Source organism: Bradyrhizobium sp. 6(2017) (assembly GCF_011058295.2).
GTDB classification, from domain to species: Bacteria; Pseudomonadota; Alphaproteobacteria; order Rhizobiales; family Xanthobacteraceae; genus Bradyrhizobium; species Bradyrhizobium septentrionale.
The window spans coordinates 4,053,856-4,110,311 of the sequence record NZ_CP049289.2; the positions used below are offsets into that span (position 1 = coordinate 4,053,856).

Sequence of the window (56,456 nt, forward strand, 5' to 3'; positions counted from 1 at the left end):
AAGACGATCCTGGCCACCGGCGACCTCAAGACATTGCGCAACGTCGCCAAGGCTTCGATGGTTTGCATGATGGCCGGCGCGGACTTCATCAAGACCTCCACCGGCAAGGAAGGCGTCAATGCGACGCTGCCCGTGACGCTCGCAATGCTGCGGATGATCCGCCTTTACCAGGAGCGCACCGGCTACAGGATCGGCTTCAAGCCGGCCGGGGGAATCTCGACCGCCAAGGACGTGCTCAACTATCAATTCCTGATGAAGGAGGAATTGGGCCGCGACTGGCTCGAGCCGGATCTGTTCCGCATCGGAGCCTCCAGCCTGCTCGCCGACATCGAGCGCCAGCTCGAGCATCACGTCACCGGCCGCTACTCGGCCTTCAACCGTCATCCCGTGGGCTGAGCATGAGCGTCGCACAATACTACGAGACCATGGACTATGGTCCCGCGCCCGAGGCCGACGGCGAGGCGCGCGCCTGGCTGAAGCGCCACGACGCGACTTTCGGACATTACATCGGCGGCAAATTTGTCGCGCCTCAATCCGGCAAGCATCTGACGACGATCGAGCCGGCCACCGGCAAGACATTGGCGAAGATCGCGCAGGGTGCTTCTGCCGATGTCGAGGCTGCGGTCGGCGCCGCGCGGTCAGCGCAACCACTTTGGGCCAAGCTCGGCGGCCACGGCCGCGCCCGCCATCTCTATGCACTGGCGCGCATGCTGCAGCGTCACGCGCGGTTGTTCGCGGTGCTGGAGGCGATCGACAACGGCAAGCCGATCCGGGAAACCCGCGATCTCGACGTGCCGCTTGCCGCGCGCCATTTCCTGTATCACGCCGGCTGGGCCCAGCTGCAGGAGCGCGAGTTCGCCGATCAGGTGCCGATCGGTGTGATCGGGCAGATCATTCCCTGGAATTTCCCGCTGCTGATGCTGGCGTGGAAGATCGCGCCTGCGCTGGCCGCAGGCAATACGGTGGTGCTCAAGCCCGCGGAATTTACGTCGCTCACGGCCCTACTGTTCGCCGAGCTTGCGGCTGCGGCCGGTCTGTCACCGGGCGTGCTGAACGTCGTGACCGGTGATGGCGCGACGGGTGCGTTGCTTGTCGAAAATCCGGGTGTTGACAAGATCGCATTCACAGGATCGACCGAGGTCGGCCGGCTGATCCGCCAATCCACCGCAGGCACCGGGAAGTCGCTGACGCTCGAGCTCGGTGGCAAATCGCCCTTCATCGTCTTCGATGACGCCGACATCGACGGCGCGGTCGAGGGGGTGGTCGATGCGATCTGGTTCAACCAGGGGCAGGTCTGCTGCGCCGGTTCGCGGCTCTTGCTGCAGGAAGGTATCGCAGAGACGTTTCGCCGACGGCTGATCCGGCGCATGGAGACGCTTCGCGTCGGCCCGCCGCTCGACAAGTCGATCGACATGGGGGCGGTGGTCGCGCCCGTGCAGCTCGAACGGATCAGGTCGCTGGTCGAGACCGGGGTGAAGGAGGGCGCCGAGAAATATCAAGCGCCGGGCGCGCTGCCGGCGGAGGGCTGCTTCTATCCGCCGACCCTGCTCTGGAATGTGCATCCCGCTTCGACGGTGGCGATCGAGGAGATTTTTGGGCCGGTGCTGGTGGCGATGACATTCCGCACGCCCGACGAGGCGGTGATGCTCGCCAACAACACGCGCTACGGGCTTGCCGCAAGCGTATGGAGCGAGACGATCGGGCTGGCGCTGGATATCGCGCCGAAGCTTTTGGCCGGCGTGGTCTGGATCAACGCGACCAATTTGTTCGATGCCAGCGTCGGCTTTGGCGGTTACCGCGAGTCAGGCTTTGGCCGCGAGGGCGGCCGTGAAGGCATGTACGAATATCTGAAGCCGAAGGCATGGAGCGGGCGCAAGGCGCGCGCGAAGGCGTTGCCGCCGCCGGCGCCTGCCGCCGATGGTGGCGGGTTTGGCGTGCCGGCGATCGACCGCACGGCAAAACTGTTCGTCGGCGGCAAGCAGGTGCGTCCCGACGGCAATTATTCGCGTGCGGTGCTTTCGCCGAAGGGCAGGCATCTCGGCGAGGCCGGCGAGGGCAACCGCAAGGACATCCGCAATGCCGTGGCTGCGGCGCGCGCCGCCGAAGCCTGGGCGAGGGCGACCGCGCATAATCGCGCCCAGATCCTCTATTACCTTGCCGAGAATCTCTCCGCGCGCAGCGACGAATTCGCCAGGCGCATCGCCGACATGACGGGCATATCGGCCGCCAAGGCGCGTACCGAGGTCAACACGAGCATCGAGCGGCTGTTCAGCTATGGCGCCTGGGCCGACAAATTCGAAGGAACTGTCCACGCGCCGCCATTGCGCGGCGTGGCGCTCGCGATGCATGAGCCGATCGGAGTTGTTGGCGTGGCCTGTCCGGACGAGGCACCGCTGCTCGGTTTCATCAGTTTGGTGGCGCCGTTGATCGCATTGGGCAATCGCGTCGTCGTCGTGCCGAGCGAGCGGCATCCGCTCGCCGCGACCGATTTCTACCAGGTCCTGGAGACGTCGGACGTACCGGCGGGCGTCGTCAATATCGTCACGGGTGATCGCGACGGTCTCGTGAAGGTCCTCGCCGAGCACGACGATGTCGACGCGCTCTGGGCGTTCGGATCGCAGGAGGCTTCGGCGGCGGTGGAACGGCTGTCGGTCGGCAATCTCAAGCGCACGCTGGTCGATCACGGTCTGTTGCTCAATTGGTACGACAAGGCTGCGTGTGAAGGCCCGATCCTGCTGCGCCACGCCGTGCAGGTGAAGAACATCTGGATCCCCTATGGTGACTAGAGTCACCAGATCACTGTAACGACAACAGCGATCCGGACCGTCAGCGTTCGGACGATTTCGAGGATCAAGGAGGGAAGGCAACATGCTGAAGGGCATCGATCCACTGCTCAATGCCGATGTGCTCCATGCATTGCGCGCGATGGGGCATGGCGACCGTCTGGTCGTTTGCGATACCAACTTTCCGGCCGATTCCATCGCGCGCCAGACGGTATTCGGCCGGCTGCTGCGTATCGACAATGTCAGCACCGCGAGGGCGATCGAGGCTATTCTCTCCGTCATGCCGCTTGATACCTTTGTCGACGATGCAGCCACCCGGATGGAGATCGTCGGCCAGCCGCAGGAGGTGCCGCCGGTGCAGCGCGAGGTGCAGACCGCGATCGATCGCGCAGAAGGGCGGTCCTGGCCGCTGGTCGGCGTCGAGCGCCATGCCTTCTACGAGAAAGCCAAGTCCGCCTATTGCGTGATCGCGACCGGCGAGCGCCGCTTCTATGGCTGCTTCCTGTTCAGCAAGGGCGTGATCGCGCCGGACGGAGAATGATCACCATGAGCAGGAATGGCGTCGCCGTCCTTGGCGTGTTCGTCGTCGATCTCGCGTTCCGCGCGGGCAATATGCCGGCGATCGGCGAGACGATCGCCGGGTCAGGATTTGCGATGGGACCCGGCGGCAAGGGCTCCAATCAGGCGGTCGCGGCCGCGCGTGCGGGCGCTGCCGTGACCTTCATCTCCAGGATCGGCAGCGACGCTTTCGGCGAACTTGCGATCAAGACCTGGGAGGCCGAGGGAATCCGGCCGCGTGTGGCCAGGACTGCGGAAGCGCCGACCGGCGCGGCGTTCATCTATGTCCACGAGACGCGCGGCGATAACGCGATCATCGTGGTGCCGGGTGCTGCGGGCGGTATCAGCCCGGCTGATATCGACGCGGTGGCGGGTGCCATTCGCGACAGCCGCGTGTTCGTGACGCAACTCGAGCAGCCGGTCGACGCGGCGTTCAGGGGGCTTGAGATTGCGCGCGCGGCCGGCAGCATCACGGTGTTCAATCCGGCGCCGGCGATCAAGTTCGACAGCAGCCTGTTTGCGCTGTGCGACTATGTCGTCCCCAACGAGACCGAGGCTGAAGCGTTGACCGGGATCGCGGTGGGCGATCTCGACGGCGCTCGCCGCGCTGGCGACGCGCTGCTGGCCAAGGGGGCGGGGACCGCGCTGATCACGCTCGGCGAGCGTGGCGCGCTGTTCCATGCGCGGGACCGCTCGTTGCACGTGCCGCCCTTCGCAGCCGGCAAGGTGGTCGAGACCACCGGCGCGGGCGACGCCTTCGTCGGCGGCTTCGCGGCGGCGCTCGCGGATGGCGTCGATCCGCTGAAGGCTGCGCGCTTCGGATCGGCCACGGCGGGAATCTCGGTGACGCGACCGGGGACGGCGCCGGCGATGCCGCGGCGTACGGAGATCGAAGCGCTGCTGAAGGGCTGATCCTCCGATGATGCGGAATGATCCGATCAAGCACGTCTTCATCTGGCCGGCGGTGCTCGTCGTGCTGGCGATCTCGATCTTTCCGCTGATCTATTCGCTGACCACCAGCTTCCTCAGCTACCGCCTGATTCCGCCGATCCCGCCGCGGGTGGTTTGGCTCGGTAATTATGCGACGCTGCTGCAGGAGCCGCGGTTCTGGAATGCGATCTTCACCACGACGCTGATCGCCTTCATCGCCGTCGGGCTGCAATATGTAATCGGATTTGGCGTGGCGCTCGCGCTCAATGCGCGCGTGCCAGGCGAACGGCTGTTTCGCGTCGCGTTGCTGCTGCCGATGCTGCTCGCGCCGGTCGCGGTCGCACTGGTCGCGCGCATGATCTTCAACCCGACCATGGGACCGCTCAATCAGCTCTTGGGCAAGTTCGGCCTGGTCAATTTGCCGTTCCTCACCAATGGACACTGGGCGCTGGCCTGCATCATCGCGGTCGAGGTCTGGCAGTGGACGCCCTTTATCATCCTGATGATGCTGGCCGGCCTGCAGACGCTGCCGGAGGACGTCTACGAGGCCGCCGAGCTCGAGAACGCCAGCGCCTGGCAGCAGTTTTGGGGCATCACCTTTCCGATGCTGCTGCCGATCTCGGCGGCGGTGGTCTTCATTCGCCTGATCGAGAGCTACAAGATCATGGACACCGTGTTCGTGATGACGGGCGGCGGACCTGGCGTCGATACCGAGACCCTGACCCTGTTCGCCTATCAGGAGGGCTTCAAGAAGTTCAATCTCGGCTACACGTCGGCACTCAGCTTCCTGTTCTTGATCGCCATCACGATCATCGGCGTCACTTATCTGGCGCTGCTCCGGCCGCATCTGGAGAAGCGCCGATGAGCGGGCAGGGCCTGACCGGACTGTCGCCTTGGAGCCGCCGGCTGGTCGCCGCGGGTGTTCTCGCCTGGTGCCTGATCACCGTGTTTCCGCTCTACTGGGTGGTCGTGACCGCGTTCAAGACACCGCCCGGCGTGGTCGGCGGCCCGACCTATCTGCCATTCATCGACTTCACGCCGACCTTGCAGCCCTTCATCGACCTCTATCAGGGCATCCGCGGCGAGTTCTTCCGGACCTTCCTGAACTCGACCATCGTGGGCCTCTCGGCAGCCGCGATCGCCACCGCGATCGGCGCGATGGCCGCCTATGCGCTGGTGCGGTTCGAATTCAGGGTCCGGCTCGGTGCAGGCCTTGCCTTCTTCCTGCTCGCACTTGGCGGTTACCTCGTCTTCAACAACAATTTTGGATTCACCCGACCGCAGGCGCTGCTGCTCGCATTCCCGATCGCGCTGGCCGTTGCGATCATTGCCAACCGCCTGCCGCTGCCTGGGCCGATTCTCGGTAACGAGGACATTCTGTTCTGGTTCGTCAGCCAGCGCATGTTCCCGCCGATCGTCACCGCATTTGCGCTCTATCTGCTCTACAGCGAGATCGGCCGGCTCGGCTTCCAGCTGATCGACAGCTATATCGGCCTGACGCTGTGTTACGTCGCCTTCTCGCTTCCGATCGTGGTCTGGCTGATGCGCGACTTCTTCGAGGCTGTTCCGATCGAGGTTGAGGAAGCAGCGATGGTCGACAACGTGCCGAGCTGGCGCATCTTCATCGGCATCGTGGTGCCGATGTCGATGAACGGGTTGCTCGCGACGTTCATGATCACGCTGGCCTTTGTCTGGAACGAGTTCCTGTTCGCGCTGTTCCTGACCAATTCGCGATGGCAGACGCTTCCGATCCTCGTGGCGGGGCAGAATAGCCAGCGCGGCGACGAATGGTGGGCGATCTCGGCGGCGGCGCTCGTCGCCATCGTTCCGATGATGATCATGGCAGGTTTGCTCAGCCGGATGATGCGGTCGGGCCTGCTGCTCGGAGCTATCAAGTAAGAAAACCTAGGGAGGACAAAAATAATGTTGCGACGAACGTTCCTGATGCTTGCCACTTCGCTGGCGACAGTTTGCGGCGTGGGCGAGGCGAGCGCTGCCTGCAGCCCGGACTATACCGGCGTCACCCTGACGGTGGCGTCGCAGACCGGCCCCTATATCGCGTCCGCGCTCAAGCTCGGCGCCGACGAATGGGCGAAGAAGACCTGCGGCAAGGTCAACGTCGTCGAGTTTCCGTGGTCGGAGCTCTATCCGAAGATCGCGACCTCGCTCACGGCATCGGACGCGACATTCGATCTCGTCAGCTTCGCGCCGGCCTGGCTGCCGGACTTCGTGCCCTATCTCAGCGAGATGCCGAAGGAGATGCAGTCCGGCAAGGACTGGGATGACATCGAGCCGGCCTACCGCGAGCGCCTGATGGTGTGGGAAGGCAAGATATATTCGCAGTCGATGGACGGCGACGTCCACACCTACACCTACCGCACCGATCTGTTCGGCGATCCCAAGGAGAAGGAGGCGTTCAAGGCCAAATACGGCTATGACCTCGCGCCGCCAAAGACCTGGAAACAGTATCTCGACATCGCCGAGTTCTTCCAGCGCCCGGACAAGGGATTGTGGGGAACGGCGGAGGCATTCCGCCGCGGTGGCCAGCAGTTCTGGTTCTTCTTCAGCCATGCTGCGGCTTACACCAACAATCCGAACTATCCGGGCGCGATGTTCTTCGATCCCGAGACGATGGATGCGCAGATCAACAATCCGGGCTGGGTGAAGGGACTGGAGGAATACATCCGCGCCTCCAAGCTCGGCCCGCCCAACGCGCTGAACTTCTCGTTCGGCGAGGTGAACGCGGCGGTGGCCGGCGGTCAGGTGGCCGAGTCGATCGGCTGGGGCGACACCGGCGTCATCGCCGCCGATCCCAAGCAATCGAAGATCTCGGGCAAGGTCGGCTCGGCGATGCTGCCCGGTTCGGACGAGATCTGGAACGCCAAGACCAAGACCTGGGACAAGTTCCCGAGTGTTGTGCCGGGCCCGTTCATGGCGTTCGGCGGCTGGCAGATCGCGGTGCCGAAGGCCGGCAAGAACCAGCAGGCGGCCTGGGACTTCGTCAAGACGCTGACCAGCCCCGACGTGTCCGGCCAGGCGGCGATCACCGGCGGCAGCGGCGTCAATCCCTATCGCAAGTCGCACACCGCCAATCTCCAGCTCTGGAGCAAGATCTTCTCGCCTGAGGAGGCCAAGGAATACCTCGGCGCGCAGTCCGACTCCATCAACGCCAAGAATGTCGCGCTCGACATGCGTCTGCCGGGCTACTTCTCCTACACCGAGGTCGTGGAGATCGAACTCGGCAAGGCGCTGGCAGGCCAGACCACGCCGAAGGCCGCGCTCGACGCGATCGCGAAGGAATGGAACCGGCTGACCGACGAGTTCGGCCGTGCCAAGCAGCTCGCCGCCTATCGCGCGGCGATGGGCCTGCCGCCCAGGAACTAGCAAGAACTAGCATGCCATTGAGATGGTCCCGGATGACGCGCGATCGTCATCCGGGGCTCAATGATCTCCGGCAAGAGACGGAAACAGGACTTTATGGCTCACGTCGAGATCGAGAACGTCAGCAAGGCATACGGGCCCTACAAGATCATCGAAGGGCTTGATCTCAACGTCGCCGACAAGGAGTTTGTCGTGCTTGTCGGTCCGTCCGGCTGCGGCAAGACGACAACCTTGCGGATGATCGCGGGACTTGAGACCGTCACCAGCGGCACCATCCGCATCGGAAACCGCGACGTCACCCAGTTGCGCCCGGGTTGCGCAATTGCGCCATGGTGTTTCAGAACTACGCGCTCTATCCGCATATGACCGTCGGCGAGAATATCACCTATGGCATGAAGGTGCGGGGCGAACCACGCGCCGGCATCGAGAAGGCGGTCAAGGATGTGGCGCGGGTACTCGACCTCGAGCAGTATCTTGACCGGCGTCCCAAGCAGCTCTCGGGCGGCCAACGCCAGCGCGTGGCGATCGGCCGCGCCATCGTGCGCAGCCCCGATGTCTTTCTGTTCGACGAGCCGCTGTCGAATCTCGATGCCAAACTCCGTATCGAGATGCGGACCGAGATCAAGGCGCTGCATCGCCGGCTCGCCAAGACCATCGTCTATGTGACGCATGACCAGGTCGAAGCCATGACGATGGCCGATCGTGTCGTCGTGATGAACCGCGGCCGGATCGAGCAGGCGGCCGACCCGATCACGCTGTACGAGCAGCCGAGCAATCTCTTTGTGGCGGGCTTTATCGGCGCACCCAGCATGAATTTCATCCATGGCGAGATCGTCGCGCGCGACGGTGCGCTGCTCTTCACCGCGCCGTCGGGAGCAGCGCTGAGATTGCCGAAATCACGCGAGGCTGCCTATGCGGGGAGCATCGGGAAGCCGGTCGTGCTTGGCGTGCGGCCGGACCACGTCCTCCCGCAGGGCGCTCCAGCCGGCAGCACGATCCGCATGATCGTGAAGGATGTCGAGCCGTTGGGGCCGCACACGCTGGTGATTGGCGCGGTCAGCGACTTTCCATTCACCGCGCAAGTGCCGGTCGGTACCACCGCAGAGCCGGATCGGCCCTTCGACGTAGGAGTAGATCTCGAGCGCGTGCATCTGTTCGACAAATCGTCGGGAAAGATCATTCCGACGTAAGGCGGACATCGGCGCTTCGAAGATTGAGGGCCTTGATCGTTCGGTCCTGGTCGGATCAGCGATCGGCAGTCAGCTGTTGGCGATATCGCTCGGCATCCCAATTCAGCAACGCATGCTCACTCTCTGCCGCTAGATAGTTGACGCGTGCAGTCAGGGGGACGCGGCAGGTGACCAGTGCAAGACAGCTCAGCATGGCTTCCGCGCCGTCGCTGGCGTCCTCGCGGATCAGGCTGCCGACGTCGGGGACGAGAAGGGCAACCGGCGGCGGCAGCCCGTCCGCAATGGTCCGCGCGATCATGACGTTCAGCTTCTCGCGATGCTCCAGGACCGGCAGTCCCGGGCCAAGGAAGACGACGTGATCAGGATAAAGCGAGCCGCTGGTTGCGATCGCGCGGCTGTAGCGGTCGGTGGCAATGTTGTGGCAGCGCGGATCCCGCGGCAGGCGATAGTTTGTGCCTGCGCAGATCGTTCGGAGCGCATCGTGATCCGCGGTTGGCGCGCCGCGCGGCTCCAGCATGAGGCGCTTCTCGACGTCGGCCACCATGGCCTCCGCCGCATTGCCGGTGGCTGCGCCAACCACCAGGCCGTGATTGCCGAGGACCAGGACGTCGACCGCATCCTGTGCAATCGCCTCACTGACCGCGCGTGCGAGCGGCAGTCCCGGGTGGTGATAGTCGAGGTAACGCCAGGCCAATCCGTCCAGTCGCCGGGCAAATTCGTCGCGGGCGTCGGTTCGCACCGCCCATGCGATGGTGTTGATCGAATGCACATGCAGCACGACCTGGTGCGGCATCAGCGCATGCAGCGAGGTCTCGATCGAGGCGCGCAGCGTCGTCCCGGCGTTCGGAGCGAGCGGGACGCGTTCGTCGCCTTGCGCCAGCGCCGTGCGCGCGGCCGACAATGCGACCGGTACGAAAATGTCCCTGTCCTCGGCATCGGCGAGCCAGGTGCCCGACGCCTTCACCCACAGCACGTCGCCATCCTTGACCGACGAATTGCCGCCGGCACCCTGAACCAGCAGGATATTGCTGCCGACGCGAGCCGACATCTGGCGCAATTCGTTCAGTATTTGAGGCTGTCGCATCGGGGCTGTTCTCACCAGATCAGATGGTCCATCGTCCAGTGCGGCATCCGTGCCGCCGTGCCGGCTGCGATCCTGATCGCTTGCGGCAGATTGCTTGCCTGCGCCAGCGTCGCCCGGTGGGCGCCGGAGCCGATCAACAGGGTCAGCATGCCGGCGGCACGTCCACCGGCGATGTCGTGATCGAGCGAATCGCCGATAACCAGGATCCGGTCCGGCGGTGGATGTCCCAATTGGTCGCGCGCGGCGGCAAACATCGGTGGATACGGCTTGCCCACGAACAGCACGGTACCCTCGAGTGATTGGTAGAATGCGGCAAGCGCGCCAGGTGCCGGGATCAGCCCGGCGGCGCCGAACATCACGAGGTCGGGATTGGCGCACAGCATTGGCAGTCGCCGCGCGGCAGCCGCCATCAGCAGCGCACGCCAGCGTTCGGGCTCGGCCGTATCATCATCGAGCCCGCCGAGCAGGATGAAATCAGCCTCGTACACAGTCGAAGCCATCGCGAGATCGATGCCTTCGACGATCGAGTGGTCTCCGTCGCGCGAGATCAGGAAGCAGGCGCGTCCAAGTCCTGCAAAGGGAGGCTGCTCGCGCGCATGCAGACCGCGCCAGGTGACCTCGCCCGAGGACAACACGCCGTCATAGGCCTCTGGCGGCAGGCCGAGCGCCGCGAGCCGTCGCTGATTGCTGCTGGCGCGTTTGCCGGAATTGGAGAGGATCAGGATGCGCTTGCCGGCCTCACGCAGCCTTGCCACGCAATCCAGCGCCGCAGGGAACACCGCCAGCCCCTCGTGCAGCGTGCCCCATTGGTCGAGCAGCACGTGATCGAAGCGGTCGACGACCGCGTGAAGGCCGGCGATCGCGGTCGCATCGGCCGTCATGGCGGACCGCCATTCAGCGCCAGCAGGGCGGCGCCGTAGCTTGCTTCCGTCTGCTCGGCGACCGAGACAGGAACGCCAAGAATGCGGTGCCTGATCCTGGTCCATGCGTCGTTCTTCGCGCCGCCGCCGATCCCGATGACGCGGCGCAGGCGCGGTGCGCCGAGCCGCGCCAGCTGCCGATAGGCGAGGGCTTCCACCGAGGCAATGCCCTCGAGCAGGCCCTGAAAGAAGCGATGATCTTCCGCCGGGCGCGGCGTGATCCGTGCGGCCAGCGCAGGATCGGCGATCGGAAAGCGTTCGCCGGGCTTGGGGAGCGGATAGTAGTCGAGCCCGGTCGGCTCGTTGGGCGTCACCTGCGGTGTCAGCCGTTCCATCTCGTCGGCGGTGAAATGCGCCAGAAGCGCGGCGCCGCCGGAGTTCGAGGCACCGCCGGCGAGCCAGCGCTCGCCGAGCCGGTGCGAATAGACGCCCTGGTCGGCCGCGAAGATCGGCTGGGTCGCAAGCTGCTTCACCACCAGCGTGGTGCCGAGCGAGGTGACGGCATCGCCCGGCTGGTCGGCCCGCGTCGCGATGAAGGCCGCAACGCCATCGGTGGTGCCCGCCGCGACCTGCGCTGTGGGGGGCAGCCCCAGCGACCGCGCGATCTGCGGATCCATCTCGGCGAATGGCGTGCCCGGCACCAGCACCTCGGGAAGCAGATCGTCGCGCGCGCCGAGCTGGTCAAGCCAGGGTGGCCAGGCGCGCGCGACCGGGTCGTAACCGAGCTTCAGCGCGTTGTTCTCGTCGCTGATGCCATGACAGCTGGCGAGCCGGCCTGCGATCCAGTCCGCCTGGTGTACGGCGTGGCGCGCATCGCCGATATAGCCGTGGGTCAGGAGATAGAGCAGCTTGGCGAGCGCGCTGCTCGCGCCATGCGCGCCGCTTTCGAGCGGTGCGATTGCCGCCACGCGCATCGCCTCACGTGTGGCGCGCGCGTCATTGTACATCAGACCCGGCGAGCAGGGGCGGCCGATCGCATCGACCAGCAATAGCGTGCCCGATGTGCCGTCGACGACGATGCGCGTGATGTCGCCGAGACCGACGGTCTCGCCAAGCTTGCGGATTGCCGCCACCGCGGCCTGCCACCAGAGCTCCGGTGTCTGGTCGATCGCGTTGCCGTCGACGCGCGGTACGGGCAGCGCGACTGAAGCGAAGCCGCGGATGCCGGCCTCAGTATCGATTGCACAGGCGCGGACGCCTCCGGTTCCGACATCAATGCCGAGATACAAACCTCCCATGCGACTTCACCGCTGTTTGGTGCGCGCGCTTCCAACATTGGTTGCGCTGCAGCACGTTTGGGGGATTGACGCCCCGTCCGGCCTCTGCAATTTTTTGCAGGACGTGAAGAAATTTGCAAGCGGACTTTTCCGGACATGGCTACACCGCCCGACAGGCTGCCGGTGATCGACGGCGAGGCGTCGCTCGCGACGCGGGCAGCGTGGCTGTATTTCGCGGCCGGGCTCACGCAGTCGGAGGTCGCAGACCGCCTCAACATCCAGAGCACCAAGGCGCACCGCCTGATCGCGCGCGCCAGCCGCGAGGGCATGATTCGCGTTTTCGTCGAGGGACCGGTCGCCGAATGCGTCGCGCTGGAGAACGATCTCACGCAGCGCTTTGGCCTCTCGTTCTGCCGCGTCGCCCCCGATCTCGGTGAGGGCGATCTGCCGCTGAAGGCGCTGGCGCTGGAGGGCGCGAGCTTTCTACGCCAGATCCTCGAGCGCGGCGACGACAAGGTGATCGGCGTCGGCCATGGCCGCACGCTCGCCGCCGTGGTCGAGCAGATGCCGCAAACGCCGGCGCGCGACGCGCAATTCGTGTCGCTGCTCGGCGGGCTGACGCGAAAATTTGCCGCCAATCCGTTCGACGTGATTCACAAGCTCGCCGAGCGCACCGGCGCGGAAGCCTATCTGTTGCCGGTGCCGGTGTTCGCCAATTCGGTCGCCGACCGCGCCGTGCTGATGCAGCAATTCGGCATTGCCGACGTGTTCGCGCTGGCGCGCAAGGCCTCGCTGCTGTTCGTCGGCATCGGCCAGATCAGCCGCGACGGCTTTCTGGTCTCGAGCGGCATGATCAAGCCCGACGAACTCGTCGAGCTGAAGCGTGTCGGCGCCTGCGCCGATCTGCTCGGACACTTCTTCAGCGCCGACGGAACCGTGCTGGACACCGATCTCTCGGCCCGCGCCACCTCCATGAGCATGCCCGATCTCACGAAGCACCGGATCGTCGCCATCGGCGGCGGGCCGGCCAAGGTGACCGCGCTGCGCGGGGTGCTGCGCAGCGGCGTTCTGCACGGCCTCATCATCGACGAAGCGACTGCAAAAGCGCTCGCCACCGACAAGCCGGAGACCACATCCGGCAAGGCAAGAAGCAAGACCCGGAAGGACACATAACAAGCGTCAACAAGGAGAGGAAATACATGTTCGATCGCGAGAAGAATCTGTTCGACTCCTACGCTGCCAAACGCATCAGCCGCCGCGATCTCCTCGACGGCGCCGCCAAGCTCGGCATCGCGGGCATCGCTGCAAACGCCGCCTTCGCCTCCTCGGTGTCGAAGGCGATGGCCGCGGACTTCAACTGGAAGGCTCAGAGCGGCAAGAGCGTCAAGCTGCTGCTGAACAAGCACCCTTACGTCGACGCGATGATCGGCGACATCGAGGCGTTCAAGTCGCTGACCGGCATGAATGTCACCTACGACATCTTCCCGGAGGACGTCTATTTCGACAAGGTGACGGCGGCACTGTCGTCGAAGTCGGACCAGTACGATGCCTTCATGACCGGCGCCTACATGACCTGGACCTACGGTCCGGCGGGCTGGATCGAGGACCTCAATACCTACATCAAGGATCCCGCCAAGACCAACCCGGCCTTCGCCTGGGACGACGTGCTGCCGGGCCTGCGCGCCTCCACGGCGTGGGATGGCGTTGCCGGCTCCGAACTCGGCTCGGGCAAGGCCAAGCAGTGGTGCATCCCCTGGGGCTATGAGCTCAACAACATCACCTACAACCGCAACATCTTCGACAAGGTCGGCGTCAAGCCGCCGAAGAACCTCGACGAGATGCTGGAGGTCGCGGCCAAGATCACCAAGGACGCCGGCGGGCCCTACGGCGTCGGTGTGCGCGGCTCACGCTCCTGGGCGAGCATCCATCCTGGATTCCTGTCGGCCTATTCGAACTTCGGCCAGAAGGATTTTGTGATGGAGGGCGGCAAGCTGAAGGCCGCGATGAACACCAAGGCCTCGAAGGACTTCCACGACAAATGGGTCAAGATGATCCAGACCTCGGGTCCGAAGAACTGGTCGACCTACACCTGGTACCAGGTTGGCACCGACGTCGGCGCCGGCGCCTCCGGCATGATCTTCGATGCCGATATCCTCGGCTACTTCATGAATGGCGGCGACAACAAGGAGAAGGGGCATCTCGGCTACGCGCCGTTTGCCGCCAATCCGGCCGCCAAGGCGCCAACCCGAACGTCTGGATCTGGTCGCTCGCGATGTCGACCTTTTCCAAGCAGAAGGACGCGGCGTGGCTGTTCATGCAGTGGGCCGCCTCCGTCGAGCACGACCTGTTCGGTGCGCGCAAGATGGACTTCGTCAATCCGGTCCGCGCCTCGGTGTGGAAGGACAGCGAGTTCCGCGATCGCATCGCGAAATCCTATCCCGGCTACCTCGAGCAGCACGACGTCTCCGCGCCCGGCGCCAAGATCTACTTCACGGCGCAGCCGCTGTTCTTCGACCTGACGACCGAGTGGGCCGCCTCGCTGCAGAAGATGGTGGCGAAGGAGGTCAGCGTCGACGAGGGGCTGGACAAGCTCGCCGACAGCATCAACCGGCAGCTCAAGCAGGCCGGTCTCGGCTGACGGATCAACTGCGTGGTGCCTGATCCTCCTCTGCACCACGCCCTTCCGCCGGCTCGGAGACTAGCCCCATTCCGAGCCGGCGGCGTTGCCAGCCGAAGGCGATCTCGTATCATCATGAGCATGGTCCAACTTCTTCAAACGAACGCGCCGACGGCGCCGGCCAAGCCACGGCCGCGCGGCCGCCTGCTGCCATACCTGCTGAGCCTGCCGGCGCTGCTGATCTGCGTGGCGATCCTGGTTCCGTTCGTGACCGCGGCGATCTATTCGCTGCAGCGCTACCGGCTGAACCTGCCTTATCTGCGCGGTTTCATCGGCCTGGACAACTATATCGACTTTCTCTCCGACCCCGCGTTCTGGAATACGTTTCGCGTCTCGATCACCTACACCGCGTTGACGGTCGTGCTCGAGCTGCTGCTGGGCCTTGGCATTGCGCTGCTGCTGCGCCGGCCGACCCGCTTCCACAATGCGGTTTCGATCATGCTGTTGCTGCCGCTGATGACGGCGCCGGCGATCGCCGCGCTGATGTGGAAGCTGATGACCAATCCGAGCTTCGGCATCCTGTCCTATCTGGTCAGCCTGTTCGGCGTCACCGATTTCAAATGGGCCTCCGATCCGTCGACGGCGCTGTTCACGGTCGTGCTGGTCGACGTCTGGGTCTACACGCCCTTCATCATGATCCTGCTGCTGGCGGGGCTGCGCTCGCTGCCGCGGCAGCCGTTCGAGGCCGCCGCGCTCGACGGCGTGCCGGCGAGTTTTGTCTTCTTCCGCATCACGCTGCCGATGCTTGCGCCCTACATCATCACGGCGTCGCTATTCCGCCTGCTCGACTCGATCCAGCAGTTCGACATCATCTATGCGATGACGCAGGGCGGCCCCGGCGACCGGCTGATGGTGTTCCAGGTGCAGGCCTATCTGGAATTCTTCCAGTACACCAATGTCGGCAGATCAGCGGCGTTGTTGATGATCCTGTGGCTCATCACCAACATCCTTTCGAATATCTTCATCAAGAACTGGCTGCGGTTGCGCGCGCGTGCGCACGGCCACGCGTGACGGGGAGGGGCACGATGGAGCATTCCAGCCTTGCCGGTCGCGTCTTCCGCGGCGTGGCGCTCACGCTGATCCTGATCTTCTTCATGTTTCCGATCGTCTGGATCTTCCTGATGTCGTTCCAGAGCAACGACCAGATCCTGCGGATTCCGCCGCGGATCCTGTTCGAGCCGACGCTTGCGAATTACGAGGCGCTGATCTCCGGCCAGCTGCGCACCGTGGCCGGCAATCTGCAAATCTCGTTCATGCGCAATCTTTTCAACAGTGTCGTGCTGTCGAGCGCGGCGGTGCTGCTTGCGCTATTGCTCGGGGTGCCGGCAGCCTATGCCTTTGCGCGCTACAAGTTTCGCCTCGGCGAGACCATCGCCTTCACGCTGCTGTCGTTCCGCTTCGCGCCGCCGCTGCTCGTGCTGTTGCCGCTGTCGCTGTACTACCAGGAGCTCGGCCTCAACGACACCTATATCGGTATCGTCTGGGTCTATCAGTTAATCGCGCTGCCTTTGATCCTGTGGATCGTGCGCGGCTACTTCGAGGATATCAGTCCTGATATCGAGCATGCCTACCGGCTGGCCGGGCATTCCTGGAGCGAGGCCTTCATCAAGATCGCGGTGCCGCTGGCAGGCCCGGGGATCGCCGCGGCGGGGCTGCTGTCGTTCATCTTCTGCTGGAACAATTTCGTCTTCGCCCTGATCCTGGCCTCCGCCGACAAGCAGCCGGTAACGGTCGGCGCGCTCGCCTTCGTCACCGCATCCGGAATCCAGTACGGCCAGATCGCGGCGGCGATCGTGCTGTCGGTGACGCCGACCCTGTTGCTGGCGCTCTATGCGCAGCGCTATCTGGTCGAAGGTCTCTCGCTCGGCGCGGTGAAAGGCTGACCCGATGGCGCGTCTCGAGATCAATTCGGTGAGCAAGGCCTTCGGTGCGGCACGGCCCGCCGACGGACTGTCGCTGGCGGTCGAGCCCGGCGAGATCGTGGCGGTGTTCGGACCATCCGGCAGCGGCAAGACCGTGCTGCTGCGCATGATCGCGGGCATGTTCGAGCCTGACGACGGCGACATTCTGGTCGGCGGTCGCTCGATCGTCGGTGCCCCACCCGAGCGGCGCGGTATCGGCATGGCGTTCCAGAATTTTGCCCTGTTCCCGCACATGACCGCCCGCGACAATATCGCAAGCGGGCTGCGCGCCAGGGCCGGCGGCAGCGATGTCGCGGGCCGCGTTGCCGCGATCAGCAAGCTGCTCAAGATCGAGCACGTGCTCGGCCACACGCCGCGCGAATTGTCGAACGGACAAAAGCAGAGGACGGCGTTGGCGCGGGCGCTGATCGGCAATCCCGATGTGCTGCTGCTGGATGATCCCCTGCGCAACGTCGACGCCAAGCTGCGCTACGAGATGCGGCTCGAGCTGCCGAACCTGCTGCGGCGCGGAACCGCCGCGGTGCTCTACGTGACCCAGGACTACCGCGAGGCGATGGCGATCGCCGACCGCATCGCGGTGCTGGTCGACGGCCGGCTGGCGCAGGTCGCGACGCCCGCCGATATCTATGCCCAGCCCGCGTCGGTTGTGGTCGCCCGGCTGTTCGGCGACCCGACCATCAACCTCGCCGAGGTTTCACCGATCGCGGAGCACGGCTTGCTATCGGCCGCGGTCGCTGGCGCCAGGATGCGGCTCGGTGCTGCCGATGGCGTGGCACCCACCGGTCCGTGCTGGCTTGGCGTCCGGCCGGAGGATCTCGCGGTCTCACCCGTGTCCACGGACGACGCCATTCCGGCGCGCATTCTCGCGATCACGCCGATGCACGAGAAGGCGGTGCTGCTGCTGCGTCTCGCTGATGGAACCGAATGGCTGGCGGCGCTGCCGCCGGATGCGTCGAAAGGTGCGGCCGACGATACCGTCTTCGTCCGCTTCGCGCCCGATGCCGCGATGCTGTTCGATCGCGCGACCGGGCTCCGGATCGGGCCGTCGCCGCGGCTCAAGGCGGCATAGGAGCGGATGGCCATGGACATGCTCGAGCTTCAAGGCATCGACAAGGTCTACCGTAGCCGCGGCAAGCCACCGGTGCACGCGGTGCGGGCGCTCGACATGGCCGTCGAGAAGGGCGAGATCGTCGCGCTGCTGGGATCGTCGGGCTGCGGCAAGACCTCGACACTGCGCATGATCGCGGGGTTCGAGGACGTCTCCGCCGGATCGATCGCGCTCGGCGGGCGGCGGATCCACGAGCTGCCGCCGGCGCGGCGCAAGGTGGCGATGGCCTTCGAGGGTTATTCGCTTTATCCGCCGCTCACGGTCCGCGAGAACATCGCGTTCGCGCTGAAATCCGCTCAGCTGCCGCGCGGCGAGATGAAGCGTCGCGTCGACGAGATTGCCCGCCTGGTCGAAATCGAGGACATCCTCGACAGCTATCCGCGCGCGATCTCCGGCGGCCAGCAACAGCGCGTGTCGCTGGCGCGTGCGTTGGTGCGCGACGCCGATCTCTATCTGCTCGACGAGCCGATGGGGCAGCTCGAACCGCAGCTGCGTGCGGTGCTGCGCGGCCGGATCAAGAGCCTGCTTGCCGAGCGAGGCATGACCGCGATCTTCGTCACCCACGACCAGACCGAAGCGAGTGCGCTGGCCGACCGCATCGCGGTGATGGAAGGCGGCGTGCTGCAGCAGTTCGCCAGTGAGAAGAAATTGAAGGGCAGGCCCGCCAATTTGTTCGTCGCGAGCTTCATTGGCGAGCCGCCGATGAATCTGCTCGACGCCGAGGTGGCGCGGTCGGATGGCGGCTTCCGCCTCTCGGTCGGAACAGACATGAGTTTCGATATCAGCGGTGCCGGGCTCGACAGTGAGGCGGCGAAGGCGCTCACGAGCACGCGAGAGGTCCGGATCGGCATTCGTCCGCAGAAGATCGTGGTCGGGACCGGCGACGTCAGGGTCAAGGTCGTCTCCAACCAATGGCTCGGCGATCAGTCGCATGTCGCAGGCGATTGCGGTGGTCGCATGCTGATCGCGGTCACTCCGGGCCGCGTCGCCGCGCGGCCGGGCGACATTGTCTCCTTCGCGCTGGAGCCGCGTCACCTGCACATCTTTGGAAGCGACGGAACCTGCATTCGCCATGCGGAGGGGTCCTGACGATGACCGCTTCCGCAAGCCGCGATGTCATCATTGGCATTGATGCCGGCACCTCGCTGATCAAGGCGGTGGCGTTCACACTGGCCGGCGAGCAGCTTGCCGATGTTTCGCGGCCGAATGTGTACAGCAGTCCGGCCGGCGGTCATGTCGTGCAGGACATGGCGCGGACCTGGAGCGATACGGTTGCGGTCATTCGCGCTCTCGCGAGCGCCTTGCCGAACCTGTCGGCACGGATAGCGGCAATCGCGGTGACCGGGCAGGGCGACGGCACCTGGCTGATCGACGACGATGGCCGGCCGGTTGCGCCGGCGCTGCTGTGGCTGGACTCTCGCGCCGGGCGGCTGGTCGAGGAGATCCGCGGCAGCGATCGCAACGCGCCGTTGTACCGGCGTACGGGCTCTGGGCTCATTGCCTGCCAGCAGGGGCCGCAACTGGCGTGGCTTCAGGCGCACGCGCCCGACACGATTGCGAGGGCGACCACTGCCTTCCATTGCAAGGACTGGCTCTATTTCCTGCTCACCGGCGAGCGTGCAACCGATCCATCGGAAGCCACCTTCTCCTGCGGCGATTACCGCAAGCGCGGCTTTGATGCGGAGACGGCGCGGTTGATCGGTATCGCCGACCTGACCCGCCTGTTCCCGCAAGTCGTTGACGGTGCGGTCGCAACGCATCCGCTCACCGCGGCGGCCGCGATCGAGACCGGCCTGCCGGAAGGCGTGCCGGTCTGCCTTGGCTATGTCGACGTGATCTGCAACGCGCTCGGTGCGGGGCTCTACGATCCGTCGCCGGATGTCGGCTGCACCATCATCGGTTCGACCGGCATGCATATGCGGCTGGTCCGGAGCGCGGACGCGGTGACGCTGAACCGGGAGGCAACCGGCTACACCATGCCGTTCCCGGTGCCCGGTCACTATGCCCAGATGCAGTCGAACATGGCGGCGACGCTGAACATCGACTGGATGCTCGATCTCGCATGCGACATGCTGGCGGCGGAAGGCGTGACGCGCACGCGCGCCGAGCTGATCGGACGGCTCGACGATCAGGTGCTGCAGGCCAAGCCCGGCGAGGTGCTGTTCCATCCGTTCATCTCCGATGCCGGCGAGCGTGGTCCGTTCGTCTCGCATGAGGCCAGCGCGCAATTCTTCGGCCTGCGCTCGCGCCACCGCTATGGAGATTTGATGCGTGGCGTGATGGAAGGTTTGGCCTTCGCTGCGCGGGATTGCTATGCCGCGATGGGTTCGTTGCCGCGCGATGTCAGGATCACCGGTGGCGCGGCGAAGAGCCGCGCGCTTGGCGTGATCCTCGGCGCCGCACTGGATTGCGACGTCCGCATCTGCAGCCGCGGCGAGGCCGGCGCCGCGGGTGCGGCGATGATCGCCGCCGTTGCGATCGATGCCTATCCCGACATGCGCGCCTGCGCCCAGCAGTGGGTTGCGCCGCATCTCAGTCCCCCGCAATCGCCCGACGCTGCGCTGGCGAAGCGCTACGCCAGCATCTTCCCGACCTATCTCGATGCGAGGCTGGCGTCGCGACCGGTCTGGAAGCAACTCGCCGCGCTGCGCACCGGAGGCGATCATGTCTAAGCCCATCGCCATTGTCGGCGACCGCTTCATGCTGCCCTCGGTGTTTGCCGAGCACATCCGGACGGCCTGCGGCAATGGCGTCGATATCCGCACCCTGGAGCAGCCCTGGCCGGACGAGCCGATGGAGCACGGCTACGCCGGCTCGAAGCTCGATGGCCTGAAGGAGTTCATGGGACAGCCGGACGAGATCATGGCCTTTGTCGGCGATGCCGAGCTGCTCGTCACGCACCTGGCGCCGATCTCACGCTCGATGCTGGAACGGCTGCCGAAGCTGAAGTTCATCGCGGTGTCGCGGGGCGGTCCGGTCAACATCGATATGCAGGCGGCGCGCGACCACAATGTGCTGGTGGTCAACACACCCGGCCGCAATGCGAGCGCAGTGGCGGAGTTCACCATCGGCGCGATTCTTGCCGAGACGCGCCTGATCCGCAGTGGCCACGAGGCGCTGCGGGGCGGGGAATGGCGCGGCGATCTCTATCGCGCCGACCGCACCGGGCGCGAGCTCGGCGAGATGACGGTCGGCATTGTCGGTTATGGCGCGATCGGCAGCCGCGTGGTGAAGCTGCTGAAAGCCTTCGGCTGCAAGATCCTGGTCGCCGATCCCTATGTCCAGCTCAGCGCCCAGGACCGCAATGACGGCGTCGAGCATGTCGGGCTCGGCGAATTGCTCGGCCGCGCCGATATCATCACGCTGCACGCGCGGGTTACGCCGGAGACCACCCGCTTTATCGGGCGCGACGCGCTGGCGCGGCTCAAGCCCGGCGCGTTCCTGATCAACACCGCGCGCGGTCCGCTGGTCGATTACGAGGCGCTGCACGATGCGCTGGCATCGGGGCATCTCGGCGGCGCCACGCTCGACACCTTTGCGGTCGAGCCGGTCCCGGCAGACTGGCCGCTGCTGCAGCTTCCCAACGTCACGCTGACGCCGCACATCGCCGGAGCCTCCGTGCGTACCGTCACCGTGGCCGCCGAGCAGGCGGCCGAAGAGGTTCGCCGCTTCCTGGCCGGCGAACCGCCACTCCATCCGTGCTGAAGAGGAAAGGCAGTCCGTATGACCCGTGAGGAACGACAATTGCGCGAGGCGATCATTGCCAAGTGTCGATGGATGAATGCGTCGGGTCTCAACCAGGGGACATCTGGCAACATCTCCGCCCGCTACAAGGCCCGGATGCTGATCACGCCGTCGGCGACCCCTATGATTCGATGAAGCCGGAGATGATCGCATCGATGCCGCTTGAAGGCGACTATGGCGGGTGGGAAGGGCCGCTGCAGCCGTCCACCGAATGGCGCTTCCATCTCGACATCACGCGCGCCCGGCCCGATGTCGGCGCCATCGTGCATACCCACTCGACCTACGCGACCGTGCTCGCGATCGCGCGTAAGCCGATCCCGGCCTGCCACTACATGATGGCGGCGTTCGGCGGCACCGATATCCGCTGTGCCGGCTATGCGCGCTACGGCACCAAGGAACTGTCCGATCATGCGATCGCCGCGCTTGAAGGACGCAATGGTTGCCTGCTCGCCAACCACGGCATGATCGCGCTCGGCGCCAATCTCGACAAGGCGATGTGGCTCGCGGTCGAGCTCGAAACCATCGCGCGGCAGTATTACCTCTCGCTCGCGCTCGAGTCGCGCGTGATCCTGACCGACGAGGAGATTGCCGACACCGCGAGGGGGTTCTCCACCTATGGCTTGCAGGCGCCAAAGCCGAAGGCCCGCGCGACGGCAAAGGCCGCGCCGCGCCCCGCCGAGAAGCGGCGTAGCAGCAGGCGATGACCGGGACTGCGCCGGTCGCCGGCGGGGATTACGGACTGGTCGATATCGCGGTGATTGGTGGCGGCATCAACGGCGCCGGCATCGCCCGCGACGCCGCCGGCCGCGGGCTGAAGGTCCTGCTCTGCGAGAAGGATGATTTTGCCGAGGGCACCTCGTCGCGCTCAGGCAAGCTGATCCATGGCGGGCTGCGCTATCTCGAATATTACGAGTTCCGCCTGGTCCGCGAGGCATTGATCGAGCGCGAGGTGCTGCTTGCCTCCGCGCCTCACATCATCTGGCCGATGCGCTTCGTGCTGCCGCATTCGCCGGAGCAGCGGCCGGCCTGGCTGGTCCGCACCGGGCTGTTGCTCTACGACCATCTCGGCGGCCGCAAGCAGCTGCCGGCGAGCCGCAGCCTGGATCTGTCGCGGGCCCCGGAAGGTGCGCCGCTGCAAGAGGAATTCCGCCAAGGCTTTGAATATTCCGACTGCTGGGTCGATGACGCCCGGCTGGTGATCCTCAATCTGATCGATGCGGCGCAGAACGGCGCCTGCATTCTGCCGCGCACGCGGGCGGTGCGCGCGCGCCGGGAAGGCGATGTCTGGCTGCTCGAGGTGCAGAGCGATGGCGGCACGACGCAGGTCGTACGATCCCGCGCGCTGGTCAACGCCGCCGGACCATGGGTTCAGGACGTCATCCAGGGCGTGGCGGGACTGAACTCCGCCCAGAGCGTGCGGCTGGTCAAGGGCAGCCACATCGTGGTGCCGAAATTCTGGAATGGGCCGCAGGCCTATCTGCTGCAAAACAGCGACCGCCGGGTGATCTTCGTCAACCCCTATGAGGGCGATCTGGCGCTGATCGGCACCACCGACATTCCCTATCAAGGCCGCGCCGAGGACGTCGCGATCGACCAGGACGAGACCGACTATCTGTTGCAGGTGCTGCGCCGCTACTTCCGGACGCCGCCGCAACCGGGCGAGATCGTGCACGCCTTCTCCGGAGTCCGGCCGCTCTATGACGACAATGCCGACAATCCGTCAGCCGTGACGCGCGACTATGTGTTCGAGGTTCACGGCGCCGAGGGCGCGCCGCCGCTGCTCTCGATCTTTGGCGGCAAGATCACGACCTACCGCCGGCTGGCGGAGCAGGCGCTGCAGCGGCTCGCGCCGTGGTTTCCCAGGATGTCGTCGGCCTGGACCGCGGATCGGCCCCTGCCGGGCGGCGACATCGGCGGCAGCTTTGATGATTTCTCGAATGGGCTGGCGCGCGACTATCCCGATCTGCCGCGGAAGCTCATTCAGCACTATGCGCGCCTCTATGGGACGCGCGCGCGTGAACTCCTGGGTTCGGCTCGCATCTCCAGCGATTTGGGCCGCCATTTCGGCGGTGACTTCTATGAACGCGAAGCGGTGTATCTTCGCGAGAAGGAGTGGGCCAGACGGTCCGCCGACTACCTGGATCGGCGAACCAAGCATGGCCTGCATTTGACGCCGGCGCAGCGGATGGCGTTTGAGAGTTCGATCTAGGAGGGGATGCGCAGCCGGCTTGAGCTTCGAAGGTCGGCAGGGATGTTCGCGCCTAGAGTATCTCGGCCAGCGAATGACCGTGCAGCTCGATGTTCAGGCCTTGCATGCCGAGATCATTGATCTCGCCGCCCATGGCCTTCAGGCTCTCCTCGCGGATCAGTGACATCAGTCCACGGCGCAGGGCCAGGAATTCCGAGGACATCATCATCGACTGCTGGCGTGGCCGCTCCAGCGGAATTGGGATTTCGGCCTTGATAGAGCCGGGGCGGGCGGTCATGCAGTAGACGCGGTCGGAAAGGAAGATTGCCTCATCAATATCGTGCGTCACGAACAGCACCGAGATCTTCAGCCGCTGCCACATGTTGGTGAGGATCTGCTGCATGATGACGCGGGTCTGCGCGTCGAGCGCGCCGAAGGGTTCATCCAGCAGCAGTACCTTCGGGCCCGTGGCGAGCGCGCGCACAATGCCGACGCGCTGCTTCATGCCGCCGGAGAGCCTTTCCGGATAGTGCTTTTCGAAGGCTTCGAGCCCGGAGAGGCCGAGCAGGGTGCGCGCGGCGCGCTCGCGCTGCGAGCGCGGCATGCCACGCATCTTCAGGCCGAACTCGACGTTCTCCCGCACCGTCTTCCAGGGGAACAGCGAGTATTGCTGGAACACCATGCCGCGCTCGGCGCTGGGGCCGCTCACGCGCTCGCCGTCGACCGTGATAGTGCCCGTGGTGGGCTTGAGAAAGCCCGCCACCGCATTCAGGAACGTGGACTTGCCGCAGCCCGAAGGTCCGACGATCGATACGAACTCGCCCGGCTTCACATGGATGTAGGTGTCGGTGACGGCCTGGACAGCCCCATCGATGGTCTCATAGCTCAGCGAGAAGTTCTTGACCTCGATATGGCCCTTCGGCGAGCTGATTCTGTTCTCGCTCATTTTGATCTCCATGGCATCACAAGGTATCCCATGCCGCGGATCAACAGGCTCGATCCGAGGCCGAGGACGCCGATCGCGATCATGCCGAGCGCGATGTCGGCATACTGGACCAGCGAATAGGCTTCCCAGGTGAAGTAGCCGATGCCGTACTGACCCGAGATCATCTCGGCTGCGATCAACGATACCCAGGCCACGCCCATACCGATCGTAAGGCCGGTAAAGATGTGGGGCAGAGATGCCGGGAAATACACCTCGCGGAAGATCGAGCGCTCGCGCGCCCCGAGACATTGCGCGGCGCGCACGAGTACGGGGTCGACGAGCGACATGCCGTGCAGCGTGTTGACCAGGATCGGGAAGAACGAGCCGAGGAAGGTGATGAAGACGATGCTCTGTTCGTTGGTCGGCCACAGCATGATCGCCATCGGGACCCACGCGATCGCCGGAATTGGCCGTAGCACCTCCGCCACGGGAAAGATCACCTCATGGATCAGCTTGAAGCGGCCCATGACGAGGCCAAGCGGCACACCGACGATGGCGGCCAGCGAGAAGCCGATGAAGATGCGCCGGCAGCTCAGCAGGATGTGCACGAGGAACTTGGGGTCGTGGATCGCCTTGGTGAAGCTCGCATAGACCGCAAGCGGCGAGGGCACGTTGGTGAATCGCACGAAGAACACCACACGGTAGGTCGTGAGCAGGTGCCAGACCAGGAGGAATGCGGCCAGCGAGACGAGACCGATTGCGGTTGCGCGCAAGCGGTCCTGGTTGAGCCGGTACCAGCGCGCGGCCAGCGCGGCGGAGGAGGCGGGCGGGGCCGCGGTGGGCGGGGAGGTCGTCTCCGTGGTCGCTGGCACCGCTGGCACGTTGTCCTCGGGATGTCTGAGGAGGGCGGGGGTACTCACGTCTTGCCTCCGCCGATCGCCGCCTTCAGTGCATCATCGAAGCCAAGCACCTTGCCGCCGATCGTTGCGGCATAGGCCTCGGCGTCCTTCTTGAGCAGGAAGGGCGCCACGTCCCCGTTACCCACTGCGAAGAAGGCCTGGTCGGCAAACAGCTTGATCCCGCGCGTGGTGTCGAAGACATAGGCGACGTTGATTTTCTTGCCCTTCGCCTTGTAATCGGCATAGGCGCCGAGCGTGCACGCCGCGGATGCAAACGGCAGGATGCCGACCCCGTCGACCCAGACCTCGCCGGCCTTACGCGGATCAGAGATCGGCTTCTTGCAGAACGTATCCTCGCCTGAAATCTCGTAGTTCTTTGTGCTCGAAAGCTGGGCGTCATAGTCGAGCTTCATCTCGGCATAGGCCTTGCGGATGTAGCTGTCGTCGACCCATTTCTTCGGGTCGAACTCCTTCATGCGGCCGAGATTTTGCAGCACCTTGACGTCGGCCGTGGCCGCATCGATCAGCGCCGGTTTGATCGTGGGATCGGTGGTCATGTTGCCACTCGGGCCCAGGAAGATATAGACGACCTCCTTGCTGATCCCGGTCCAATCCTGGATCTTCTCGGCGGCGAGCTTGGGATCGTCGCGTAGCCACTGATTGGCGGCGATCACGGCCTTCATGTAGGCGACGACGACTTCCGGATATTTTTCCGCGAAATCGGTGCGAACCACGATACCGTGGAAGGTCGGCAGGTTGGTCTCGACGCCGTCGAAAATCTTTCGCGCGAAGCCGCGGAAGGGAAGCAGCTCCGCGAAGGGGACGAAGTCGGCATGGGCGTCGATCTTCTTCTCCTGAAGATTGGTCGAACCAACCTCGGGGCTCTGGCTGACGAGCTGGAAGAAATCCGGTGCATAGCCGCGGTCCTGCATGGCCTTCAGCACCATGCCATGCGCGGCGGAGCCAAAAGGAACGCTGACGAGCTTGCCCTTGAGATCGGCGAGATCGTAGTAGGGCGAGTCCTTGTGAACGACGATGCCATTGCCGGAGCCGGAGAGGCTGTAGGCGGCAACGCCGATCAGGCGGCTCTTGCTCTCGGGGTTGCTCTCGAAGGTGAAGCCGTTCACGATCAGCGGATAGTCGCCCATCATGCCGATCTGAAGCTTGTTCGCCATCATGGCATTGGTGACGGGCGGACCGGACGTGAAATTCTGCCACTCCAGCTCGAACTTGATGTTGGCGTATTTGCCGTCCTTCGGCAGGTACTTTTCGAGGAGATGCAGCTGCCGGATGACGACGCCGGCCGTGACGGTGTTGGTCGTCGTGTCCTGCGTTCCGATGCCGAGCGTGACGGTTTCCGCCGAGGCTGGCTGCGCCATAAATAGCGCCAGCGACGTCACCGACACCACTAGTGAGAACGTGGGAAGATGGCGGACCATTCTCATCCTCTTTCGGTTGGATGTGCTGTGGCTGCCATGATTGGATGGGGAGGCGGGCACGGCAAATCCGGATTCATCGCCGCTGTCGATTAGTTGCCGGGAAATGCTGGTTGCTTACTCCTTGTGCAGTTTTGCCGGTGAAAGCCAATTGCATGTGCATCGGTGTCAATCGGACGCCTGGCCCCGCATCTCCTCCAGGACCTCGGAGCGGCAGACCACGATCTGCGAACGTTTAGTGACGACGATTCCCTTCTCCTGCATGCGCTTCAGGCTGATCGTCACCCATTGCCTTGTGGCGCCGACCATGTGGGCGATGTCTGCATGGGTGAATGCCGCCGCAATCACGGTGCCGTCGGCGTCCTGCACGCCATAGAGCTCGACGAGGTGCAGCAACAGATGCGCCAGGCGCTGTGTAATCGACCGCGTTCCCAGCATCTGGGCGAGCGCGGAGTAGCATTTGCCCTTGAAGGTGAGGCCTTCGATCAGGCCGATCGCGAGGTTCGGGATCTCCGCCGCCAGCGCGCGCAGCTCTTTTCCAGGCAGGTGCACGACGCTGCAATTGCTGGAGGCGACGCCCGACCATTGATGAACGGTGCCTTCGAACACCTCGGGTCCGCCGACAAAATTGCCGACGTGCCAGTAGGCCAGCGTGATCTCGCGCCCCAGGGGCGAGATGTAGAAGACACGGATACGGCCGCTCTCGATCAACCAGATGCCGTCGTGTCGGCCACCTTGGCTGAACAGCGTCTGGCCGCGATTGAGCACCTTGCGACGCCCCTGCTTCAAGACCAGTTCCCGTTCGCGCGGCGTGAGCTTGTCCATCAGCGGCGGCGGCCCGCCGATCCATTGCTGGTTCTCGGTCAACAGCAGCGAGGACCCGCCCGCAGGCCGAACCGTGACGGGAATGGTCCCGCGAGCCGCACTGGCCGCCTGTAGCAACATTGAGCCGCCTCCGAACCGTTCAAACCGTTCTAAAGAGGAGCAATGTCCGTGCCAGAGCGGGTTGGCAAGTGGGGGGACGGCTGGCCGTTGACGCCGGCGTCATGTCGAGACTGCACCAGGTGTGCAGGCCCGGAAAGTTCATCACTGAAAACGGGGGATATATGGAATAGGGATTTGCCCGTCGGGGCCCCGGATAGAAGGGAAGATCGGCTAGTGTCCTGCCAGGCTCAACAGATAAATTTTTGGGTAGATTCCGCGATTGTGCCCGTCGGAGAACGAGATGTTGAGCCCGTAGCCCAAATCGCCGATCCCGGTGATCGCGATGCCGGGAAATCGTTCGGGGAAGCGGCCGTCGAAGCGGGCGCGGGTGCAGTGGGCGCATTTGCAGGCGAGGCGAAGCTGCTCCGCGCTGAGCGTCACCTCATCATCGCGCGCAGTGCGCACGAGGAGTGTCGCGAGATCGGCGCTGGCCTCGTAGCCGGTCACGGTCGGAGCCACCAATGCGGTCATGGTCATGACGATCCTCCACCGTCTTTCCTGACACCGAAGCTACGGACGCAATAGCAACTAATTGCCGGATACGGCGTGACGTCGCGGGTCTCGCGGATGCGGCTGCCTGCCTGGCGGTCATCGCACGCGAAATGTGAAACTAATCGACCGGGAACGGCAGTTCGCCGTTGCCGGATCTGCCTCTCTCCGAAACCTTGGCCCCGCATCGAGCAAGCATGGAGAGACGAACGTGAGCGCTTTTCAGAAGGAAACGGTCCTCTCGGTCAGGCACTGGACCGAATCCCTGTTCAGCTTCACGGCGACACGCGATCCCGGCTTTCGCTTCCAGAACGGCCAGTTCGCCATGATCGGGCTCGAGGTCGATGGCCGCCCCTTGATGCGCGCCTACAGTTTGGCGAGCGCCAATCACGAGGAGGCGCTCGAGTTCTTCAGCATCAAGGTGCCGGATGGTCCTCTGACGTCGCGGCTGCAGAGGATCAGGGAGGGCGACATCATCCTGGTCGGCCGCAAGGCGACGGGAACGCTGATCGCCGGCAATCTCATCCCGGGCAAGCGGCTCCTGCTGCTGTCGACCGGCACGGGGCTCGCACCGTTCGCGAGCCTGATCAAGGACCCGGATGTCTATGAGAGCTACGAGACCATCGTGCTCGCCCATGGCTGCCGCCAGGTTTCGGAGCTGGCTTATGGAGAGCACCTCGTCGAGGGCCTGTGCAACCACGAATTCCTTGGTCCGGTGATCAAGGACAAGCTGATCTATTACCCGACCGTCACCCGTGAGCCCTTCAGGAACCGCGGCCGCATCACCGACCTGATCACTTCCGACCAGCTCTTCGACGACATCGGGCAGCCCGCTCTCGACCGCGAGTCCGACCGCATCATGCTCTGCGGCAGCCCTGCGATGCTCGAAGAGCTCCGCGAGCTGTTCACGGCGCGTGGCTTTGTCGAGGGCAACCACAGTGAGCCGGGTCATTTCGTGATCGAAAAGGCCTTCGTGGAGCGGTGAAGGGCAAATCGCACTCCGGCGACAACTAATTGCTATCGCCGTGGGACCACCCGGGCAAATCTCATGTAAAGGCGCCGGTCGCGCCGGCGAAACAGGGACAGACAATGGCACTAGATCAGATCGTCGACGGACTTTCGGAGGTTTCCTGCGATGTGCTGGTGATCGGTGGCGGCACGGCCGGACCGATGGCGGCGCTCAAGGCCAAGCTCAAAAATCCGAAGGCCGACGTCGTGCTGCTTGAAAAGGCCAACGTCAAGCGTTCCGGCGCGATCTCGATGGGCATGGACGGGCTCAACAACGCCGTCATTCCGGGATATGCAACGCCGGAGCAGTACACCAAGGAGATCACGATCGCCAACGACGGTATCGTCGATCAGAAGGCGGTCTATAAATACGCCCAGAACTGCTACAAGATCATCGAGGAGCTCGACAGTTTCGGAATCCGCTTCCTGAAGAACGAGAACGGCGACTTCGCCGTCAAGAAGGTGCACCATATCGGGACCTACGTGCTCCCGATGCCGAATGGCGAGACCGTGAAGAAGGCGCTGTACCGCCAGCTGCGCCGCGCCCGCATCCTGATCTCAAACCGCTATATGGCGACGCGGTTGCTGAAGGCCGCCGATGGTCGCGTCGCTGGCGTCATCAGCGTCAACACGCGTACCGCCGAATTGCTGGTGATCAAGGCGAAGGCCGTGATCCTGTGCATGGGTGCCGCCGGCCGTCTCGGACTTCCGACCTCGGGCTACATGTTCGGGACCTACGAGAACGCCGCCAATTCCGGCGACGGCTATGCCATGGCCTATCATGCCGGCGCTGCGCTTGCGAACCTCGAGTGCTACCAGATTAATCCGTTGATCAAGGACTATAACGGTCCGGCGTGCGCCTATGTGGCCGGGCCTTTCGGGGCTTATACCGCGAACAACGAGGGCTCACGCTTCATCGAATGCGACTACTGGTCGGGCCAGATGATGCTCGAATTCTACAATGAACTGCTCTCGGGCAAGGGTCCGGTCTTCCTGCAGCTCAAGCACCTGCACGAGAAGACGATCGAGGAGATCGAGTCGACGCTGCACAAGGTCGAGCGGCCGACGCGCGGCCTGTTCCAGCAGGGGCGGGGGGTCGACTATCGCACGGACTCGATCGAGATGCACATCTCCGAGATCGGCTTTTGCTCCGGACACAGCGCTTCCGGCGTATTCGTCGACGACAACGCGCGCACCACCGTACCGGGCCTTTACGCTGCGGGCGACATGGCGAGCGTGCCGCACAATTACATGCTCGGCGCCTTCACCAACGGTTCCGTTGCCGGCACTGACGCGATGGAGTTCGCCGAGAACCACGATCTTGCCGAGTTTGATCCGGCAGCTGTCGCCCTTGAGCGGGAGCGCATCTTGGCGCCGACCAGGCGCGAGGACGGCATTCCGCCGAACCAGATCGAGTACAAGACCCGCCGCCTAGTGAACGACTATCTACAGCCGCCGAAGGTCACCCGCAAGTACGAGCTCGGCATGCGCCGTCTCGCCGAGGTCCGTGAAGACATGGAGACGCACATGATCGCGCGGAACGCGCACGAACTGCTCCGTGCGCTCGAGGTGCAGTCGATCATGGATTGCGCCGACATGGCGGCCCACGCCTCGCTGTTCCGCGAAGAGAGCCGCTGGGGTCTCTACCATTGGCGCACGGATTTTCCGGAGAAGGACAACGAGAACTGGTTCTGCCACACGCTGCTGTCCAAGCAGGACGGCAGGATGACGAGCACGAAGCGCGCCGTGGAACCTTATGTCGTGCCGATCGCCGACGACGAGAAGGATCTCTACGACAAGCAGCGCATCCGCGCCAGCGCGTGATTCTTGTTTGACGCGTTTCTTCGCGCGAACCGGTATCCACTTCGCTCGAAAACGCTTCGCGGCACAATAACAGGAGATTGGACGATGCCTCTCGCTTCCTATCAGACGTCGGTCCCGGTGGTGGTCGACGAAGCCAAATGCATCGCGGACAAGGGCTGCACGGTGTGCGTCGACGTCTGCCCGCTCGATGTTTTGCGCATCAGCGACATGACCGGCAAGGCCTACATGGCCTATGACGAGTGCTGGTACTGCATGCCGTGCGAGGCGGATTGCCCGACCGGTGCCGTCACGGTCAATATTCCCTATCTGCTGAGGTGAACATGTCGAGCCCGTTCGAATCCTACGACGATCTCGAGGACGCCGACGAGCGGCTGCAGGCCGCAGACCCCGCCGAACGCCGTGTCGCCATCATCGCGCTCGGTCATTCCGGTGATTCCGCCGCGGTCGGCCATCTTGCCAGGATGGTGTCCGATCCTGATGCCGGTGTGCGCCAGCAGGTCGCGATGGCGCTTGGAGAGTTCGATGGGCCGGACGCGGCTGATGCCCTGGCGAAATTGCTCGTCGACCCCGAGAGCGTCGTGGCGTCGGCGGCAGCCGACAGCATGGCGGAGTTCAAGGATCCCGCCTGCGCGGACGTCATCCTGCCGTTGGTCAAACATGCCCACGCCTTCGTCCGTATGGGCGCATTGCGCGCGCTGAAGGAACTACGCCGCAAGGACACGCTGAAGCCGGCGCTGGAGGCGTTGCAAGACCAAGACGCCGCCGTGCGCGTGCAGGCGATCGGCGTCATCGGCTTCCTGAAGCTCGAGGAGTCAATTCCGGCGCTGACTGCGCTGATCCACGACCCTGACGCGCATGTGCGGCGCGCGGCTGTGAGCGCGCTCGCTTTCTCGCAGATGAAGCCGGCGGCGGAGACGATCACCCGTGCGCTCAAGGACGAGGACTGGATGGTGCGTGAGATGGCGGCCGAAACGCTCGGGCTCAACGCCAACGGTGCGCTGGCGGCGGATCAGCTGATCGCGTCGCTTGCGGACGGGTTTTGGCAAGTGCGGCTCAAGGCGGTCCGCAGCCTCGGCAAGATGAAGATCGAGGGCGCGGTGCGCCCCATAGGCAATTGCGTCAGCCACGAGCAGGCAAACCTGCGCAAGGAAGCAGCCGCGGCGTTGGGCGAGATCGCTCATCCCGACGGCGAGGCGTTCCTGGCAATCGTTGCCGACGATCCCGATCCCGACGTCAGAAAGAACGCGCGCTGGGCCCTTCAGCAGATCGTGGCGAAGAAGGCGAAAGCGAAATCGTAGGTCAGCACGTTTGTAGTGTCAGGCCGGCGAGATCTGCAGGAGCGCTTGATTTAGCGTCTCGACCAGCAGGTCGGCATGCTCGGTCCCGAACACCAGCGGCGGCCGGATCTTCAACACGTTGCCGCCGGGACCGGCGGCGCTGATCAGCACGTGCCGGGCGCGCAGCGCGTTGACGAGTTCCGCCGCTTCTTTGCCCGTGGGTGCACCATTGCGGCGAAGCTCAACACCGAGGAACAACCCGGCGCCGCGGACCTCCGCGACCAAATCATGCCGGGAGCGCAACGCATCCAGCTTCTCGCGCAGATAGGCGCCGGTGCGCTTCGCGTTCTCGACCAGGCCTTCCTGTTCGATGATGTCGAGCACGGCGGTCGCCGCGGCTGCGGAGACAGGATTGCCGCCGAAGGTGTTGAAGTAGCGCGAACGTGCACCGAATTCCTTGAGCAGCGCCGGACGCGCGGCCATCGCGGCGACCGGGTGGCCGTTGCCCATCGGCTTGCCCATCGTGACCATGTCGGGAATGACGCCATGACGGGCAAAGCCCCACAGGCCCTCGCCGCAGCGGCCGAAACCGGGCTGCACCTCGTCGGCGATGAACAGCGCGCCTGCGGCATGCGCGGCTTCCACGGCCGGCGCCAGAAAGCCGGGCGGATCGGCGAACACGCCGTCGCTCGAGAAGATGGTGTCGACCAGCAGCGCGGCCGGGCGAATCCCGCTGCGTTTCATGTCGTCGAACGCGGCGCGTACATGGCCGGCAAAAATCTCGCCGGTCGCATCTCCGGCAGACTGCGGCGCCGGCACGAGGCGGACATGGGCCGCGGTCGGCTCCGGTAGGCCGAGCGACGGCGACAATTCGGCCAGTGCGCCGGTGACGCCATGATAGGCGGTCCCGGTCACGATGACGCCGGTGCCGCCGGTGCAAGTCCGCGCCACGCGCAGCGCGAGGTCGTTGGCCTCGCTGCCGGTGCAGGTGAACATCACATTGCCGATCTCGGCCGGGAAGGTCGCGAGTAGCCGTTCCGCATAGTCGAGGATGCTCTCGTGCAGATACCGGGTGTGGGTGTTGAGCTCTGCCGCCTGCCGCGCGATCGCCTCGACCACGCGCGGATGGCAGTGCCCGACGCAGGCGACGTTGTTGTAGGCGTCGAGATAGCGATTGCCGGCCTGATCGTACAGCCAGACGCCTTCGCCACGGACGATTTGCACGGGCTGTTCGTAGAACAGCCGGTAAGCCGGGCCGAGCAGGCGATTGCGCCGCGCGATCAGGTCTTGCGTCGAGGCATTCTCCACCGGCATCGCTTCACTCTCCCTGGCAAGCGCGTTCGATCTGTTGTCTGGCCTGGTCGCGCGACAGACGAGCGATCCGCCCAAGCCGTGCCGAAGCCGCCTTGTTGTTGCGCAGAATATACTCCCGGTTTTCCGGATAGCGAGCCGCTCTCAGGTTGCTGATCACGACCGTCATTACCATGCGGGTCGCGATCAGGTCGAACAGCACCGCGCGCTCTTCCAGCGCGAGTGGCATCACGGCGTGGTAGCCCGCGATCAGCTCGCAGGCCGGAGCCAGCGCTTCGTCGCTGTCGGCGACCTGGTAGGCGCATGAGATTGCAAGGTCGTTGATCCGGGCCGTGGCGGTGAGGTCGCCGAAATCGATGATGCCCGCGATGCGTTCGTGATCGGTTGGGACGATGACGATGTTGTGCGGGTTGAGGTCGTTGTGCACGGGCTGCGCCGGAAGCTGCGACAGGACCGGCCGGGCGTGGGTCTCGAAGCCGTCGAGGAAGCGTTCCACGACGTCGCGCTGGGCCGCGGGAACGGCGTCGAGCAGCGGGCGCAATTCGGCCGCGTGCTGGATGTCCCACAACAGCTTGTGGCCGGCCCCGGGGTGGCGGAAGTCGCGCAAGGCCCGGGCGAGGCGCGCCGCCCAATGGCCGGTCTCGCGGCGCAAGGCGGTCGACGGCGTCACCTGGTGCATCGGCGTGCCGGCAAGGAAGGACAATAGGCGCACGATGCGGGTTGAACCGTCGTCGAACGTGACCTCGAGCTCAACCGCGCCATTCAGCGCAGGGAAAACCCGTGGAATCGGCAGCGCCGAATCGTTGGCGGCAGCATGACGCAACGCTTCCGTCTGCAGATTGGTGACGGCGCGGTCTTCCGCGGGATTGGCGATCTTGAGCACATAGTCGCGCCCGTCGGGGGTGTGCAGCCTGAAATTCTGGTCGCGTTCGCTGTCGAGCCGGCGCACCGCCGCGGGCAGGCCATAATATTCCTCGGCCAGGGCCTGCGCGCGCGTCTCTGGGATCGGCGAGGCGGCGCGAAGCCCGTCGAGCGGGTGCGCGGCAGCGATGGTCGGCGGGGAATTTGGCACCTGGCGTTTCCTGTCCCGCAATCAATAACCGCGCGCACGGTCGATGGCGTGCGGCGGGCGCCGCCCGGCGCTGACAGCATCGGCCGTTGCCGCCAGCGTGGACGCGACGGCATGGACGCTGACGTCGCTGGCATCATGCGGGGTGATGGCGACCTGTGGATGGTGCCAGAACGGGTGTGCCAGGGCCAGCGGTTCGGCGGTGAACACATCGAGCGCTGCACCGGACAAATGGCCGCGCTCGATCGCCGCGAGCAGATCGTCTTCCACGAGATGCTCGCCGCGACCGACCTGGATCAAATAGCCACCGCGGCGCATTTGAGCGAAAAGCTCGCCGTTGAGAATGCCGCGCGTCTCCGACGTCAGGGGCAGCAGGTTCACCAGCACCTCGGTCTCGGCGAGCATGGCGACGAGGCCCGCCGGCCCGTGAAAGCTGCGGCTCGATGACGAGATCGCCTTGGCCGTGCGGCTCCACGACATCACGGGGAAGCCGAGATGCACGAGGTCGGCGGCGACGCGCTGGCCGATCTCGCCATTGCCGAGGATACCCACCGGGACGTCCTGCGCCCGGCGCTGGTCGCGGCGTTGCCAGATCCGGTCGCGCTGCTGGGCGCGAAAGGCGGCAAAGCCGCGCTGATGTCCGATCACGTGCCAGGCGATGAAGCCCGACATCAACTGCGCCTGCCCGGGATCGACCACGCGCACCACCTCGACGCCGGAGCGCAGGCTGGGGCAGGCGATGATGTTGTCGACGCCGGCCGCGATCGAGCACACGGCTTCCAGGTTCGGGTAACGCTCGAACGCATCGTGGGGTGGATGCCAGGCCAGCGCGAGCCGCACGTCTTCGGCCGGTGCATCCGCCATATGGTCCACGACTTCGATGCGAGGCGCCGTGCGCGCCAACGCCGCGCCAATGTAGCTGCGCAGATCGAGGGTCTTGCTGACGAGAACGCAACGCATCGATCAGGCCGCCCGCGATGACGGGATCTGGCCGGGCACCGCGGCGAGAAGTTCACGGGTGTAGGCGTGCTCCGGCGCCGAAAACAGCGTTGCCGTCGGCTTCAGCTCGACGATGGCGCCGCGCTGCATCACCGCGATCCGGTCGCAGATTTGCGCCGCCACCCGCAGATCATGGGTGATGAACAGCATCGACAGGCCCAGCCGCGCCTTGAGGTCCTCGAGCAGGTTCAGCACCTGGGCCTGCACCGAGACGTCGAGCGCCGAGACGGCTTCGTCGGCGACGATGATTTCCGGCTCGAGCGCAAGCGCGCGGGCAATGCCGATGCGCTGGCGCTGGCCGCCGGAGAATTCGTGCGGGTAGCGGTCCATCGCATTGGCGTTGAGGCCGACGAGGCCGAGCAGTTCGGCGGCGCGCTGGCGCGCGACCGCGGGATCTGTGCCGTGGGCGATCGGCCCGTCGGCAATGATGTGGCCGACCTTGCGGCGCGGATTGAGCGAAGCGAACGGATCCTGGAAGATCATCTGGATGCGGCTGCGCTCCTTGCGCAGCGCACGGCCGGCGATGCGGGTGAAATCGGTTTCACCGAGGCGGACCGTGCCCTGGTCGGGTTCGATCAGGCGCATCACGAGCCGGGCGACGGAAGATTTGCCGGAGCCGGATTCGCCGACCAGGCCGACGGTCTCGCCCTGCAAAATGTCGAAATTGACCTGCCTCGCAGCCGCGACGCGGCGTTCGGGCTGGAACCAGCCGCCGCCGCTGACATAGGTCTTGTCGAGGCCGACAATTTCGACGGCTCGGGCGCGGCCCGTGAGCGGCGCGCGCTGTGGCGGCTGCATCGAGGGAACAGCCGCCAGCAGCGCGCGGGTGTAGGAATGCTGCGGACGCTGCAGCACGTCGTCGGCCGCGCCCTGTTCGACCACCTTGCCGTGCTGAAGCACGACCACGCGATCGGCGATGTCGGCGACGACGCCGAAATCGTGGGTGATGAACATGACGGCCATGTTGCGGCGACGCTGCAGGTCGCGGATCAGCTCGAGGATTTGTGCCTGCGTGGTGACGTCGAGCGCGGTGGTCGGCTCGTCGGCGACCAGCACCGCCGGCTCCAGCGCGAGCGCCATCGCGATCATGGCACGCTGGCGCTGGCCGCCGGAGAGTTGATGCGGATAGGCCCGCATCGAGCGCTCGGGGTCGGGCAGGCCGACCTCGCGCAGCAGCTGCAGCGCCTTCTGCTTCCGCGCCTTCGGCGTCAGCAAATTGTGGGCCTCGAACATTTCGGCGATCTGCTCGCCGATCCGAATCAACGGATTGAGCGCCGTCATCGGTTCCTGAAACACCATGGCAATGTGGCGTCCGCGCAGCGCGAGCCAGCCGGTATCGTCGAGGGTAAGCAGGTTCCGGCCGTCATAGGCGATCTCGCCGGCCTCGCGGGCGATGGTGTCGGGCAGCAGGCCCAGCAGCGCGTGCGCACACATCGATTTGCCGGAGCCGGACTCGCCCACCACGCAGACGATCTTGCCGGGCGTCAGCTCGAACGAGACGCCGTCGACGGCGTAGGGGCGGTCGGAGCCGGGCGGCAGCGCAAGCTTGAGGTTCTTGATCGAGACGACGGGTGCGGCAGGCATGGGTTAGCGCCCTTCCTTGCTGAGGCGCGGATTGAGCGCGTCGTTGAGGCCTTCGCCGATCAGGTTCAGCGCCAGGACCGAGAGCAGGATCGCGATGCCGGGAAACAGCGTGATCCACCAGGCCTGGCGGATCACGGTGCGGCCGGCGCCGACCATGTAGCCCCAGGACATCAGATTGGGATCGCCGAGGCCGAGGAAGGAGAGCGAGGATTCCAGCAGGATCGCGGTCGCGACCATCAGCGAGGCCAGCACGATCACGGGCGACAGCGCGTTCGGCAGGATTTCGCGCCAGATGATCCAGCTGTGCGACTGCCCGGTGACGACGGCGGCCTGGACATATTCGCGGGTGCGCAGCGAGAGCACCTCGCCGCGGACGAGGCGCGCCACCGGCGGCCAGCTCACGATCGCGATCGCCAGCACGATCGAGGCGATCGAGGGCTGCAGGATCGCGACCAGCACGATCGCGAGCGCAAAGCTCGGCACGGTCTGGAAGAACTCGGTGAAGCGCATCAGGGCGTCGCCGATCCTGCCGCCGAAATAGCCGGCGAGCGCGCCGACGGGTATGCCGACCGCGAGCGCGGCCATGGTCGAGACCAGGCCGACCAGCAGCGAGACGCGGGCGCCGTAGATGATGCCGGCGAGCACGTCGCGGCCGAGCGCGTCGGTGCCGAGCGGCAGGCCGGATACCGTGAACGGCGGCAGGAACGGCCGCTGCACCATGCGCCAGGGCGATGTCGGGAACAGCAGCGGGCCGAACACCGCAATCGCGATCGCAAGCAGCAGGATCACGAGGCCGATCACGCCGCCGGGGTTGCGCAGCATCATTCGCCAGGACTTGCTCATGAGGCGAACTCGATGCGCGGGTCGACCGCGCGGTAGATCAGGTCGGTGATCAGGTTGAAGGCCAGTACCATCGCCGAGCAGACCACGAATACGCCGAGCAGCAGATTGTAGTCGCGTTGCAGCAGCGCTTCATACATCAGTCGGCCGATGCCGGGCCAGGCGAACACGGTCTCGGTCAGCACGGCGCCGCCGACCAGCGTGCCCGCCTGCAGGCCGGCCAGCGTCACCACCGGCAGCAGCGCGTTGCGCAGCACGTGGCGGCGCTGGATCACGGCATCACGCAGGCCCTTGGCGCGCGCGGTCTTGACGAAATCATGCCGCTTCACCTCCAGCATCGAGGCGCGGGTCATCCGGGCGTAGGTCGCCATGAAAAACAGGCCCATCGTTGTCGCCGGCAAAATCAGATGCGCGCCGACGTCGAGCACATGGGCGAGACCGGCGTAATTGGCGCCGACGGTCTCGTAACCGAAGCTTGGCAGCCAATCCATCGCGACCGAGAACAGGAGGATCGCCATCAGTGCAACCCAGAAGAGCGGCGTGGCGTAGAAGATCAGCGCCAGTATCGTGATCGCGGTATCGGCCCAGGTGCCGGCAAAGCGCGCGGCCAGCGTGCCGAACAGAACGCCGAGCAGCAACGAAATCACGAAGGCTGTGACGGTCAGCAGCAGTGTCGCCGGCAGCCGTTCGGCGATCAGCTTGGCGACCGGCATCTGCTGGCGGAACGAGAAGCCGAGGTCGAGCGTCACGATGCCCTTGACGTAGCGATAGAGCTGGACCGGCAGCGGTTGGTCGAGCCCGAATTTCTCGCGCAATTGCGTGACGAAGATCTTGTCGCTGGCGCCGGCTTCGCCTGCCATCACCATCGCCGGATCGCCCGGCGCCATGCGGATCAGCATGAAGTTGAGCACGACGATCGCGAGCAGGACGACAACGGCCTTGGCAAGTCTCTGGGCTATGAATGCGAGCATCGGTGACTTCGGTTGCGTTCGGGAAGGAAGCAGAAAGGAGCCGCGGCGTCTTGTGCACGCCGCGGCCCGATGATGAGCCCTATTTGTCGAGCCAGGCGTCGCGGAAGCCGTCGTTGACGCCGATCGCGGTCGTGACCAGGTTCTTGACATTGCAGCGGGTGATGGTCGGGAACTGAAGCTCGAGCTGCCAGGCCACCGGCACGTCGTCGGTCAGGATCTTCTGCGCCTTGAGATAGATCTCCTCGCGCTTGGAATCCGGGAAGGCGGTGGCGCCGTCGGCGAACAGCTGGTCGATCTCGGGGTTCGAGTAACCCTCGACGTTGTTGAACGGCGAGCCCTTGGCAATCTGGCTCGAGACGTAGTTGCGGCCGACGCCGAGCGCGGGATCGCCGTACTGATAGAGATAGGTGAAAGCGATGTCGTAATCCCAGTCGGAGACCTTCTGGTTCCAGCCGGGCACATCGGTTGCGATCATCTCGACATTGACGCCGACGTCCTGCAGGTTTTGCTTCACGGCCTCGGCCCAGCGCTGCCAGGTTTCGCCATACGGCAGCGGCAGCAGGCGGACCATCTCGCCGTTGTAGCCGGCCTCCTTCAGCAGTGCTTTCGCCTTGGCCGGATCGTAGTCATAGGTGGTCACCTTGTCGGTGTAGTACTTGATGGTCGACGCCGACGGGCCGGTCGCGACCTTGGCGAGGCCGTTCCAGATCACTTCCTTGGCGAAGTTGCGGTCGATCGCATACATCAGCGCCTGGCGGAATTTCTTGTTCGCGGTCGGACCTTGCCGGTTGTTGAGCCACAGCCAGGAATGCGGGCTGAAGAATTCCCAGCCGGCGCCGGTGACGCAGACATTCTTCAGCTTGGACAGGCGCGGCACATCGAAATTCTCGACCGAGCCGCCGGGCAGGATGTCGATCTTGCCGGTCTCGAACGCCACCGCGCGCGCGGCGGCGTCGGGAATCACGTGCCAGTAGATCTCGTCGAGATAGGGCTTGCCCTTGATGTAGTAGCTCGGGTTCTTGACCAGGCGAATGAACGAGCCCTTCTGCCATTCCTTGAACATGAAGGGACCGGTGCCGATTGGCGTGTTGTTGGCCGGATTGGTCTTGTAGTCGGTGCCTTCGTAGATGTGCTTGGGGATCATCGGCAGCGAGCCGACCTCGAAGATGCCGAGGAACGGCCCAAACGGTTGCTTCAGTGTAAACACAACGGTGGAGTCGTCGGGCGTCTCGACCTTGTCGAGCTGGGCAAGATTGCCGCGGGCGCGCGGATGGGTCTGCTTGAGGAAATCGATCGAGAACGCAACGTCGGCGGAGGTGAACGGCTTGCCGTCGTGCCAGGTGACGCCCTTGCGCAGCTTGAACGTATAGATCTTGCCGTCCTCGCTGACGCCCCAGCTTTCGGCGAGACCGGGCAGCGGCTCGAGCTTCGGTGAATAGCGCAACAGACCTTCATAGATGTTGCCGGCGACCATTTGCGTCGGGCCGTTCTGCACCAGGCCGACCATCAGGCCGGGCGGTTCCGGCTGGATCACCGCGTTGACCACGCCGCCGGATTTCGGCTCCTGGGCAAACGCCGCGGTGCTCAGGGCACTCGCGACCAGAAGGCTCAGCAATACTCGCTTCAACATGTGCAATCTCTCTTGTTGTTCGTTTCGCCTGGCGACGCGTAACGGGCCGACGACTAGCTGATGAAATCCGGATCGGTGCGCTCCAGCATGCGCTTGAAGGCTGCCCACTCGGTGTCGGGCACGCCCTTCGTCTCGATGCTGTCGTAGAATGTTGCGTATTGGCCGGCGGTCTTGTGCCCGACCGCATCCGACAGCGGCGCGATGGCGGCGCCGGCGGCCTGGATCGCGAGTTGGGCGCGGCACGAGCGCTCGAGGTTGTGCATCAGCTTGAATGCCTCGGCGACCGAGCGGCCGCAGGTCAGCATGCCGTGATTGCGCAGCACCATCACGAACTTGTCGCCGAGATCGGCGATCAGGCGCTGACGCTCGTCGAGATCGAGCGCGATGCCCTCATAGTCGTGATAGGCGAGGCAGCCGGTGAACTGCATCGACCATTGATTGAGCGGCAACAGACCCTGCTTCTGGCAGGACACCGCGACACCGGCCACTGTGTGGGTGTGCAGCACGCAGGCGACGTCCGGCCGCGCCGCATGCACGGCGCTATGGATGGTGAAGCCGGCGGGATTGATGCCGAGCCCGAGCGGATCGTCGATGACGACGCCGTCAAGATCGACGGTGACGAGATTGGAAGCCGTGACCTCCTCGAAGCGCAGGCCGTACGGATTGATCAAAAAGCGGTCATGCCGGCCGGGCAGCCGCACGGAGATGTGCGTGTAGATGCTGTCGTCGAGCCCAAGCCGATGGATCAGCCGGTAGGCCGCGGCGAGGTCGATGCGGAATTGCTGGTTTTGGTCCTTCACGGCCTCGGGCCGCACATGCGTCGTCATCGTTGTGGCTAGTCCCTGTCCGCGGGCCGTTTCTGTTGCGTTGCAATACCCGCGCCATTAAACTGTCGACAATCTAAGAATTGATCAAGGCTAAACTGTCGACAATCGGCGATTAAATAATGTACAAGGGTCAAAACGGACCCTTTTGATGCGCACGATGTCCCCTCCGGTCGGCTTGCCGGCCCTCAACGAGACCGATCTGGTCGGCCAGGTCGCACGTCGCCTGACTGAAGCCATTGTCCAGGGGCGGCTGCCGCCGGGGTCAAAGGTCGTCGAAGCCGGAGTGGCACGCGAGCTGGGTGTGAGCCGGGCGCCGGTGCGCGAGGCCGCGCGATTGCTGGAGCAGCAGGGGCTGCTCGTCGCCCATCCGCGCCGTGGCTTCTTCGTTCGTCAGTTTGCCGCCGACGATATCGACGAGATCTACGATCTGCGTCTCTGCGTCGAACGTCACGCGGCGGTGCTTGCTGCGCGCAATCTGACGCCGGAGACCCGCGACATGCTCCGCCGGCAGATCGATGTGCTGCATGAGATGGCCGATCTCGATGATCCGGCGCGGCAGGTCGAGGAAGACTACCGGTTTCACCGCCTGATCTGCGAGATCGCCGGCAACAAGCGCATGCTGCGGCTGTTCGATGATCTCGCCTCCGAGCTGCGCATGGTGATCGGCCTGATCGGTCGGCTCTACGATGATCCGCACGAGATCGCGCGCACCCACGAGCCGGTGCTTGCCGCGATCGAGGCCGGTCATCCCGAGCGCATTGTCGCCCACATCGACCACCACCTCGGTCACGCCTGGCGCGAAGTCGGCCGGCTGGTGCGCGAGATTCCGCCGTGGCCGGCCGCGGCGAAGTGACCACGCACCTCGCGCAATCGGATTCAGCGAACAGGAGTAGCTTGTGAAGGCCGTCTATACCGAACTGCACCGCAGCCACGATCCGCAATTCTTCCTCGTGCGCGGTGTGGTCACGCGGACCACGGAGCAGCCTGAGCGCGCCGATCGTTTGCTGGCAGGATTGAGGGCAGGCGAGCACACGCTGGTCGCGCCGACCGCATTCGGACAGGGGCCGCGCGCCCGTGTGCACAGCCCCGAATATCTGAGCTTCCTTGCCGAAGCCTGGGACGCCTGGTCGACGCTCGGTGATTCCGGGCCGGAGATGATCGCCAACATGCATCCGGTTCGTAACGCTGGTACCTATCCGACGCACATCGTCGGCAAGCTCGGTTGGCACACCATCGACACCTCATGCCCGATCGGGCCGGGCACCTGGGCCGCCGCATGCTCGGCAACCGACGTTGCGACGACCGCCGCGCAGATGGTGATGGACGGCGAGGATGCGGTTTACGCGCTGTGCCGTCCGCCCGGCCATCATGCCTATCGCGATCTCGCCAGCGGCTTCTGCTTTCTCAACAACAGCGCGATCGCAGCCGCGCATCTTCGCCTCAAGCACGAGCGCGTCGCGATCCTCGATGTCGACGTGCATCACGGCAATGGCACGCAGGGCATCTTCTACGAACGGTCCGACGTGCTGACGGTTTCGATCCATGCCGATCCGACCTTCTTCAACCCGTTCGTCTGGGGCTACGCGCATGAGCGCGGCGCGGGATCTGGGCTTGGCGCCAATCTCAACGTTCCCCTGGCGATCGGCACCGGGGATGACGGTTACATCCAGGCGCTTGCCACTGCGGAAAAGATGATCCGCGCCTTCGAGCCGGGTGCGCTGGTTGTCGCGCTCGGCCTTGATGCGTCCGAGCACGACCCTCTCGCGGGTCTTGCCGTCACCACCGGCGGATTTGGACGCATCGGCAGCGCCATTGCACGGCTTGGACTTCCGACCGTGTTGGTGCAGGAGGGCGGATATCTGTCCGACATTCTTGGGAAGAACCTGACGTCGGTTCTCGCCGGATTCGAGGCCGTTCGCTAGCTGGTCCAGCTCGTGCCGGCCGGTTATCCCACTCCGAGCTCAGCCCCTGTCGTTCGCAGCAAGCTTCGCGAATTGACGCCTCATCCGGTTGACCTTGGCAAGGTACGCCGCGACGAGGTGATCGCCGCAGTGTTCGCCGGCGGCCGGTTGGAAGCCGCGGCGCACGAAGGCCGGTCCGGGACCGGTGCCGCACAGATGGATGAGAGCGGCGAGGTCCTGCTTCTGTTGCGGATTCGCCGTGCTCTTCGGCGCTGCCGCGAGAACTCTGGCGACGCCGCGATCCAGGGATACCGCAGTGAGTTCCGTGGCATGGCTCGGTAGCGTGCGAACATACAGGCTGTTGAACCAGCAGTCCGTCGCAACGACCGCGTGCTGGCGGATACAATAGCTGTTCGCCTCCGCGAACGTCGCGTCAATCATCTGATAAAGGCCGACGGCACTGGAGGCGGGCTTGTAGATCGCGAGAGGATTCCAGCTCAGCCGCCAACGCCAATAAGTGCGTGCCACCGGATTCCCGGAGCTCTCGGTCTGCGCCAGCGCAGCGAGTAGCTCAGGCGTGACAGTGTCCGTGGAGTAGGTGCGGAAATGTGCTCCATACTGCCGCCAGGTCTCTGTCGGTTCCTTGTCGAGCGCGGTGCCAACAAGGAAGAACAGCTCGGTCGGTTTGCGGACGACCTGAAAAACAAGGTTAGCCAGCGGAAGGAGTGCGACGATCGTTGCGCCGACGATCGCAACCCGTATCGCGGTCGGCATCGCACCCAGCTTCGCCCAAATCCTGCGCGCGCCGTGCCAGCCGCGAGCGAGCCGAATGGCCTTGGTCCAGTGTTGCCCAACGCGCCTTTTGCGAGCGGCGGGCCGGGTGGCGGGCAACGTGGACACGGAGATCGTCAGCCTGTGAGGAATCTGATGCGGCGGGAGCCGTAGCGGTTGCGTGCGATGAAGCCTGTCTCGAATTCGCCTCGGTGCGGCTCCTCTGCCGCGAGGCGGATCTGAAACGCGGACCACATTAGAGCCGAAAGATTTCCAGTGTCCTGACGAACCGGCCAGGCGAGAGAGTTCCATCACGCGCCGGCGTCGTGCATCGGTCTTTGCCGGAGCCATCGTTCCATTGAACGTTCAGTAAAGCGATTTGCTAAACATCGGGAATAGTGCGGCTTCCGGCACCTCCCTCGATCTAGCCGGTGCGAAAACGTCCAAGCGTGCCAGACCGATGATCACGGACGGCTAGCAAACAAACTATTTTTGCTGCATCGCGGTACTGCATCGACGGGCGCGCAATTCCCATGGGGCTCGCGCGAAACCCGCTTGACGGCCGTCGAAATTTAGTAATACGTTTAGTTACTAAGAAAAACTAAACATCGCGCATCGAGCTGATGTGTGGGAGGAGCCCGCCCGTCCGAACAAAGGTTTGGGATGGATCTGTCTCGTTCTTCACCCATCGCTCCTCAACTCGGCTTCAGGTTCTTTGCGTCGCTCCGGCAGGGGGCGCGCAGCGTGGGTTAGATGCATCAACGAGAGAGGAAACGGACATGCGAAGCTTCAAATGGCTAGGTAGCTCTGCGGCGACGGCGGTCCTCGGGGCTGCGCTGCTCGGGGTATTCGGTGGAGGCGAGGCTGCAGCGCAAGGCAAGCAGCTTACGCTGTGCTGGGCGGCATGGGATCCCGCCAACGCGCTGGTCGAACTGGGCAAGGACTTCACCAAGCAATCCGGCATCGAGATGAAATACGAGTTCGTCCCCTGGACGAGCTATGCGGATCGCTTCCTCAACGAGCTGAACTCCCATGGCAAGCTCTGCGACCTGATCATCGGCGACAGCCAGTGGATCGGCGGCGCCGCCGAGAACAAGTGGTACGTCAAGCTCAACGATTTCTTCGACAAAGAGAAGATCTCGATGGACGACTTCGTCCCGGCGACCGTTGTCGGCTACTCGCAGTGGCCGAAGAACTCGCCGAACTACTGGGCGCTGCCGGCGATGGCCGACGCCGTGGGCTGGACCTATCGCAAGGACTGGTTCTCGCGTCCCGAGATTCAATCGGCGTTCAAGGCCAAGTACGGCCGCGATCTGGCGCCGCCGAAGACCTATGACGAGCTGAAGCAGATCGCCGAGTTCTTCCAGGGCCGCGAGATCGACGGCAAGAAGGTCTATGGCGCCTACATCTTCACCGAGCGCGGCTCGGAAGGCATCACGATGGGTGTGACCAACGTGCTCTACAATTTCGGCTTCGGCTACGACAATCCGAAGAAGCCGTACCAGATGCAGGGCATCGTCAACTCAGCTGACGCCGCCAAGGGGCTCGAATTCTACAAGGAGCTCTACAAGTGCTGCACCGCGCCGGGCATGACCAACGCCTACATGCAGGAAGGGCTTGATGCCTTCAAGTCCGGCCAGGTGGCGATGCAGATGAACTGGTTCGCCTTCTTTCCCGGCCTCTACAAGGATCCGAATGTCGGCGGCGACAAGATCGGCTTCTTCGTCAATCCGGCCGGTCCGAAGGGACACTTCACCCAGCTCGGCGGGCAGGGCATCTCGGTGGTAGCGACCTCCGACCGCAAGGACGACGCGCTCGCCTACATCAAGTGGTTCGCGCAGCCGGCCGTGCAGCAGAAATGGTGGCAGATCGGCGGCTACTCGGCGCTGAAGGCGGTGGTCGACGCACCCGACTTCCCGAAGAGCGCGGCGTTTGCGCCGCAATTCCTGGAGTCGATGGGCATCGTCAAGGACTTCTGGGCCGAGCCGTCCTACGCGCAACTGCTGCTCGACATGCAGAAGCGGGTGCATGACTACGTCGTCGCCGACAAGGGTACGTCGCAGCAGGCGCTCGACCTCCTGGTCAAGGACTGGACCAAGGTGTTCAAGGAGCAGGGCAAGGAAGTCGCCTCGCAATAGGTCCGCGACCACGCGACTTCACCGAACTGGCTTCCCCGGGGCGCCGCCTCGGGGACGCCGATCCAGCCAGCCGATGGGACAGATGACCACGATCCTGCAACCCGATCATGCTATGATCCCGGGCGTGAACGAGCCCGCCAAATCCCGCGCCGCGCGGCGTGTCCGCGGCCTGTCGGACCGCACCATTGCGTGGCTGTTCGTTGCGCCGACGATCGCGCTGCTGCTCGCGATCAACATTTTCCCGCTGATCTGGATGATCCGGCTATCCTTCACCAGCCTCAACCTCAGCATGTCCTATCTGCCGCTGCGGTTCGTCGGCCTCGACAATTTCAGGGATATCCTCACCGACGAGGACGTCTGGACCCGGCTGCAGACCACGGCGCAGTTCGTGATCTCGTCGGTGGCGCTGCAGGTGGTGGTCGGATTTGGCCTTGCGCTCCTGATCAACCGCCAATTCCGCGGCCACAGCTTCTGGACCACGATCATCCTGCTGCCGATGATGCTGTCGCCGGCGGTGGTCGGCAACTTCTGGACGCTGCTGCTGCAGCCGCAGATCGGCCCGTTCAACTATCTCATCAGTCTGTTCACCGGCGTGCCGCCGAGCTCGTTCAGCATGACCGGGCAGGTCTCGCTCGCGCCGTGGACCATCGTGCTGGTCGACACCTGGATGTGGGCGCCGTACGTGATGCTGATTTGCCTCGCCGGGCTGCGCTCGATTCCCGATTACATTTATGAGGCCGCCGAAGTCGATCGTGCCTCGCCCTGGCGGCAGTTCTGGTCGATCACGCTGCCGATGACGGTGCCGTTCCTGATGCTTGCGGTGCTGTTCCGCGCGATCGAGAACTTCAAGATGTTCGACATGGTCAATCTCCTGACCTCGGGAGGACCAGGATCGACCACCGAACTGGTGTCGATCACGCTGAAGCGCGCGGCGTTCGAGAAGTGGCGCACCGGCTATTCCTCCGCGCTCGCCATCATCCTGTTCGTGACCGTGTTCGGTGCGGCCAACATCTACGTCAAAGCGCTCAACAAGGTGAAGCAACGATGACCGCTGCTGTTGCCAAATCCACCGCGCATTCGATCGTCGAGGCCTCGCCGCGCACCAAGGCGTTCGCCGGCACGCTCGTCATCCTCTATGCGTTGATCACGATCCTGCCGCTGCTCTGGATCGTCGCCACCGCCTTCAAGTCGCAAAGCGATGCCATCGCCTATCCGCCCAAGGTGATCTTCGAGCCCACCCTCGAAGGCTATGTCAACCTGTTCACCGTGCGCACCCGCCAGACACCTGATTTCATCACCAAGTTGCCGGCGCCGGAGACCTGGTATGACAAGCTCGTGCGCAAGCATGACATGGTGATTGCCGGACCGTCCAAGGTCGTGCCGCGCTTCGTCAATTCGCTGATCATCGGCTTCGGTTCGACCTTCCTCGCCGTCTTCCTCGGCACACTCGCGGCCTACGCGTTCTCGCGCTTCCGCATTCCGTTGGCCGACGATCTGCTGTTCTTCATCCTGTCGACGCGGATGATGCCGCCGGTCGCGGTCGCGATCCCGATCTATTTGATGTACCGGCAGCTCAATCTGACCGACACCAGGCTCGGCATGATCCTGCTCTACACCGCCGTGAATGTCTCGCTCGCGGTCTGGCTGCTCAAGGGCTTCATCGATGAGATCCCGCGCGAGTACGAGGAGGCTGCGCTGGTCGACGGCTATACACGGTTGCAGGCGCTGCGCAAGGTGGTGCTGCCGCAGGCCGTCACCGGAATTGCGGCGACCGCGATCTTTTGCCTGATCTTCTCCTGGAACGAGTACGCGTTCGCGGTTCTGCTGACCAGCGGCGAGGCGCAGACCATGCCGCCCTTCATCCCGTTCATCATCGGAGAGGGCGGGCAGGACTGGCCGGCGGTTGCCGCCGCGACCACGCTGTTCGTCGTCCCGATCGTCATGTTCACCGTGTTGTTGCGCAAGCATCTGCTGCGCGGCATCACCTTCGGAGCGGTGCGCAAATGAGCGGTTCTGCGGTTGCCCGGGGAGGCAAAGGGGCACTCCATCGCTTTTTCCAGCGGAGCCGCTGGGAGACCGTTGCGATGACCCTGATCGGGGGCGGCATCTTCATGCTGGTGCAGCCCTGGTCGATCGATCTGTACAGCTACTCCTTCGTGACGATTCTTGCCGGCACGGTCGGCTACGTCGTCGTCAGCCATTTTCCGGAATAGGGCCATGGCACAGATCCGCATCGAGAACCTGCGCAAGTCGTTCGATCAGTTCACCGCGGTGGAAGGCTCGACCTTCACCATCGACGACGGCAGCTTCTTCGCGCTGCTCGGCCCCTCCGGCTGCGGCAAGACCACCACGTTGCGCATGATCGCCGGCCTCGAGCTGCCGACCGAGGGCAAGATCCTGCTCGACGGCGAGGACGTCACCTTCCACCGCGCCGCCGCCCGCGACATCGCCTTCGTGTTCCAGCTGTTTGCGCTCTATCCGCACATGAATGTCGGGCAGAACATCGGCTTCCCGCTGAAGTGCCAGGGCATGGCGAGGCGCGATATCCGCGAACGGGTGCAGGAAACCGCGCGGATGCTGCGGATCGAGCATCTGCTGTCGAGCAAGACATCAAAGCTCTCGGGTGGCGACCGCCAGCGCGTTGCGCTCGGGCGCGCCATGGTGCGGCGCCCGAAGGCCTTCCTGATGGACGAGCCGCTGGGCGCGCTCGACGCCGAGTTTCGCCATCTGATGTGCGGCGAGCTGCGGGACCTGCACGATCGCATCAAGGCGACCACGGTCTATGTCACCCATGACCAACTCGAAGCGATGTCGATGGCCGACCAAATTGCGATCATGAACAAGGGTCGCGTCGAGCAGATCGGCACGCCGCAGGAGGTCTATGACCGGCCCGCCAGCATGTTTGTCGCGGACTTCATCGGCTCGCCGCCGATGAATTTCCTGCGCTTCGAGGGCGGCCTGCGATCCGGTGACCGGGCGATCGATTTCCACGACACCACGCTCGCGGTGCCCGAGATCCGCGAGGACCGCGCGAGCGCGCCGCTGGCGCTCGGGGTACGTCCGGAGCATATCCGCTTCGCCGACGCCGGACCCGTTCGCGGCGAGGTGTTCGGCGCGGAATATCTCGGCACCACGCAGATCGTCACCGTCGACACGGCGTATGGGCGGGTCGCGGCGCGGCTGCCGTCCAGCGCCTCGGTGCGGATCGGAGAGACCATCGGCCTCGAATTCAACTCCGAGCGGTTGGCGCTGTTCGATATCGGCAGCGGCCTTGCGATCAGGACCGCCAGCGAGGAGGGCGTGCGCCATGGCTGACGTCAGCTTGCGCAATATCAGCAAGCGCTTCGGCGCGGTGGAGGCGGTGCGTGACCTCTCGCTGACGGTGGGCGACGGCGAATTCCTCGTCCTGCTCGGGCCGAGCGGCGCCGGCAAGACCACGACGCTGCGGCTGATCACCGGGCTCGAGAGTCCCGACGCCGGCTCGGTCATGATCGACGGGCGCGATGTGACGCATGATCCGCCGGGTGCGCGGGACATCGCGTTCGTGTTCCAGCAATATTCGCTGTATCCGCATTTGTCGGTCTACGACAATTTGGCGTTCCCGTTGCGCTCTCCGGCGCGGCGCGTGCCGGAGCCCTTGATCCGCAAGCGCGTCGAGCAGACCGCGGAGCTGCTGCATATCACCGGCAAGCTGAACAATCGCGCCACCCGCCTGTCCGGCGGCGAGATGCAGCGGGTCGCGATCGGCCGCGCGCTGGTGCGCGATCCCTCGATCTATCTAATGGACGAGCCGCTGTCGTCGCTGGATGCAAAGCTTCGCGCCGAGCTTCGGCTCGAGCTGAAGCGGATCCAGCTCGAGCTCGGCGCGACCATCCTGTACGTGACCCATGACCAGGTCGAAGCCATGACGATGGCATCGAGGATCGGCGTGATCAGGGACGGCCAATTGCTTCAGCTCGGCACGCCGAGGGAGATCTACGAAAATCCCTCCTCGAGCTACGTCGCCTCGCGGCTCGGGACGCCGCAGATCAATTTTCTGCCCGCACGGCTGCTGTCCGATGTGGCGATGCCACCGGAAACCGAGACGGTGGGCATCCGCACCGAGCACCTCCAGATCGCCACGCGCAGTGGCGGGCAGATGGTCGGGCGCGTGCATCGGGTCGAGCACCTCGGCGAGCAGAATCACGTTCACCTGGACTATAAGGGCGAAACGCTGGTGACGCTGGCGGATCCGCATCGGCCGCTGCGGGCCGGTCAGGAGGTCGAATTGCAACTGGTGCGTCCGCTGTGTTTCGACCGTGCCGGGCAGCGCGTCGGCGCGATGGTTCAATAGAGGCGTAAGAGGTTCAGATCAATGTCGGTGCAACCCGAGACATTCAAGTCGCTGCTCAAGGCGGCCGCCGAGCAGGTCATCGCCAGCGCGCCGGAGCTCACGAGCCTGGACCAGGCGATCGGTGACGGCGACCACGGGACCAACATGAAGCGCGGCTTCGAAGCCGTGCTCGGCAAGCTCGATGCCATCTCGGCGCAGCCGCTCGACGAGGCGTTCAAGATGATCGGCAAGACCCTGGTCATGACAGTCGGTGGCGCCTCCGGCCCGCTCTATGGCAGCTTCTTTCTTGCCGCGGGCGAGGCGTTGTCGCACGACAAGCACCTGCCTGATGATCTCGCCGACGTGTTCGGCAGCGGCGTGAACGCGGTGAGCGCGCGCGGCCGTTCGCAGGCCGGCGAGAAGACGATGCTTGATGTGCTCGTTCCGGTGCTGGAGACGCTGAAAGCAGGCGTCGGCCAGCCCGATCTGATCGCGCGGGTGCGCAGCACCGCGGCTGAAGCGGTCGAGCGCACGGCGCCGATGCAAGCTACCAAAGGGCGGGCGTCGTTCCTCGGTGCGCGCAGCGTCGGCCATGTCGATCCCGGGGCGCGGTCGAGCTGTGTTCTTGTGCACGCTGTGTGCGCCGGCCTGGAGGCGCGGCAATGACCGACACCGTGGGCATCGTGATCGTCTCGCATTCCCTAGATATCGCCAAGGGAACCGCCGACATGGTGCGGCAGATGGTCGGCAGCGAGGTCAAGGTCGCTTTCTGCGGCGGCAATCCCGACGGTGGTCTCGGCACCAGCGTGCCGCTGATCATCGACGCCATCAACGACGCCTGGTCGTCGAAAGGCGTCGCCGTGCTGGTCGACCTCGGCGGCGCCGAGACCAACAGCGAAATGGCGGTCGAGATGCTGGAGCCGGCGCGGCGCGATCTCGTTGTCGTCTGCAACGCGCCGATCGTCGAGGGCGCCGTGATGGCGGCGACGGAAGCTGCGGGCGGCAGCTCGCTGGCCCAGGTCAAGGCCGTGGCCGAGGAACTCTCTGCCGACTGAGGCGTCGGCGAAGCGATGATGGATGATGAGCATGCTTGATAAAGCGGACGGACAGATATTCACCGGCAACGTGCGGCTGGTGCATGCGGTCGGCATGCACGCGCGCCCCGCGGTCAAGCTGACCAAGCTCGCCAAGAAGTTCCAGGCGCAGGTCTCGGTGCGGGTCGCGGACGCGCCGGAATGGATCAACGCCAAGAGCGTGGCCAAGATCATGGCGATGCGTGCGGCACACGGCAGCACGATCGAGATCAAGGCCTCCGGCAGCGATGCCGAGGCCGCGGTCGCGGCGCTGGTCGATCTGATCGCAAGCGATTTCCCGGATGGAGCACCGTAGCATGCAGGGCGGCGCTGCAGGGCTGGCCTACCGCGGCAGGACCGCCTCGATCGGCTTTGCCCACGGCCCGTTGGTCCGGGTCGACGCGGGCGCGGCCGGCGAGCGGGTGGCCGGCACGCTGGTCGAGGAAGCGTTGGCGCTGCGCAATGCGATCGACGTCGCGAGCGGGCAGATCGCCGATCTTGCCGCCAGCGCCGGCGGCGAAGCCGCGCAGATCCTCGAATTCCAGGTCGCGCTGCTGGAGGATGAGGATTTGATCGAGGCGATCTTCGGGTCGATCGGCGAGGGACGTCCCGCCGATATCGCATGGCGCTCGACGCTCGACGCCCACATCGCCGACTACAATTCCGCGCCGGACGACTATCTGAAGGCGCGTTCCTCCGATCTCGCGGATTTGCGCGACCGGGTGATCCACGTTCTACGTGGCGACCAGGGCCAGCCGCTGAAGATCCCGAGCGGGGGCGTGGTTTGTGCCGACGATCTGCCGCCATCGCGATTCCTCGAGATTGACTGGTCCGGCGGCGGCGGCCTGGCGCTGTTGCGGGGCAGCCCGACCAGCCATGTCGCGATGCTGGCGCGGGCGCGCGGCATCCCGATGGTGGTGCAGCTCGGTGCGATTCCGGACACCGGCACCACGGCGCTGCTCGACGGCGAAGGCGCGACGCTGGAGCTCGATCCCAGCGTCGAGCAGGTCCGCACTTTCGAGAAGCGACGCGACAGCCATCGCAAGAGCAGGGCATCCGCGCGCGCGATCCTGCGGCGGCCGACGGCCTCGTGGCGCGGCGAGCACATCAAGCTCCTCATCAACATCCAGCGCGTCGAGGATCTCGAGCACGCCGACGCGCAATATGCCGACGGCATCGGCCTGATGCGCACCGAGTTCCTGCTCGCCGGGCGGAGCGATCTGCCGGACGAGGAGACCCAGTTTCAGGCCTATGACGAGGTGGTGCGTTGGGCCGGCCAGCGGCCCGTCACCATCCGCACCTTCGATGCCGGCGGCGACAAGCCGGTGCCGGGCTTCACGCTGGACGGCGAAGCCAATCCGTTCCTCGGGGTGCGCGGCCTGCGGCTGTGCCTTGCCCGGCCCGAGATCTTTGCGGTTCAGCTTCGCGCGCTGGCGCGGGCCGCGGTGCGCGGCAATCTCAAGGTGATGTTCCCGATGGTGACGTCGGCGGACGAGCTCGAGGCAGGGCGGAGGTTATTCGCCGATGTCGTGCAGCGCTTGCAGGCGGACGGCATTGCCGCGATGCTGCCCGAGCTCGGAATCATGGTCGAGGTTCCGGCGGCGGCCCTGGCCATCACAAGCTTCAAGGCGTCCTTCTTCTCGATCGGCTCGAACGATCTCGCGCAATATGTCCTGGCCTGCGATCGTTCCAACGGAGCTCTCGCCCCCCTGATGGATCCGCTTCATCCGGCAGTGCTCGAACTGATCGCGCGGACCGCGGAGCATGGGCGGCGCGCCGCGATCGGCGTCAGCCTGTGCGGCGACATGGCGGGTGATCCGCGCTGCCTGCCCGCGCTGCTGAATTGCGGGCTGCGCGAACTCTCCGTCAATGCATCGGCGCTGGCGCAGATCAAGCAGACCATCGACCGGCTGAGCGGCGGAGGCGGCCTTGGCTGATATGGCGGCCGATGACGCGCCCGAAGCCGGTGCGGTTGCGGTCTACAAGCGCATCTTCAAGGAGGTGCTGGAGAGCCGTCCGTCCGGCATGCGGCTCCGGCTGGCCCATGCCATGGGGAAGAACCGCAGCTTCGTCAGCCAGATCAGCAATCCCGCCTATCCGGTGCCGATACCGGTACAGCATCTCAACACGATCTTCGATGTCTGCCATTTTCCGCCACAGGCGAAGACCGCCTTCCTTCGCGCCTATGCGCGCGCACATCCGCGCCGCGTCGGCCGGTTGAGCGAAGGTTCGCACGAGCGGACGCTGACGTTGCATCTGCCGGATCTCGGCAGCGCCAAGCGCAACGCCGAGCTCGACGCGCTGCTGCAGGAGTTCACGCGGCGGCTGATTGCCATCATGCGGGAAAAATAGGCGAGAAACGCCAAACGAACGAAGCGGGGAGGAAACAATGAAGAAGTTCATCAATTCGGTCGACAACGTTCTCGCCGAGAGCCTCGACGGCTTTGCGGCCGCGCACGCCGATCTGGTTACGCTCGGCGCCGAGCGGAAATTCGTGCGGCGCCGCGAGCTGAACCCGAAGAAAGTTGCGCTGGTGTCGGGGGGCGGCAGTGGACATGAGCCGCTGCATGCGGGCTTTGTCGGCTACGGCATGCTCGATGCCGCCTGTCCCGGGCAGGTGTTCACCTCGCCGACGCCGGACCAGATCGTCGAGGCGGCCCAGGCGGTTGCGGGCGACGCCGGCGTCCTCTTCATCGTCAAGAACTATGCCGGCGACCGTATGAACTTCGAGATGGCGGCCGAGATCGCCGAGGGCCGCACCGCGGCCATCGTGACCGACGACGACGTCGCGGTCGAGAAGTCCACTTACAGTATCGGGCGCCGCGGCGTCGCAGGCACGTTGATCGTCGAGAAGATCGTCGGCGCCGCCGCCGAGAAGGGCGCCGATCTCGCAGCCTGTGTCGCGCTCGGCGAGCGCGTCAACACGCAGACGCGCTCGATGGGCGTTGCGCTGACGAGCTGCACCGTCCCGGCTGCGGGCACGCCGACCTTTGCATTGGGCGAAGACGAGATGGAGATGGGGGTCGGTATTCACGGTGAGCCGGGACGCCGCCGCGTCAAGCTGGCAGCGGCTGATGCGATCGCCGCCGAGATGACGACGGCCATTGCGGAGGATCTCGGCGCGCGTGCCGGGACGGAGGCGCTGCTGCTCGTCAACGGTTTCGGCGGCACGCCGACGATCGAGCTCTATTTGATGTACAACGCGGCGCGCCGGATGCTCGAAAGTCGCGGCCTGCGCATCGCCCGTTCGCTGGTTGGCAGTTACGTCACCTCGCTGGACATGGCGGGTTGCTCGCTCACTGTGAGCCTGCTTGATCCTGAGACGACCGCGCTTTGGGACGCCCCCGTGCGCACGGCTGCGTTGAGATGGTAACTGCCGTCGCCCTGGCGCGGCCCGCGATCATTCGTGGGTGCGCATCATCCAGATTGGAGTGGCTTTCCACCATGCCGATCACGTTGTTGCGTTCGCCTTGACCGGCGGATCCTGCAAGCCATAGCTGCCAAATGCAGCGGCGGTTTCGCTGATGTTGGCCTCGCTCAGCAATACCGGTCCACCGATCGCCAGGGAGAGATAGTACTGCCGGGCGATGGTCTCGAGTTCGACCGCCAGCCACATCGCCTTGTCCAGTGATGCCCCCGTGGCGATCATTCCGTGATTGGCCAACAGGCAGGCGGTGCGGTTCTCCAGCGCGGTCAGCGCATGCTCCGACAGTTCCTTGGTGCCGAACCTGGCATAGTCGGCAACACGCACGTTCATGCCGCCAAAGGCCGCCATCATGTAGTGGCATGCCGGGATTTCCTTGCGCGCGATCGCCAGCACGGTGGAATAGGTCGCGTGGGTATGGACGATGCCCCCGACGTCGGGTCGTGCCTTCATGATGTCGAGATGGAAGCGCCATTCAGTGGAGGGCTTGAGCGGTCCCCGCCATGATCCGTATTCGCCTTCGATCGGCATTGCCGCGATCATGTCGGGCGTGAGCAGGTCGTAAGGCGTTGCCGACGGTGAAATCAGCATGGTGTTGCCGTGGCGGGCGGAGATATTTCCGGACGTGCCCTGGTTCAGCCCTGTCGCATTCATCCAGCGGCATTTCGCGATGATCGCCTCGCGCAACTGAAGTTCGCTGTCGGTCATGGTCGGCTCCTGAGGTCGGCGCGTGAGAGCGCTCAGTATTTTTGTCGAGTCGGCGTGATGCAAATCTCCTGCACCAGCGCCTTTTGCGGAAGGTTGTAGGCGTCGAGGATCAGGTCGGCGACGTGTTCGGCCCCGATGCCGCCGCCGATTGCGGCCTTGTTTGCGTCATAGCTGGCACGTGTCACCGGATCCTTCACGCCATCCAGGACCTCGGTCTCAATGATTCCCGGCGAAATGACGATCACGCGAACATCGTAGGCGGACAGATATTCGCGAAGGCTCTCGGAGACGCCGTGGACGAAATATTTGGTCCCGCAATAGACCGTATGATCGGGATAGACCTTGCGTCCAGCG

52 protein-coding genes and 3 pseudogenes (2 of these 55 only partly in view) are annotated in these 56,456 nt (G+C 64.8%); 36 read left to right on the forward strand and 19 right to left on the reverse strand.

The features are described 5' to 3' along the window. The 8 genes and pseudogenes from deoC to G6P99_RS18770 all read left to right on the forward strand — a co-directional run. Window positions 1-396, forward strand: the 3' end of a protein-coding gene (gene deoC, locus G6P99_RS18735) for a deoxyribose-phosphate aldolase (RefSeq protein WP_246709878.1). Its footprint begins 522 nt before the window's first position; only the last 396 of its 918 coding nucleotides appear in the window; the start codon falls outside the window, past its left edge; the stop codon is at window positions 394-396. Window positions 397-398: 2 nt separating this feature from the next. Next, entirely contained in the window at window positions 399-2,786 is a 2,388-nt protein-coding gene (locus tag G6P99_RS18740; protein ID WP_029078406.1) for an aldehyde dehydrogenase family protein, read from the forward strand. 82 nt (window positions 2,787-2,868) lie between these two features. After that, window positions 2,869-3,324 carry an RbsD/FucU family protein gene (locus G6P99_RS18745; RefSeq protein ID WP_029078407.1) on the forward strand — a complete coding sequence of 152 codons (456 nt, stop codon included), beginning with the start codon at window positions 2,869-2,871 and terminating at the stop codon, window positions 3,322-3,324. A gap of 5 nt (window positions 3,325-3,329) precedes the next feature. Then, window positions 3,330-4,253, forward strand: coding sequence for a ribokinase (locus tag G6P99_RS18750; RefSeq protein ID WP_165123147.1), 924 nt, complete (start codon window positions 3,330-3,332; stop codon window positions 4,251-4,253). Between the two features lie 7 nt (window positions 4,254-4,260). After that, complete coding sequence (locus tag G6P99_RS18755; RefSeq protein WP_029078409.1) at window positions 4,261-5,136, forward strand: carbohydrate ABC transporter permease; 876 nt, start codon at window positions 4,261-4,263, stop codon at window positions 5,134-5,136. Next, the gene (locus tag G6P99_RS18760) at window positions 5,133-6,170 is read left to right on the forward strand and encodes a carbohydrate ABC transporter permease (RefSeq protein ID WP_029078410.1); all 1,038 of its coding nucleotides are present in this window, start codon (window positions 5,133-5,135) and stop codon (window positions 6,168-6,170) included. The genes G6P99_RS18755 and G6P99_RS18760 overlap by 4 nt, the downstream gene beginning before the upstream one ends. A gap of 24 nt (window positions 6,171-6,194) precedes the next feature. Next, a complete protein-coding gene (locus tag G6P99_RS18765) occupies window positions 6,195-7,655 on the forward strand; it encodes an extracellular solute-binding protein (RefSeq protein WP_029078411.1) in 1,461 nt (486 codons plus the stop codon). Between the two features lie 93 nt (window positions 7,656-7,748). After that, a pseudogene (locus tag G6P99_RS18770) lies at window positions 7,749-8,842 on the forward strand (ABC transporter ATP-binding protein). Window positions 8,843-8,897: 55 nt separating this feature from the next. On the opposite strand, the gene G6P99_RS18775 reads toward G6P99_RS18770, so the two are convergent. Genes G6P99_RS18775 through G6P99_RS18785 form a run of 3 tightly spaced genes read right to left on the reverse strand, consistent with a single transcriptional unit; the run spans window position 8,898 to window position 12,084 of the window. Further along, window positions 8,898-9,926: a class II aldolase/adducin family protein gene (locus tag G6P99_RS18775; protein WP_029078413.1), complete on the reverse strand. Its 1,029-nt coding sequence runs from the start codon at window positions 9,924-9,926 to the stop codon at window positions 8,898-8,900. An 11-nt stretch (window positions 9,927-9,937) separates the two neighbouring features. Further along, window positions 9,938-10,807: a TIGR01459 family HAD-type hydrolase gene (locus G6P99_RS18780; protein WP_029078414.1), complete on the reverse strand. Its 870-nt coding sequence runs from the start codon at window positions 10,805-10,807 to the stop codon at window positions 9,938-9,940. Next, window positions 10,804-12,084 (reverse strand): FGGY-family carbohydrate kinase, encoded by a 1,281-nt coding sequence (locus G6P99_RS18785; RefSeq protein WP_029078415.1) that lies wholly within the window; start codon window positions 12,082-12,084, stop codon window positions 10,804-10,806. The genes G6P99_RS18780 and G6P99_RS18785 overlap by 4 nt, the downstream gene beginning before the upstream one ends. A gap of 135 nt (window positions 12,085-12,219) precedes the next feature. Here G6P99_RS18785 and G6P99_RS18790 point away from each other — a divergent pair, with 135 nt between their 5' ends. The 10 genes and pseudogenes from G6P99_RS18790 (at window position 12,220) to G6P99_RS18835 (ending at window position 23,723) form a co-directional block, all read left to right on the forward strand. Further along, window positions 12,220-13,236, forward strand: coding sequence for a sugar-binding transcriptional regulator (locus tag G6P99_RS18790; RefSeq protein ID WP_029078416.1), 1,017 nt, complete (start codon window positions 12,220-12,222; stop codon window positions 13,234-13,236). A gap of 26 nt (window positions 13,237-13,262) precedes the next feature. Next, window positions 13,263-14,701, forward strand: a pseudogene (locus G6P99_RS18795) (ABC transporter substrate-binding protein). A 120-nt stretch (window positions 14,702-14,821) separates the two neighbouring features. Further along, window positions 14,822-15,751: a carbohydrate ABC transporter permease gene (locus tag G6P99_RS18800; protein WP_156928395.1), complete on the forward strand. Its 930-nt coding sequence runs from the start codon at window positions 14,822-14,824 to the stop codon at window positions 15,749-15,751. Between the two features lie 14 nt (window positions 15,752-15,765). Next, window positions 15,766-16,623: a carbohydrate ABC transporter permease gene (locus G6P99_RS18805; RefSeq protein WP_029078419.1), complete on the forward strand. Its 858-nt coding sequence runs from the start codon at window positions 15,766-15,768 to the stop codon at window positions 16,621-16,623. Between the two features lie 4 nt (window positions 16,624-16,627). Next, window positions 16,628-17,731 (forward strand): ABC transporter ATP-binding protein, encoded by a 1,104-nt coding sequence (locus tag G6P99_RS18810; protein WP_029078420.1) that lies wholly within the window; start codon window positions 16,628-16,630, stop codon window positions 17,729-17,731. Window positions 17,732-17,743: 12 nt separating this feature from the next. Continuing rightward, a complete protein-coding gene (locus tag G6P99_RS18815; RefSeq protein ID WP_371261128.1) occupies window positions 17,744-18,859 on the forward strand; it encodes an ABC transporter ATP-binding protein in 1,116 nt (371 codons plus the stop codon). A gap of 2 nt (window positions 18,860-18,861) precedes the next feature. Then, entirely contained in the window at window positions 18,862-20,442 is a 1,581-nt protein-coding gene (locus G6P99_RS18820; RefSeq protein ID WP_029078422.1) for an FGGY-family carbohydrate kinase, read from the forward strand. Then, a complete protein-coding gene (locus tag G6P99_RS18825) occupies window positions 20,435-21,475 on the forward strand; it encodes a 2-hydroxyacid dehydrogenase (RefSeq protein WP_029078423.1) in 1,041 nt (346 codons plus the stop codon). Before G6P99_RS18820 ends, G6P99_RS18825 begins: the two co-directional genes overlap by 8 nt. Window positions 21,476-21,493: 18 nt before the next feature. Continuing rightward, window positions 21,494-22,218 (forward strand): annotated as a pseudogene (locus tag G6P99_RS18830) (class II aldolase/adducin family protein). Further along, window positions 22,215-23,723 carry a glycerol-3-phosphate dehydrogenase gene (locus tag G6P99_RS18835; protein WP_029078425.1) on the forward strand — a complete coding sequence of 503 codons (1,509 nt, stop codon included), beginning with the start codon at window positions 22,215-22,217 and terminating at the stop codon, window positions 23,721-23,723. The pseudogene G6P99_RS18830 and the gene G6P99_RS18835 overlap by 4 nt, the downstream one beginning before the upstream one ends. A gap of 52 nt (window positions 23,724-23,775) precedes the next feature. Here the strand turns inward: G6P99_RS18835 and G6P99_RS18840 are convergent, their stop codons facing one another. From G6P99_RS18840 to G6P99_RS18860, 5 genes are all read right to left on the reverse strand, one after another. Continuing rightward, complete coding sequence (locus tag G6P99_RS18840) at window positions 23,776-24,660, reverse strand: ABC transporter ATP-binding protein (protein WP_371261129.1); 885 nt, start codon at window positions 24,658-24,660, stop codon at window positions 23,776-23,778. Next, window positions 24,645-25,547, reverse strand: a complete 903-nt coding sequence (locus G6P99_RS18845; RefSeq protein ID WP_029078427.1) for an ABC transporter permease — start codon at window positions 25,545-25,547, stop codon at window positions 24,645-24,647. The genes G6P99_RS18840 and G6P99_RS18845 overlap by 16 nt, the downstream gene beginning before the upstream one ends. After that, window positions 25,544-26,965 carry an ABC transporter substrate-binding protein gene (locus G6P99_RS18850; RefSeq protein WP_029078428.1) on the reverse strand — a complete coding sequence of 474 codons (1,422 nt, stop codon included), beginning with the start codon at window positions 26,963-26,965 and terminating at the stop codon, window positions 25,544-25,546. Before G6P99_RS18850 ends, G6P99_RS18845 begins: the two co-directional genes overlap by 4 nt. A gap of 165 nt (window positions 26,966-27,130) precedes the next feature. Then, window positions 27,131-27,907, reverse strand: a complete 777-nt coding sequence (locus G6P99_RS18855) for a Crp/Fnr family transcriptional regulator (protein WP_029078429.1) — start codon at window positions 27,905-27,907, stop codon at window positions 27,131-27,133. 210 nt (window positions 27,908-28,117) lie between these two features. Next, window positions 28,118-28,423 (reverse strand): gamma-butyrobetaine hydroxylase-like domain-containing protein, encoded by a 306-nt coding sequence (locus tag G6P99_RS18860; RefSeq protein WP_035976181.1) that lies wholly within the window; start codon window positions 28,421-28,423, stop codon window positions 28,118-28,120. Between the two features lie 223 nt (window positions 28,424-28,646). Here G6P99_RS18860 and G6P99_RS18865 point away from each other — a divergent pair, with 223 nt between their 5' ends. From G6P99_RS18865 to G6P99_RS18880, 4 genes are all read left to right on the forward strand, one after another. Further along, window positions 28,647-29,420: a ferredoxin--NADP reductase gene (locus G6P99_RS18865; RefSeq protein WP_029078431.1), complete on the forward strand. Its 774-nt coding sequence runs from the start codon at window positions 28,647-28,649 to the stop codon at window positions 29,418-29,420. A gap of 104 nt (window positions 29,421-29,524) precedes the next feature. Then, on the forward strand, window positions 29,525-31,267 hold the full coding sequence (locus G6P99_RS18870; protein ID WP_029078432.1) for a fumarate reductase/succinate dehydrogenase flavoprotein subunit: 1,743 nt from the start codon (window positions 29,525-29,527) through the stop codon (window positions 31,265-31,267). 84 nt (window positions 31,268-31,351) lie between these two features. Beyond that, complete coding sequence (locus G6P99_RS18875; RefSeq protein WP_029078433.1) at window positions 31,352-31,585, forward strand: 4Fe-4S dicluster domain-containing protein; 234 nt, start codon at window positions 31,352-31,354, stop codon at window positions 31,583-31,585. 2 nt (window positions 31,586-31,587) lie between these two features. Next, on the forward strand, window positions 31,588-32,565 hold the full coding sequence (locus tag G6P99_RS18880; RefSeq protein ID WP_029078434.1) for a HEAT repeat domain-containing protein: 978 nt from the start codon (window positions 31,588-31,590) through the stop codon (window positions 32,563-32,565). An 18-nt stretch (window positions 32,566-32,583) separates the two neighbouring features. Here G6P99_RS18880 and G6P99_RS18885 read toward each other — a convergent pair whose 3' ends face one another. The 8 genes from G6P99_RS18885 to G6P99_RS18920 all read right to left on the reverse strand — a co-directional run bounded on the left by G6P99_RS18885 (window position 32,584) and on the right by G6P99_RS18920 (window position 41,775). Beyond that, window positions 32,584-33,858: an aspartate aminotransferase family protein gene (locus tag G6P99_RS18885; RefSeq protein ID WP_029078435.1), complete on the reverse strand. Its 1,275-nt coding sequence runs from the start codon at window positions 33,856-33,858 to the stop codon at window positions 32,584-32,586. 4 nt (window positions 33,859-33,862) lie between these two features. Then, window positions 33,863-34,927 (reverse strand): phosphotransferase, encoded by a 1,065-nt coding sequence (locus G6P99_RS18890; RefSeq protein ID WP_198031113.1) that lies wholly within the window; start codon window positions 34,925-34,927, stop codon window positions 33,863-33,865. A gap of 21 nt (window positions 34,928-34,948) precedes the next feature. Then, window positions 34,949-35,827, reverse strand: a complete 879-nt coding sequence (locus G6P99_RS18895; protein WP_245284520.1) for a 2-hydroxyacid dehydrogenase — start codon at window positions 35,825-35,827, stop codon at window positions 34,949-34,951. A 60-nt stretch (window positions 35,828-35,887) separates the two neighbouring features. Beyond that, window positions 35,888-37,507 carry an ABC transporter ATP-binding protein gene (locus tag G6P99_RS18900; protein ID WP_029078438.1) on the reverse strand — a complete coding sequence of 540 codons (1,620 nt, stop codon included), beginning with the start codon at window positions 37,505-37,507 and terminating at the stop codon, window positions 35,888-35,890. Window positions 37,508-37,510: 3 nt separating this feature from the next. Then, window positions 37,511-38,350: an ABC transporter permease gene (locus tag G6P99_RS18905; RefSeq protein ID WP_029078439.1), complete on the reverse strand. Its 840-nt coding sequence runs from the start codon at window positions 38,348-38,350 to the stop codon at window positions 37,511-37,513. Further along, window positions 38,347-39,318, reverse strand: a complete 972-nt coding sequence (locus G6P99_RS18910; protein ID WP_029078440.1) for an ABC transporter permease — start codon at window positions 39,316-39,318, stop codon at window positions 38,347-38,349. The genes G6P99_RS18905 and G6P99_RS18910 overlap by 4 nt, the downstream gene beginning before the upstream one ends. Before the next feature lie 79 nt (window positions 39,319-39,397). Beyond that, window positions 39,398-40,948: an ABC transporter substrate-binding protein gene (locus G6P99_RS18915; protein WP_029078441.1), complete on the reverse strand. Its 1,551-nt coding sequence runs from the start codon at window positions 40,946-40,948 to the stop codon at window positions 39,398-39,400. A gap of 53 nt (window positions 40,949-41,001) precedes the next feature. After that, entirely contained in the window at window positions 41,002-41,775 is a 774-nt protein-coding gene (locus tag G6P99_RS18920; protein WP_051346012.1) for a class II aldolase/adducin family protein, read from the reverse strand. 148 nt (window positions 41,776-41,923) lie between these two features. On the opposite strand from G6P99_RS18920, the gene G6P99_RS18925 reads away from it, so the two are divergent. Then, a complete protein-coding gene (locus G6P99_RS18925) occupies window positions 41,924-42,628 on the forward strand; it encodes a GntR family transcriptional regulator (RefSeq protein ID WP_029078443.1) in 705 nt (234 codons plus the stop codon). A 43-nt stretch (window positions 42,629-42,671) separates the two neighbouring features. Then, window positions 42,672-43,697 carry a histone deacetylase family protein gene (locus tag G6P99_RS18930; RefSeq protein WP_165123151.1) on the forward strand — a complete coding sequence of 342 codons (1,026 nt, stop codon included), beginning with the start codon at window positions 42,672-42,674 and terminating at the stop codon, window positions 43,695-43,697. Window positions 43,698-43,736: 39 nt separating this feature from the next. Here the strand turns inward: G6P99_RS18930 and G6P99_RS18935 are convergent, their stop codons facing one another. After that, window positions 43,737-44,450, reverse strand: a complete 714-nt coding sequence (locus G6P99_RS18935) for a transglycosylase SLT domain-containing protein (protein WP_245284535.1) — start codon at window positions 44,448-44,450, stop codon at window positions 43,737-43,739. Window positions 44,451-45,226: 776 nt separating this feature from the next. On the opposite strand from G6P99_RS18935, the gene G6P99_RS18940 reads away from it, so the two are divergent. From G6P99_RS18940 to dhaK, 12 genes are all read left to right on the forward strand, one after another. Continuing rightward, on the forward strand, window positions 45,227-46,585 hold the full coding sequence (locus tag G6P99_RS18940; protein WP_029078446.1) for an ABC transporter substrate-binding protein: 1,359 nt from the start codon (window positions 45,227-45,229) through the stop codon (window positions 46,583-46,585). Between the two features lie 112 nt (window positions 46,586-46,697). Continuing rightward, window positions 46,698-47,633, forward strand: a complete 936-nt coding sequence (locus G6P99_RS18945) for a carbohydrate ABC transporter permease (protein ID WP_035976259.1) — start codon at window positions 46,698-46,700, stop codon at window positions 47,631-47,633. Continuing rightward, complete coding sequence (locus G6P99_RS18950) at window positions 47,630-48,592, forward strand: carbohydrate ABC transporter permease (RefSeq protein WP_029078448.1); 963 nt, start codon at window positions 47,630-47,632, stop codon at window positions 48,590-48,592. Before G6P99_RS18945 ends, G6P99_RS18950 begins: the two co-directional genes overlap by 4 nt. A 77-nt stretch (window positions 48,593-48,669) precedes the next feature. Continuing rightward, the gene (locus G6P99_RS18955) at window positions 48,670-48,798 is read left to right on the forward strand and encodes a hypothetical protein (RefSeq protein ID WP_334262084.1); all 129 of its coding nucleotides are present in this window, start codon (window positions 48,670-48,672) and stop codon (window positions 48,796-48,798) included. A 4-nt stretch (window positions 48,799-48,802) separates the two neighbouring features. After that, window positions 48,803-49,900, forward strand: coding sequence for an ABC transporter ATP-binding protein (locus G6P99_RS18960; RefSeq protein ID WP_029078450.1), 1,098 nt, complete (start codon window positions 48,803-48,805; stop codon window positions 49,898-49,900). Beyond that, window positions 49,893-50,918: an ABC transporter ATP-binding protein gene (locus tag G6P99_RS18965; RefSeq protein ID WP_029078451.1), complete on the forward strand. Its 1,026-nt coding sequence runs from the start codon at window positions 49,893-49,895 to the stop codon at window positions 50,916-50,918. Before G6P99_RS18960 ends, G6P99_RS18965 begins: the two co-directional genes overlap by 8 nt. A 21-nt stretch (window positions 50,919-50,939) precedes the next feature. Beyond that, window positions 50,940-51,563 (forward strand): dihydroxyacetone kinase subunit DhaL, encoded by a 624-nt coding sequence (dhaL, locus tag G6P99_RS18970; protein WP_029078452.1) that lies wholly within the window; start codon window positions 50,940-50,942, stop codon window positions 51,561-51,563. Continuing rightward, a complete protein-coding gene (dhaM, locus tag G6P99_RS18975; RefSeq protein WP_029078453.1) occupies window positions 51,560-51,952 on the forward strand; it encodes a dihydroxyacetone kinase phosphoryl donor subunit DhaM in 393 nt (130 codons plus the stop codon). Before dhaL ends, dhaM begins: the two co-directional genes overlap by 4 nt. 31 nt (window positions 51,953-51,983) lie before the next feature. Continuing rightward, window positions 51,984-52,286 (forward strand): HPr family phosphocarrier protein, encoded by a 303-nt coding sequence (locus G6P99_RS18980; RefSeq protein WP_371261130.1) that lies wholly within the window; start codon window positions 51,984-51,986, stop codon window positions 52,284-52,286. A 1-nt stretch (window position 52,287) separates the two neighbouring features. After that, complete coding sequence (gene ptsP / locus G6P99_RS18985; RefSeq protein WP_165128919.1) at window positions 52,288-53,907, forward strand: phosphoenolpyruvate--protein phosphotransferase; 1,620 nt, start codon at window positions 52,288-52,290, stop codon at window positions 53,905-53,907. A gap of 1 nt (window position 53,908) precedes the next feature. Further along, window positions 53,909-54,322 (forward strand): hypothetical protein, encoded by a 414-nt coding sequence (locus tag G6P99_RS18990; RefSeq protein ID WP_029078456.1) that lies wholly within the window; start codon window positions 53,909-53,911, stop codon window positions 54,320-54,322. 37 nt (window positions 54,323-54,359) lie between these two features. After that, entirely contained in the window at window positions 54,360-55,343 is a 984-nt protein-coding gene (gene dhaK / locus G6P99_RS18995; protein ID WP_165123153.1) for a dihydroxyacetone kinase subunit DhaK, read from the forward strand. A gap of 78 nt (window positions 55,344-55,421) precedes the next feature. Here the strand turns inward: dhaK and G6P99_RS19000 are convergent, their stop codons facing one another. Together G6P99_RS19000 and G6P99_RS19005 are read right to left on the reverse strand one after the other, a co-directional pair. Then, complete coding sequence (locus G6P99_RS19000) at window positions 55,422-56,102, reverse strand: class II aldolase/adducin family protein (protein ID WP_035976185.1); 681 nt, start codon at window positions 56,100-56,102, stop codon at window positions 55,422-55,424. A 32-nt stretch (window positions 56,103-56,134) separates the two neighbouring features. Then, on the reverse strand, window positions 56,135-56,456 hold the 3' portion of the coding sequence (locus G6P99_RS19005) for an SDR family oxidoreductase (RefSeq protein ID WP_029078458.1). The gene runs 404 nt beyond the window's last position; the window shows 322 of its 726 coding nt (coding positions 405-726); its start codon lies beyond the right edge, outside the window; the stop codon is at window positions 56,135-56,137.

Coding starts and splice junctions, on each gene's coding strand:
- G6P99_RS18910 (WP_029078440.1), bottom strand. CDS start 39,318: ATGCTCGCATTCATAGCCCAGAGACTTGCCAAGGCCGTTGTCGTCCTG.
- G6P99_RS18880 (WP_029078434.1), top strand. CDS start 31,588: ATGTCGAGCCCGTTCGAATCCTACGACGATCTCGAGGACGCCGACGAG.
- ptsP (WP_165128919.1), top strand. CDS start 52,288: ATGCAGGGCGGCGCTGCAGGGCTGGCCTACCGCGGCAGGACCGCCTCG.
- G6P99_RS18905 (WP_029078439.1), bottom strand. CDS start 38,350: ATGAGCAAGTCCTGGCGAATGATGCTGCGCAACCCCGGCGGCGTGATC.
- G6P99_RS18945 (WP_035976259.1), top strand. CDS start 46,698: ATGATCCCGGGCGTGAACGAGCCCGCCAAATCCCGCGCCGCGCGGCGT.
- dhaM (WP_029078453.1), top strand. CDS start 51,560: ATGACCGACACCGTGGGCATCGTGATCGTCTCGCATTCCCTAGATATC.
- G6P99_RS18765 (WP_029078411.1), top strand. CDS start 6,195: ATGTTGCGACGAACGTTCCTGATGCTTGCCACTTCGCTGGCGACAGTT.
- G6P99_RS18840 (WP_371261129.1), bottom strand. CDS start 24,660: ATGGAGATCAAAATGAGCGAGAACAGAATCAGCTCGCCGAAGGGCCAT.
- G6P99_RS18870 (WP_029078432.1), top strand. CDS start 29,525: ATGGCACTAGATCAGATCGTCGACGGACTTTCGGAGGTTTCCTGCGAT.
- G6P99_RS19000 (WP_035976185.1), bottom strand. CDS start 56,102: ATGACCGACAGCGAACTTCAGTTGCGCGAGGCGATCATCGCGAAATGC.
- G6P99_RS18915 (WP_029078441.1), bottom strand. CDS start 40,948: ATGTTGAAGCGAGTATTGCTGAGCCTTCTGGTCGCGAGTGCCCTGAGC.
- G6P99_RS18960 (WP_029078450.1), top strand. CDS start 48,803: ATGGCACAGATCCGCATCGAGAACCTGCGCAAGTCGTTCGATCAGTTC.
- G6P99_RS18965 (WP_029078451.1), top strand. CDS start 49,893: ATGGCTGACGTCAGCTTGCGCAATATCAGCAAGCGCTTCGGCGCGGTG.
- G6P99_RS18815 (WP_371261128.1), top strand. CDS start 17,744: ATGGACATGCTCGAGCTTCAAGGCATCGACAAGGTCTACCGTAGCCGC.
- G6P99_RS18940 (WP_029078446.1), top strand. CDS start 45,227: ATGCGAAGCTTCAAATGGCTAGGTAGCTCTGCGGCGACGGCGGTCCTC.
- G6P99_RS18950 (WP_029078448.1), top strand. CDS start 47,630: ATGACCGCTGCTGTTGCCAAATCCACCGCGCATTCGATCGTCGAGGCC.
- G6P99_RS18820 (WP_029078422.1), top strand. CDS start 18,862: ATGACCGCTTCCGCAAGCCGCGATGTCATCATTGGCATTGATGCCGGC.
- G6P99_RS18835 (WP_029078425.1), top strand. CDS start 22,215: ATGACCGGGACTGCGCCGGTCGCCGGCGGGGATTACGGACTGGTCGAT.
- G6P99_RS18855 (WP_029078429.1), bottom strand. CDS start 27,907: ATGTTGCTACAGGCGGCCAGTGCGGCTCGCGGGACCATTCCCGTCACG.
- G6P99_RS18805 (WP_029078419.1), top strand. CDS start 15,766: ATGGAGCATTCCAGCCTTGCCGGTCGCGTCTTCCGCGGCGTGGCGCTC.
- G6P99_RS18850 (WP_029078428.1), bottom strand. CDS start 26,965: ATGGTCCGCCATCTTCCCACGTTCTCACTAGTGGTGTCGGTGACGTCG.
- G6P99_RS18810 (WP_029078420.1), top strand. CDS start 16,628: ATGGCGCGTCTCGAGATCAATTCGGTGAGCAAGGCCTTCGGTGCGGCA.
- G6P99_RS18775 (WP_029078413.1), bottom strand. CDS start 9,926: ATGCGACAGCCTCAAATACTGAACGAATTGCGCCAGATGTCGGCTCGC.
- G6P99_RS18900 (WP_029078438.1), bottom strand. CDS start 37,507: ATGCCTGCCGCACCCGTCGTCTCGATCAAGAACCTCAAGCTTGCGCTG.
- dhaK (WP_165123153.1), top strand. CDS start 54,360: ATGAAGAAGTTCATCAATTCGGTCGACAACGTTCTCGCCGAGAGCCTC.
- G6P99_RS18875 (WP_029078433.1), top strand. CDS start 31,352: ATGCCTCTCGCTTCCTATCAGACGTCGGTCCCGGTGGTGGTCGACGAA.
- G6P99_RS18785 (WP_029078415.1), bottom strand. CDS start 12,084: ATGGGAGGTTTGTATCTCGGCATTGATGTCGGAACCGGAGGCGTCCGC.
- G6P99_RS18885 (WP_029078435.1), bottom strand. CDS start 33,858: ATGCCGGTGGAGAATGCCTCGACGCAAGACCTGATCGCGCGGCGCAAT.
- G6P99_RS18980 (WP_371261130.1), top strand. CDS start 51,984: ATGCTTGATAAAGCGGACGGACAGATATTCACCGGCAACGTGCGGCTG.
- G6P99_RS18780 (WP_029078414.1), bottom strand. CDS start 10,807: ATGACGGCCGATGCGACCGCGATCGCCGGCCTTCACGCGGTCGTCGAC.
- G6P99_RS18790 (WP_029078416.1), top strand. CDS start 12,220: ATGGCTACACCGCCCGACAGGCTGCCGGTGATCGACGGCGAGGCGTCG.
- G6P99_RS18825 (WP_029078423.1), top strand. CDS start 20,435: ATGTCTAAGCCCATCGCCATTGTCGGCGACCGCTTCATGCTGCCCTCG.
- G6P99_RS18920 (WP_051346012.1), bottom strand. CDS start 41,775: ATGACGACGCATGTGCGGCCCGAGGCCGTGAAGGACCAAAACCAGCAA.
- G6P99_RS18740 (WP_029078406.1), top strand. CDS start 399: ATGAGCGTCGCACAATACTACGAGACCATGGACTATGGTCCCGCGCCC.
- G6P99_RS18760 (WP_029078410.1), top strand. CDS start 5,133: ATGAGCGGGCAGGGCCTGACCGGACTGTCGCCTTGGAGCCGCCGGCTG.
- dhaL (WP_029078452.1), top strand. CDS start 50,940: ATGTCGGTGCAACCCGAGACATTCAAGTCGCTGCTCAAGGCGGCCGCC.
- G6P99_RS18800 (WP_156928395.1), top strand. CDS start 14,822: ATGGTCCAACTTCTTCAAACGAACGCGCCGACGGCGCCGGCCAAGCCA.
- G6P99_RS18860 (WP_035976181.1), bottom strand. CDS start 28,423: ATGACCATGACCGCATTGGTGGCTCCGACCGTGACCGGCTACGAGGCC.
- G6P99_RS18955 (WP_334262084.1), top strand. CDS start 48,670: ATGACCCTGATCGGGGGCGGCATCTTCATGCTGGTGCAGCCCTGGTCG.
- G6P99_RS18745 (WP_029078407.1), top strand. CDS start 2,869: ATGCTGAAGGGCATCGATCCACTGCTCAATGCCGATGTGCTCCATGCA.
- G6P99_RS18925 (WP_029078443.1), top strand. CDS start 41,924: ATGCGCACGATGTCCCCTCCGGTCGGCTTGCCGGCCCTCAACGAGACC.
- G6P99_RS18750 (WP_165123147.1), top strand. CDS start 3,330: ATGAGCAGGAATGGCGTCGCCGTCCTTGGCGTGTTCGTCGTCGATCTC.
- G6P99_RS18990 (WP_029078456.1), top strand. CDS start 53,909: ATGGCGGCCGATGACGCGCCCGAAGCCGGTGCGGTTGCGGTCTACAAG.
- G6P99_RS18755 (WP_029078409.1), top strand. CDS start 4,261: ATGATGCGGAATGATCCGATCAAGCACGTCTTCATCTGGCCGGCGGTG.
- G6P99_RS18935 (WP_245284535.1), bottom strand. CDS start 44,450: ATGCCGACCGCGATACGGGTTGCGATCGTCGGCGCAACGATCGTCGCA.